Consider the following 42,285-nt stretch of genomic DNA (forward strand, 5'->3'; position numbering starts at 1 on the left):
AACCTATGACAATGCAGGTTACGCTATGGGCATGAACGTCACTAAAGATGGCAACATGGTTTGGGTACAGGGCCAAGGCTGGAAGAAAATGTCGATCATGGGGCGAATGATCTCTGAGCATAATCTGCCGGGTAACTTTATTGATGCCTCCCATGAGGGCATTGAAGGCGCTAACGGTAACGTATTTATTCGCGCAGCGGCTAAAGATTACCGCACCGCTGATGGCCGCTTGGTGAATACCGTGCGCGATCAGATTATTGAAGTGGATAACACTGGTAAGTTAGTTGATTACTGGGACTTAAACACCATCCTAGATCCTATGCGTGACGCCGCGTTATTATCGCTCGATGCGGGCGCAGTGTGTTTGAACATTAACCTTGACGATGCTGGCCACCAAACTACAGAAGAAGATTTAGCGAAAGCACCGTATGGCGATATTCATGGCGTTGCTACGGGTCGTAACTGGGCGCATGTTAACTCGATTGAATATGATCCAACAGATGACAGCATTATTTTGAGTTCGCGTCATCAGTCTGCTGTGTTTAAGATTGGCCGCGACAAGCAAGTGAAATGGATTTTAAGTGCCAGCAAGGGCTGGAGCGACAAGTTCCAAGACAAGCTACTTAAGCCTATCACGGCTGACGGTGAACCAATTTGGTGTAACGAGAAAGGCGCATGTCAGGATAAAGATTTTGACTTTAGCTGGACATCACACACAGCGTATTTAGTGCCTGAAAAGGGGACCTTGACTGTGTTTGATAACGGCGATGGTCGTGACTTAGGTCAGCCGATGTTTGCCAACGAAAAGTACTCTCGTTCAGTTGAGTATAAAATCGATGAGCAAAATATGACTGTGCAGCAAGTTTGGGAATACGGTAAGGACGAATTGGGCTATGAAGGCTACTCACCTGTGACGTCTATTGTTAAATACCAAGCGGATAAAGACAGTATGATGAGCTACTTCGCTTCTGCCGGCCTATTCGGCTTAGGTGGCGGTTACGGTAACTTAAAGATGGATGACACTACGGGTAAGGTGCAATCTATCTTAGTTGAGCACAGATATGGCGAAACTAAGCCTGCTGTTCGCATCAATATCGACAGCCACGATATGTTTGCGACGGGTTACCGCGCTCAGGTTATTCGTGTCAATGATATGTTGAAATAACAGTGAGATGTAAAAGTAATTCAGTGCTGAATTAATCGGTTACAGAATCGAACTCACCAATAAAAATAGCGCCATTAAGGCGCTATTTTTGTATCTGTCGTTCGGCTATTAACTAGCGAGCAGTAGCCGCTTTCATATTACGGGTAAATTCAGCAAGCGCGCCTAAAAGCGCAGACTCGTTGTCTTTATTGGCTTCAATGATTTTTACTACCGCAGAACCTGAAATAGCACCTGCAGCGCCTGCATCAATAGCCGCTTTAACCTGGCTAGGCTCTGCAATACCAAAACCGAGCAGCGGCGGCGCACCATTAAACTCTTTTAGGCGATTGAGAATATCACCAATTGGCATACCCGCTTTTGACTCTGTACCAGTTACCCCTGCGCGTGATAACAAGTAGGTGTAGCCTTCGCCTTTTTCGCTAACTAACTTTAAGGTATCGCTGTCGGCATTTGGCGGTGCGATAAAGATAGGGCATACACCATGGGCTTTAGCTGACTCGATAAACGGCGCGGCTTCTTCCACTGGCACATCGGCAATCAATACCGAGTCGACACCGGCGGCTTGGCATTTTGCGTAAAATGCATCAACACCATTCGCGAACACCAGATTAGCGTACAGTAATAGGCCAATCGGCAAGTCAGGGTACTTAGCACGAATGCTCGCTAGCATTTCAAAACACTGACTTGGTGTGGTACCAGCGGCCAAAGAGCGTAAATTAGCGCCTTGAATAACAGGGCCATCGGCTAGAGGGTCTGAAAATGGAAAGCCTAGCTCTAGGGCATCGGCACCGTTTTCGACTAAGGTGTCGATGATTTTTAGTGATAATTCTGGTGACGGATCACCTAAGGTCACGAATGGCACAAATGCGCCTTGGTTTTTTTCATTTAGGGCGGCAAAGGCTGCCTGGTAACGTTGACTCATTGCCACTCTCCTAGTTGTTTTGCTTGTTAGTTTGTTGCTCAGCTTCTTGTTGCTCAACTTCTTGTTGCTCAAGAATGTCCGCAACCGTGAAGATATCTTTGTCGCCGCGGCCCGACAGGTTAACCACTAATAGGGTTTCTTTGGTTGCCTCTTTTGCAAGTTTTACTGCGTAAGCTAAAGCGTGAGCAGACTCAAGCGCTGGAATAATCCCCTCACAGCGTGCCAGCAGCTGGAACGCTTCTAATGCTTCATCATCAGTGGCTGACTCGTAAGTCGCGCGGCCTGTTGCGGCAAGGTGCGCGTGCTGCGGCCCAACCGATGGGAAATCAAGACCGGCTGACACTGAGTAAGACTCTTCGATTTGCCCTTCAACATCTTGCATTAGCGGCGCTTTCATACCAAAGAAAATACCGGTTTTACCATGCTTTAGTGGCGCGCCGTGCATTGGGGTATCAATACCTTTACCCGCAGGTTCTACACCAATCAATGCCACTTCTTCATCATCGATAAAGTCGGCAAACATACCAATGGCGTTAGAGCCACCGCCCACGCAAGCGATAACCGCATCAGGAAGACGACCTTCACGCTCAAGAATTTGCGCCTTGGTTTCTTCACCAATCATACGTTGGAACTCACGCACAATCGTTGGGAACGGGTGTGGGCCCGCAGCCGTACCAAGTAGGTAGTGGGCTTTATCATAGCTACCAGACCAGTCACGCATGGCTTCGTTACAGGCATCTTTTAGGGTGGATGAACCTGAAGTGACCGGAATAACCTCAGCACCCATGAGTTTCATTCTAAATACGTTAGGTGATTGACGCTCAACATCTTTTGCGCCCATGTACACTTTACATTTAAGTCCAAGTAATGCACAGGCAAGGGCAGTTGCAACGCCATGTTGACCTGCACCAGTTTCTGCAATGATCTCTTTTTTACCCATACGCTTGGCGAGTAATGCCTGACCTAGCACCTGGTTAGTCTTGTGAGCGCCGCCGTGTAGCAAGTCTTCACGCTTTAGGTAAATTTTAGCCAGTGGGTTAGGGCTTAAATTACGGGTTAAAGTCAACGCCGTTGGACGACCAGCATAGTTCTTTAATAGCTCGGTAAATTCCTGTTGAAAGCTTTCATCTTGTTGGGCCTCAATAAAAGCGCTTTCAAGTTGCTTAAGTGCTGGCATTAAGATTTGTGGTACGTACATACCACCGTATTCCCCAAAGTATGGGTTTAACTTGCTCATATTCTTGTCCTATTTCTTTTCAATTTTTGGCCACAGGCGCTTTGCCTGTGGTGATAATTCTGTTTGCGCTCACTTTAGCTCTGTTTGCTTCAGTTCTGCTCAGTACGGTCCGGCTCGGATTAGTACTGACGCAAAAGCTTAAACGCTGCGCTAATTTTACTTGGATCTTTAATGCCAGGGCTTTGCTCAAGGCCTGAGTTAAAATCTAAGCCATAAAATCCTTGGGCGGCAGCATCGAGGGCATTGTCTGGGCTTAACCCTCCAGCAAGTAATGCCGTCTCTTTATTCGGTAGTACAGTTTGCCAGTCAAAAGCTTGGCCTGTTCCGCCAAATTGGCCTGCAGACTTGCTATCAAACACTACGCGGTCAGTCCCCTCTGGGATTATCACAGGATCATTATTATCAACGCTGACCGCAACCGCCTTCCATATTTGAGTCGGGCTGTTGTGTGTGGCTAAGATTGCTTTTAAGGCATCAATTTCGAGGGCGGTTTCTTTCCCGTGCAGTTGCACGGCAAATAGATTTAATTCAACTGCGAGTTTGGCAATCACATCGGTGGCTTCATTGACGAAAACGCCTACTAAATTGAGTTTAGTGCCGCTGTTGTTAAGCTCTGTGACTAACTCTAGTGCTTGCTCTGGCGTTACCGCACGCGGAGATTTCTTCGCAAAGATAAGGCCGCCGTAGACTGCGCCGGCTTTGGCTGCGGCTTGCATATCTTCAAGGCGAGTTAGACCGCAGATCTTGTTGTGGCCAAAGGTTAATGTACGGCAAGCAAGGTCTAAATCATCTTCTGCCATTAACGAGCTGCCAACTAAGAAGCCATCCACTAATGGCGCTAAACGGCGAACTTGGGCTTGGTTATAAATGCCTGATTCGCTAATCACCACTCTGTCGGCCGGAATATGCGGTGCAAGTTCCTCTGTGGTAGCAAGGTCTGTCGATAGATCGCGCAGGTTACGATTATTAATCCCAATAATCTTGGCATTAAGCGCAATGGCGCGAGTCAGCTCAGCTTCATTACTGACCTCAGTTAAAATATCGAGTTGATACTTAGCCGCTTCGGTGGCTAGTGCTTGGTAGCGATTATCATCGAGTACAGAAAGCATTAACAATATTGCATCGGCGCCTTGATGAGCGGCCAATTTTACTTGGTATTCATCAACGAAAAAGTCTTTGCATAAAATTGGCTGAGTGACGCGAGCACGTACACGCGGGATATAATCCATATCACCTTGGAAGAACTGCTCATCAGTTAATACCGAAATACCCGCCGCGTAGTGGTTATAAACATCGGCAATGGCATCGACATCAAACACATCACGGATAAGCCCTTTTGATGGACTGGCTTTTTTACACTCTAAAATAAAGCCGGCATTGGGCGCTTTAAGGGCATCAAATAAGCTTCTGTCAGACACTTTTGGCGATAAGTCATTTTCAGCAAAGCGTTGCTTGAGTAAGGCTATATGCGCCGCTTTGGTATCGACAATTTTAGTCAGTACGTTATTTTCTTTTACCGCGGGTGCATCTCTTAAATCCGTGCTCACATTAAGCTCCTTTACCGGCTTGGCTAGCGTCGCTAAGCTGGGTCAATAATTGGTAGGCTTTACCGCTGTTAATGGTCTCGAGTGCTAACGCTGTGCCTGATTTAATATCATCGCAAACGCCTGCTACATAAAGCGCGCAGCCTGCATTGATGGCAACGGCGTTCATGTGAGCGCTTTGGCCTGTACCTTGTAAAATTGCCCGGGTGTACGCAGCATTTTCACCCGGTGCGCCGCCTTCTAAATCTGTTAGTTTTGCTTCTGTTACGCCAAGCATGGCAGGGGTAATCGTATATTCGATGATAGCGCCATCTTTTAGCTCATTGACTAAAGTGTCGCCATGCAGCGCGACTTCATCAAGGCCGCTACCGTGCACCACCATGGCGCGCTTAATACCAAGGGCTTTTACGACCTCAGCAATAGGGGCAACGAGTTCTGGGCTATATACACCAAGTAACATAAAGTCAGGGCGAGACGGGTTAATCAGTGGCCCTAATACATTAAATAGAGTGCGAGTTTTTAGTGCTTGGCGAACAGGTACTGCATGAGCCACGCCGCCGTGATAGTGAGGCGCAAACAAGAAGCACAGACCTAGCTCATCTAAGCAGTCACGCGCCGTTTCTGGTGCCATGGTTAAATCGATACCAAATTGCGCTAATAAATCAGATGAACCGGATTTGCTCGATACGCTGCGGTTGCCGTGTTTAGCAACCTTTGCGCCTGCAGCCGCTGCGACAAACGCTGCAGTGGTTGAGATATTAATGGTGTTGTGACCATCGCCACCTGTACCAACAATATCGACAATACCTTGTTTAACGGTTGCTTCACTCGGCGTCGGGAAGGCTTTAGCTGCTGCGCGCAGTGCATCTGCTGCACCTGAAATTTCATCAATGGTTTCACCGCGCATCTTCATCGCAACGAGCATACCCGCCATGGTGACTTCATTCATTTCACCTTGAATGATTTGGCTAAATAGCGCTTTAGCTTGTGCTCGCGTTAAACTTTCACCCAGATAAAGTGTTTCGATAAGGGCTGCAGTCGGTTTGATTTCTGTTTGAGTCATTATCTTATCCTTTATCGTTATGCTGGCCGCTTTGCTTCAATGCGTGCGCTAAATAATCTAAGCTTTGTACTAATAGTTGGCTTCCTAAAGTCGTTAAAATTGACTCGGGATGAAACTGAAAGCCGACCGCTTTATCTTGGCGGTGAATAATCGCCATTGGCATCTCTTCTGTAGTCGCAATCACTTCTAAACACTCTGGCACTTTGGTTGCCACTAAGCTGTGATAACGGGCTACAGGCAGCGGTGAGGGTAAGCCGTTAAAGATATCCTCACCGTTATGAAATGTTGGGCTGGCTTTACCATGTACCACTTGGCCTGCACGCTCAACTTTACCGCCATAATGCTCAACTAAAGCTTGATGGCCAAGGCATATACCTAGCATAGGCACTTTACCGGCGACACATTCAATTAAGGCCATTAGTGAGCCTGCTTCATGGGGGGCGCCGGGCCCTGGCGACAGCACTAATGCTGTAGGTACGGTTTCGTTTAAGAGTTTGCTGGCAATAAAGTCTGCGTCGACATCGTTACGGTAAATCACCACTTCATAGCCTAGGCTTCTAAACTGGTCGACTAGGTTGTAAGTGAACGAGTCGAAGTTATCGAGTAAATAGATTTTCATAGTCCACCTCCCATTTTAATCGCACTTATTACTGCTTGTGCCTTTTGGCGAGTTTCATCAGCTTCTGCTTGAGGATCTGAATCGAATACTACTCCGGCGCCAGCTTGAATAAAGGCTGTGCCATCTTTGACAAAAGCGGAGCGAATAACAATGCAGGTATCCATATCACCTAAACCATTTAAGTAACCGACCGCACCGCCGTAGCTGCCTCGACGAGTCTTTTCCGCGCCGCGAATAAGCTGAGCGGCACTGACTTTGGGCGCGCCAGTTAAGGTGCCCATGTTCATGCAAGCTTGGTAGGCGTGTAGTGCATCTAAATCGTTGCGAAGCTGACCGGTAACGCGGCTAACCAGGTGCATCACATGGCTGTATCTATCGACTTTTAATAGCTCTGGTACTTTACGGGTACCACTTTGGCTAATGCGAGCGATATCGTTACGGGCAAGATCGACCAGCATGATGTGCTCTGACAGTTCTTTCTTATCAAGGCGCAGTTCAAGCTCATTGCGGCTATCGAGATCGAAATCAATTTCACCGCTGGCAGTTTTGCCGCGCTTGCGGGTGCCGGCAATTGGGTAGATCTCGACTTGATTGGTTTGTGCTTCATATTTGAGCGCACTTTCTGGCGATGCGCCGAATAAGGTGAAGTCATCACCGCGAAAGTAAAACATGTAAGGACTAGGATTTGTCAGTCTTAATGCGCGGTAAGCACCTAACGTGTTTGGGCAAGGTAGGCTAAAGCTGCGCGATGGTACGACTTGGAAAATATCGCCAGCAATAATGTGCTGTTTGAGATCCTTGACTGTTTCTTTAAAGTCGCTGTCTGAAATATTAACTTGGGTGTCGGCATCAATGCTGATGAGCTCTGCTACAGGCGGTAATGACTGGCAAGCTTGTTGAAGCTCAGCCATACGCTGAGCCAGTGAGGCGCTAATACTATCAAGTGGGCTTTGCGCTGGTTGTACAAACTGATGGGTGACAATTTCAGCACTTTGCTGCTGATGATCAACAAGAATAAGGGTTTCTGCTAGATAAAACAGGTAATCAGGGCAGGTGTTATCACCCTCTGGTACGCTTGGTAGTGGCTCTACTGTATCGATAAGATCATAAGCCAATACGCCGCCTAAAAACAGGTCTTCAAACTCAGGGCTTTCATCACAGCGAATGTGCTTCACTAACAGTCTTAAACCATCGAGTGGTGAGGTTGATTTCAAACGTGCATCTTCATCAAGCTGGCTAGCATCTTTTTGTAACGTAAGGCTTAAGTTCGCTGTATCAAATTGATTTATTTCTGTAGCTGGAAAATCTTTTTCGAAGAAAGATTTTATAGGTAAAAGCAGCGCTTGGCCGTTATCTGTTAAGGCGTCGAACGTAAGCTGGTAACCATCACAACGGATCTTCATCGCCGCATGAGTTAAGACGATGCTTTTTAAGTGGTCTTTGCTGTCTATTTCAGCAGATTCCAGCAGCATAGTATGAGGCGCATCTTGAGTCACATGCTGATATAAGCGTAGCGGATCATCGTGATAAGCCAAATGCTGTTTTTGAGTGACGACTCTAGCGATAGTCTCAGTAGTCATTTTGATGCTCCTGCCTTGTAGGGTGACGCATTATTCATTGTTTTATCTCACTTTATCTTATACCAACCGGCTTAACTAGAAGATTTGATTGGTCATTCCCCGCTGCCTTGGGCTTGTCGTTTCTCGCTATTTAAAAGTTAGATACAAGAAAGCCCGCAAGTATGCGGGCTTTCTTGTTGAATCTTGTCTCAATATTTTGAGTACACAGTTCCACACCACCCGCTAAGTTGGGAAGTGCCACCACCAATTAATGTTTTGGAAAGTTGTAAACTGTGTCATTGAAAATTCATCTTGTTTGTTTCAGTGGCTATATAAAAACATTTACGAGACAAACCTGTCAATTGAATATTTCTGTTTTTAACCGATCTTCTTCAAATAAATGGGTGTGAGTGTGCGTGATGATTGTAAATCTTACTTTTTCTTTCTCTTTTAGTGAAATTCACTAATAAAGTCGATTGTAAAGTTATTGGTGTAAGTGGTTGGATATCACCTATGTTTAAAAGCTAATCAGATTCTGCTTAAAAATTACTAGATAAAGAGTTAGTGGTGTTGAAATTACAGGTGATTTTTGTGATGTTAAGCGCGATGGTGCTTTGCGCGTATTTGAGCTGGCTCGTCTTTAGATTGGTAATGTAATTTAGTTGTTGCTTTTGCTGTTGCGCAAACAGCGGGCGGTACTGATTCTATGTTTGAAATTGCTGACTATTTGCTGGCCAATAATTATCAGCAAGCAGGGCAAAAAGTGATAGAGGAAATTTGTAACCAAGTCAGTACGAATGCGAGATGTAAAAGCTAATGTGATTAAATGAAAAAGGCAGCGTAATCGCTGCCTTCTAAGCTTAGTATTTAGAAAAACTAAGCAAAATTTTTATCTAAATAGTTAATGATTTCTGACGATTCATACATCCATGTCGATTGACCATTATCTTCAATCTTCATACATGGGACTTGTAGTTTGCCGCCGCCATTTAATAGGGTGCTTTTATGGGGCTCTTGTTTGGCATCTAGAGTAACGATATTTAAACCTTGGCGACGTAAAGAACGACGAACCTTTACGCAAAATGGGCAGGCTTTATATTCGTAGATCGTCAAATTGCTGGTGGCATTATCGATTTTTTGTTGTTCTTCAGCTGGACGCTTTAGTTTTTTAGGCGCAAAAACAAAGTTTAAAAACAAAATGATACGGCCTAATACCCAACGAATGATAAACATTAACTACCTCTGATGTATTGATTCTCGCGCAGATTTTAACTCAAGCGTTACAGGGTTGAAAGTATTGATTAAAGATCTGCTTTCATCTTTACGACTTTTGCCATACTGGCTGGCCAATAACTTGGAGTTGACCCGATAGCGAAAGTAGGGCTGAGTCTCGGGACAAAAGCATATTGTGTGCTGGTGCTTTGTCTGATGTGGCTGCTGTGCGTCTTTGAGTTGTTTGTCTGTTGCATGGGGGACAAACATGAAATCAACTATATTTAGCGCGGTTAAATCATCGAGTTGGCAATCATTGTTATCACCGCAAAGTGGCGCGCTAGCAATTGATGGGGTTATTATCATGGCGCCAGCACTCACGCCAATGATTGCACCGCCATCCACGCTATATTGACGCAGCACAGGCAGTAGCTTTTGCTGTTTCAGTGCTTTTAAAAACCGAAAAGTATCACCACCAGAAAGGTGAATAACATCGCAGCTTAATAATGATTTCAGGCTGCTTTCGCAAAAGTCTGATTCTAATTCAAGATAAACATTGAGTTCAGCGTTATGCGCTTGATACATAGCTTGAGTTTGCGAGTAATATTGCCGCTGTGGATCAGGCTCTGACGCGATGTAACCAATGTTTAATTTGGTGCCAGCTTGCTGTTTAACTGAGTCAAGCAATAGTGCGATAGCAGTTTGTGCATTATCACTGCTTGGATTACTGAGTAGGGCGATATTCATGGCATTCCTTTACATAAATATATTGATTCGAATTCCTGTCTATTTTAACAATCTAACTTATCGCTAATATTATAAAAAGCATTACTTTATGGCAGAGTGGGAGTTTAAATAACAAAAAGGCATGCCGTAGCATGCCTTTACTTTAATCTATTTGAGGATGAGCTAATTTTCGTGCTCAACACACTTGTTAGTTTGCGCCTAATGTCAGCAACGCTTGGCTGGCCTTAGTGTTAAGCTCAACCCGGCTGTCGAGCAAAAAGACTCTTTTAGGATCAACTTTTTGCTGTTCAATAAGATAGGTTTTTACCGCAACTGCTCGAGCTTGCGCTAGTTTACCCAGTGCATCTTCACTTATTCGCTGAGCGCCTAAGGTGAAATTATAAAGTGCAATATGCCAGCGCCTTAATAATTGCTCTTCACTAAGAGCAGCATCAGCTTGATGCTCAGCAGCTATTTTATCTTTTACTTGCGGCGCCGGAGTTGCAAGCTCTGTTTCATACAGGCTGATTAAGGCATCTGAAAGTGGACCAGTGATCGGATAGTTACTTGGCGATAATTCAGCAGGCAGTTGCTCAAGTGTCATATTGGCTGCTTTCGCTAATTTCCCCCGCAGTTGTTGCTCGCTTAAGGCTTGGTTATCCTCTTGTAGATTAACGCCACCCTCGACGGTTAAAGTGAGCATTGGTCTATCAGCAAGACCCTTGGCGAGCTTATCTAAGGTTTGTTTTTGCTCGGGCGCTAATGTGGCATCACCAGCTAGATATTGTATTTTGTCTAGTTCGTCAGCATCATCACCGAGTAATCCGGCTAGCAGTGTAAATGGCGCCGTTACTGCTTTAGTGATTACATTAGTAAAGGCTGTCATAATAATACCGCCAATGCTAAAGCTTGGGTCATCAACGTCGCCCGATACTTGCAGTCCTAGATCGATGACACCGTGTCTGTCTTGAAGCAGTGCAATGGCAAGTGTTACGGGTAAGGTGGTTGCTAGCGAGCTATCACTTGGCTTACCTAGTTTTAATTGGTCAACCACTAAATGGTTGTCACCGACAAGTTGGTTTTTTTCAAGCTGGTAGTTGAGATCTAGCGACAATAAGCCTTTGTCTATGTAATAGCCCGCGTAGGTGCCTGAATAAGGGTTTACAGATGTTAGTTCTACATGTTTAAAGCTTAGGGCTAAATCTAAGTAGGGCTGGGCTAATAGCGGGTTGATATCGCCTTTTAGCGTAACAGGTGCGTAGCGATCGATTTTACCCTTAATATCAACCGATGCAGTTTGTTTGCTATCTGAAGACAACTTACTGATATTGCCATCTAAATGCTCAATACTGGCGGCAAAGTTTGGCGTTAATGAGTTATCTGCAAAGAAGGTTGAACCATCTTTAAAGCTAATTTGATTAATCGATAGGGCTAACGGTTTAGCTGAGGCTGCACTTTGAGCTGTCTTAGTCGATACTTTTGCTGTAACTGCTTTTTCAGGTTGAGCTTGTTTAGTTTGCTCGGTTTTCTCTGGTGCAGCTTGAACGATAAGATCGCCAATATTGGTACTCTTATCTTGTGCAATAATAATTCGGCCATAGGGCTGGGTTAGCGCTACTTGGTCAATATCAAGACGATTATCCTGTTTGTTGAACTCAAGGCTATTAATGTCTAATGCTTGCCATTTTAGTAGCTCTTTTTGCTGGGCCTTATCTTTAATTAATAAGTCGTTAACGAGCAAATTACCGGCATAGGTTAATTGCTCTGCTTTAGCATTAAGCAGCAGAGCTCCTTGGGTATTAAACTTACCTTGTTTAAGCTCGATATTGATGTATGGGCTTAGATACTGCTGTAGCTGCGCTAAAGCAAAATCAGTGACAGAGAGCTGTGTATTTGCTGTTTGCGCTAAGACATCAATACTGCCACTAGAACTAACGTGACCTTGTTGATTAATGTTCAGTGACAGCTGATAGTCTATCGGCTCAGCTAAGCTCGCTTTTATAGCTCCCGTGGTAAGTGCAATATCGGCAATTTGCCACTGCATACCTTTAGTCACTAATGCCTCTGTTAGGTTTAGCTGATAATTTTCAAGATTTACCTTTTGTAGCACAGCATTCCAGCTCGGCTTAGCTGATTTATTTAGATTGTTGACTACTACTTGTTGCTCAGGTGTGTCAGCTGCTTGGGTCTCAATAGTTTCTGGTTTTTGCTTGTTTGCATCAGTGCTGTTATTTGCAATCGGTGTAAATATTCTCGCAAGGTCAACACCGTTTTTATCAAGTGTAGTGTTTAGTACTAAACCATTGGTATCTAGAGACTGTGCCGTAACGGTTTGCTTTTGTAGATCAAAGGTTATGCCTTGCAGGGCGATTTTGGGGAGATGGATAACTGATTTTTGTTGGTAATCAAAATTAATATCATCAAGTTGCAATAAGCCACTATCAGTTTTAACGGCGAGCTTATCATCTTGTATTTGTAGCTGATAATTACTTGAAAGTGTTAAGCGTCCAGAGCTTAAAACTGGGGCAAATTGCTCAGAGATAAACGACCAAAATTGTGGCAGCTGAATGTTGCTAAGCTGCAGATCGCCAATGACATTTAGCGGTGATAATTGCACTTGGCCTTGTGCTGAAATCTCTCCGCCTTGACGGCCAACAATATGTACCGAATAGCGGTTTAAATCTGAGTTAATGGATTGATTGTTAACTTGTTGGCTAAGCGCAGTTTGAATTGCGTGTTTTGAGTCAAAATACTTCACATTCAAATTGAGTTCAGGGTAATGCAGCTGAGCATCGTTAACCAAATCTTCAAAGTTTAAGTCAGCTTTAACAATTGCCAAGTTACTGATAATAAAGTGGGGCAGCGCTGACGGTGGCTGATCGGGTTCGCTCTCGTCAGTCGTTGGCCGTTTGGCTAAGGTGTCAATAATATCTGAAAAGTTAAAGCGTAAAGGTTGCGGCGCTTTGATCCGCTCAATATTCACGTTAGGCTGAGTAAGGGTTACATTGGTAACGCTATAAGCTCTATTAAACAAAGAGTCCCAAAATTGTAATTCAAATGTCAGTTGCTTAAAGCCAACAAAAGGTTGGTTATTGGTCTCGTGCAATTGAAAGTTATCTATGGCAACGTCAAGAGTGAATGGGTTTATCTTTATATCTTGTAAAGTGACAGGTCGCTGTAAAAGCTCTGATAACTGCTGAGGAGCTTGTTTAACTGCAATATAAGGTACTAATAGCCCCAAAAAGGCAGTGAAACATAAATAGAGCGCGGAAAAAATAATGATGAAGCGCTGATATCTTGGACGCTGACGATAGCCACTAAGTATTGGCTGAAGTAATTTTTTGTGAAAAGACATACTAAACCTTTGCCGATTTTATTCGAGCCGTATCTAGATCTTTATGTTGTAGAAGCATAATAAGTACAACTTCTGTTAACAGTTGATCATCGTACTACTTATTTTAGCGTCATTATCAAGTAAATGAGCCCGGTATCATAATGTTTTTTGCTAAATTGACCGAAATCGTTAACCAATGAAAATACTTGTTACAAAAGGCGTTTTATTGTTCAGCTGGTTTGCAAAACAAAATGATTCTTATGTATTGATTAGGTTATTTGAAGATTTCAGAAGCAATATAAAGTCACTATTGCTGACCATTGATAGAGGTGATAAAGCAGGATGATTAAGCCTAGCGCACAGAATCAGGGCTTAAGCGAATATCGACTATTGCTTAGTGTCTTTCTTGGTTGATACCATAGCGCGTTTTCAATCATGCTTTTGGGGAATTAGCTTGAATAAAAGTGTTATTACAAATCTGATCGCAGCTATTTTAGTTGCTGTTGGTTACTTGTTTGCTTTGCCAATCGTGTTAACTGTTGGCTTGTTTGCGCTATCTGGTGCTGTGACCAATTGGCTGGCAATCCATATGCTGTTTGAAAAGGTCCCAGGTTTATATGGCTCTGGTGTTATTCCTTCACGCTTTGAAGAGTTTAAAGCTGCAATTGCCAACTTGATGATGAAGCAGTTTTTTACCGAAGAAAATATCGATCGATTTCTATCGGGTGAAGGTGGAGTTGAAAAGCAACTTAACTTGCAGCCTGTGATTGAGAAAATTGATCTATCGCCAGCTTTCGATGCGTTAGTGAAAACAGTTGAGCAGTCTTCACTTGGTGGAATGTTAGCGATGTTTGGTGGCAGTGACGCGATTACACCCTTGCGTGAGCCTTTTATTGAAAAAATGAAGAGCTCATTAAGTGAAATTGCTCAAAGTGATGATTTTTATGCACTGGTTAAAGCCGAACTTGAGCAGCCGAATATGATTGCCGATATGCGCGCTAAAGTGGAAGAGATTGTTACTCAGAGACTTAATGAGCTAACACCGCAACTCGTTAAAGAAATTGTACAAGAGATGATCCGCGAACATTTAGGTTGGCTTGTTGTATGGGGCGGAGTATTTGGTGGCTTAATCGGTTTAGCTGCTGCGCTTATTCAAGCTTGATAGATTAAAACTGATTGAGATTGAAAGGGAAGCTAAGGCTTCCCTTTTTTATTGCATTAAAGCTGTTATCTAGCTGGAATATTTACAATTGCTGTACGATTAATGCTCGCTGGGTTATGGTTTAGCCATATTTGCAAAATGGTGTTCACTGGAGTGATAGATGCAGCAAGATAAAATACAGCATCACAGCATTAACTACCTTGAGATCCCGGTTAAAGATATTGCTAAAACCAAGGCGTTCTTCAACGATGTATTTAATTGGCGATTTGTCGATTATGGTCCTGAATATAGCTGTTTTATTGATGTAGGTATTAGCGGTGGTTTTTTTGTTAGCGATAAAAGCTTTGCAACTGCACAAGGCTGTCCACTGATTGTTATCTATTCAGCTCAATTAGAACAAACTCAGACTGTGGTATTAGAGGCGGGAGGCAGAATCAGTCAACAGATCTTCTCGTTCCCCGGTGGGCGAAGGTTTCATTTTATTGACCCTAACGGCAATGAATACGCTGTTTGGTCAGAATAAAGGATTTAGACTGCAATTATCATTTTTTGCTCCGTAGCGAGAATAAGAGTCTGGCACGAGATTTTAGTCATTTCACTGTTATGTAAAACAAGGGCAAGTTATGCCACATTGCACCATTGAATATTCGGCACCATTAGCTGATCTGCTTTCTATTGAAGCGTTAGTTACGGCAAGCCACAGAGGGTTAATTGAGTCAGAGTTGTTTGAGCCTAAAGCGATAAAAACTCGAGCACACGCTTGTGATTATTACCAAATTGCTGAAGACGCAAACAATCACTTTATTCATTTAAATATTGCGATAATGCCCGGGCGTACGGATGAGCAAAAAGCGTTATTGCTTGAGCGAGTCTATGATGCTATCGCACTAATTACCGCCACGGTTTCTAGTGTCACTATTGAAATTGTAGATATTAAACAGCAACACTATTTTAAAGTTCTGAACTAGTTTGGCGTTTAGTTTCACATATACAAAAGCCACTCAGGAGAGTGGCTTTTTGGTTTTAGCCCTAAACCGCCTACTTCAGTAGCGGCCGTTATTATCAATTAGACTTTGCCTGAAGTACGTTTAATAGCATTGCGGAGTAAGGTAATGTTTAACGACTTATAAGCACCTCGACATTTTTGAAAGAAAAGGGTCCATGGAGGCGAGCTTAGCATCGATGCGATACACGGCTTATAAGTTCATTTAAACATAGCTGATTAACTCAAGTGATACGTGAGCTTTGCTAATAGTGCGGTACAAGCTTCTAAATCAGGGATGATTTAGTAGAGCCTATAGGGACATATTTACGGCGTCTTGTTAACGCACTCTAGGAAAGCTCCCCTTTAGGGAGTTCGTTTCATAAGGGCTAGCAAAGCCACCTTCTTCAGAAGGTGGGTCTTTTACTTAGTCGTACTTGTGCTTAAAGCACTTTCTGAGGCGTTAGTATGCGCTGTCGTGTACTGACTGCACTGCACGGCCTGACGGGTCGATGATCCCTTGTAAGCTCTCATCCCATGCTAATGCCTCTGGTGTTGAGCAGGCTACTGACTTACCACCTGGCACTGTTTCTGCTGCACTTGGTAGCGGGAACAATTCTTCAAAGAAGGTACGGTAAAAGTAAGCTTCTTTGGTTTCAGGTGTGTTGTATGGGAATCTAAATTTAGCATTTGCCAGTTTTAAATCGTCTACCTGTTCGGCTGCATGATCTTTTAGACCGTCAATCCAAGAATAACCTACACCATCGCTAAACTGCTCTTTTTGACGCCATGCCACTTCTTTTGGCAATTTATGCTCAAATGCTTCACGTAAAATGTGTTTTTCAATCTTACCGTTCTTCGACATTTTCGCTTCTGGGTTAGTGCGCATGGCTACATCCATAAACTCTTTGTCTAAAAATGGCACGCGTGCTTCCAGTCCCCAAGCCGCCATGGCTTTGTTGGCGCGTAGGCAGTCAAATAAATGCAGCTTATCTAACTTACGTACAAGTTCCTCATGGAATGCTTGTGCGTTTGGCGCTTTGTGGAAGTATAAGTAACCGCCAAATAGCTCATCGGCTCCTTCGCCCGACAACACCATTTTAATGCCCATAGCTTTGATTTTTCTCGCCATTAAGTACATAGGTGTTGCTGCACGAATGGTGGTGACATCGTATGTTTCTAAGTGATAAATCACATCTTTAATCGCATCAATACCATCTTGGAAGGTAAAGGTTATTTCATGATGAATTGTGCCAATTGCATCGGCTACTTTTTGGGCGGCAATTAGGTCCGGTGCGCCTTCAAGTCCCACCGCAAATGAATGCAGCTGCGGCCACCATGCATTGCTTTCACCATCATCTTCTATACGGCGTTTAGCAAATGTTTGCGTGATCGCTGAGATAACAGATGAGTCAAGGCCGCCTGACAAAAGCACGCCATAAGGTACATCAGACATTAATTGGCGTTTTACCGCAGCTTCTAATGCGTCACGCACATCTTCAGCACTTGCTGGGTTATCTTGCACTGCAGCAAACTCGCGCCAATCACGTTGATAGTAATGAGTGAGCTCACCTTGTTCACTTGAAAGGTAATGACCAGGAGTAAAGGTTTCAACGGTTTTACAAACTGGCATTAGTGCTTTCATTTCTGACGCGACATAGAAGTTGCCTTCTGCGTCACGACCAGTGTATAGCGGGATAATACCCATGTGATCTCGGCCAACTAAATAAGCATCTTTGGCTTTATCGTAAAGTACGAATGCGAAAATGCCGTTAAGCTTATCAAGAAACTCGGTGCCGTATTCTTGGTATAGCGCCAAAATGACTTCACAATCCGAGTTAGTTTGGTAGCTGTACTTTTCACCTAGCTCTGCTTTTAACTCTTTATGGTTGTAGATCTCACCGTTAACAGCTAATACGATTGAACCATCTTCGCTTAGCAGTGGCTGAGCACCGTGTTCAATATCAACAATAGCTAAGCGCTCGTGGGCTAATATCGCTTTATCACTGCTGTAAATACCTGACCAATCTGGGCCACGATGACGCAGCAGTTTAGACATTTCAAGAGCGACTTGACGCAGTGGCGTTGCATCTGACTGGATATCTAAAATTGCAAAAATTGAACACATAGGTCACTCCAAAATAATTCTGTTTTAATCTTTAATTGCCTATTACTGTGCCATTGAATATTTAACAATACAAATCGGTTTATGATGATTTATCTGTATTTTGGTTGTTTTACCAGTATTTTGTTTATCTAATTATTTTTTTAAATGATGATTAAATAATTTTTTAGCTGTTTTACTGGGGAATGTTTCGTGACGCTATCGAATAGGGCGGAATGACTGGATAATCTATAACGAGATGCGAATAATCACTTTTTTCAGTTTTTAGCTGAAAAAGCCTATTTTAAGAGATTAATCGGTGAGCTATTGCAAGTAATACGGCATAAAGTATGGACATTTACGCGTTATTGCAAAAGCTTGCGCGAGAGTAAGTTGGCAACGAAAATTGATAAATGGTTAACAGATAGGCTGAGTTAAAGGCTGAATTAAAGCCAAAAAAAAGCCGACAAGTGGGTAGCAAGCCGGCTAGTTGGAAACATGATAATGGCGTTTTATTGTGTCGCATCATCCTTAGCTGGACGCAATGCGTTAAATTCGGTGCCTTTATAATATCCAGGCCAATCGTTGTTATTACCAAGTGTAGCAGCTGCTTGATAAAAAATGGCGAGATCTTCTAGCGCGCCAGAAAGATCCCAGTCTTCACGATATTCATCACACACATTATGGTAGCAACCTTTCATTTTAATCTGCATTGCTGCTTTATATTGGGCTGTTGCTTCATCTACAGGATCACTGCCACCGCCAGCAAACACTGCGGGTACGCCTTTTTTGGCAAAGCTGAAATGATCTGAGCGGAAAAAGCCGCCAGCTTCGGGATACTTTTCACTTTTTGCTGTACGGTTTTGGCTTTTTAGCGCGTCAATAAGGTAGTTTTCAAGCTCAGATTTACCTTTACCAATAATGGTGTAGTCTAAGGTGCGGCCATAGACGTTAGTGCTATCAAGGTTAAACACCGCGACTGTTTTATCTAGCGGGTAAATTGGATCTGCCGCATAATAGCGTGAGCCAAGTAAACCTTGTTCCTCACCGGTTGTGGCGATAAAGGTGAGTGAGCGAGCAAGTGGCTTGCCCTTATTTGCTTGGTCGGCAAATTGGCGTGCAATTTCTAAAATGCCTGCGGTGCCAGAGGCGTTATCGAGTGCGCCATTATAAATTTGATCACCTTGTTTATTGGGGTCTATGCCAATGTGGTCCCAGTGCGCGGTAAATAGCAGTTGCTCATTAGGGCGGGTACTGCCAGGTAGAGTCGCGACAACATTATAGCTATTGCTATACTGGGCTTTATTTGCAAATGCAATTGACGCGTTTTGATTTAATGCAAGACTAATTGGGCTTGCGGCGGCGCGATCTACAACGGTTGATAAAGATAGACCTGCTTTAGTAAATAGCTGCTCAGCAGTGCTGTAAGTCATCCAACCTTCAACTTTAACACGCTTAGATTGTTGCTCTGTGTTGGCTAAATCTTGTTGAGCACCAGTCCAGCTGTTTTCAACAACAGACCAAGGGTAAGAAGCAGGCTTAGTATCGTGAATAATAATCGCGCCTAATGCACCTTGGCGACTTGCTTCTTCAAACTTGTAGCTCCAGCGGCCGTAATAAGTCATTGCTTTGCCGTTAAACTTACCTGAGTCGGGCAGAGCAAAGCCAGGATCGTTGACTAAGATCACCGCTATTTTCCCTGTCATATCTAGGTCTTGGTAATCGTTCCATTGATATTCTGGGGCATTAATGCCGTATCCAACAAACACTAACGGTGCATTATTAATATCAATATTGGCGATATCATGACGGCTGCTTAGCACTATGTCTTGACGATATTTAACGGCTAACTCACCTAGTTGGATCTGTTGTTGCTCTGATGGTGTGTAAGTCACCATAGGTACGGCTTGCAAATAGTCTTTACCGTTAGGCTTTTCGAGGCCCATTGCAGCAAACGCTTCACTTAAATAGGCGAGGGTGAGTTCTTCGCCTTTGGTGGTTGGCGCTCGGCCTTCAAATTCGTCAGAAGAGAGTATTTTGATGTCTTGTCGGAAGCGACTTTCGTCAAAATTAATATCTGTGGTGTCACTAATGTTGCTTGGGTGTTGGCTGCAAGCACTTAACATTGCTAATGCGCAAGCCGACAAAATTGTCCGCATATTAAGGTCCTATTATTGTTATTTTAGACTTTCTGCTTTTACTAAGTTCATGATGGAGGAAAATAACCCTCTATGGCAAGAGGGCTGGGGGATGAATATGTTACGTAATATTGCGTCTATTTAATATTTTGAAATTAAAGAGCAATATTTATCAAACAACGTCGATGTCACCTGCGCAATTAAAGATATGGTTCGGTCTAAAAGGCTCTTTTTCGATATCAGCTAATGAGCTAACACCACTAGTGACTAAAATCGTCTCTAAGCCAGATTGAAAACCAGCAAGTATGTCGGTTCGCATATTATCGCCAATGATCACCGTATTGTCTGAGTGGCCACCAATATGATTTAGCGCCGAGCGAATGATCCATGAACTTGGTTTACCCACATAAAATGGCTTTTTTCCACTAATGCGTTCAATCGGGGCGCATAATGCACCACAAGCAGGGCTATAAGCTGGGCCATGGCTATCGGGATTCGTTGCGATAAAGCGTGCCCCTTCACTAACAAACTTGGCTGCTTTATGGATCATGTCCCAATTATAGGAACGTGTTTCACCGACGATCACGAAGTCGGGGTTGATATCAGTGATGGTAAACCCTGCTTTATATAATTCGTGGGTTAATGCTCCTTCGCCAATCACAAAGGCTTTGGTGCCGTGTTGATGTTTAAGAAAATCAGCAGTCGCCATCGCTGAGGTGTAAAAGCACTCTTCGGGAATATTTATCCCGGCTGCGCCGAGGCGGTTTTGTAGATCCTTTCCGGTTTGTACTGGGTAGTTTGTGAGTACAACGAGAGGATTACCTTGCTCCAGCACGCGGTGAATAAATTTGTCGCTTCCAGGAATAAGCTGATTGTTATGCAGCAGGACACCATCGATATCGCAAATAATATTTTTCATTAGGCTCTCTTAGCTCACTTTAGCTGGTGGATTAGTCAATCTTTATCTAATGCTAAATAGAGCAGAAAAACAATGGCTATTAAGTTAAATATCGAACAGAAAGTGGTTGGTTTATCTGCTCTTTAAAGACAATACGGCTGAATTGTAGTCATGTGTATATTCGCATAGTAACATTTGTATTGACCTTAATTATTTTTCAGATATTGTGTCGTTAACTCCTTTATTAATAATAAGATACAGTCGTTAATAGAATGTTTTAGCTGCATTGTTAGCTGTGACTTTAGTAGCGTCTACGACTCAACTCTTACTTCTCAGTTAGCGATATTGTCATGGATAAGATAATTTCATTCATTTTTTTGCTTGTGATTTCAATTAACTGTCATGCTGCAAATACTGCTGAGTTTTCCCCTTTTGATACCATCCAAGACTTTCCTAATGGCGAGCAAATTATTCAGCTATTAGATGATAAAAATATTGTTGCGGCTCGTAAGCGAGAACGACTACATCAGCTTATTTCTCAACAACAAATAGAGACATCTGCTTTTTATAGTTTTGCTTATTATCGTATTTTGCACGATATCGAGTTATCTAATAGCTCTCCCCAATTAGCAGAGCAGGCTATAGTTGACCTGTTAGAAGCAGGCAAATATCACCAACAAGATTGGTTAATCGCAGAAGCGCAGATGTGGCTAGCAACTTTTGCTGCACGAGAAGGCCATTATAAGGATGGTCTAACCTTAGTAGAGGATTCGATTACATTATCGAAAAAGGCTAACTTTGTTCATTTAACTGCTCGTGGGTACAACACTAAGGCTGCTCTCTATTTCTTCCAAGATCAGTACTACTTCGCTTTAGAGTATTATCTAAAAGCTCTCGATATTTTTATGGCTCATCCTGAAGATCCATATGTCAGTAAAGTTTTATCAAATGTGTCGTTAATTTATCTCGAGATTGAAGAGTGGGATAAGGCTTGGGAGTCAAACGCTAATGCACTTTCTCATGTTGAACAGCATGGAGGCGACTATGAGCAAATTAGTGCGTTTAATAATAATGCTGCATTTATTTTAGAGCGGCTTGGTCGAGTTGACGAAAGTAAACCTTATCTTATTGCAGCACAAAAAAGCGCTGATAAGAGTGGTGAGCTACGGGTTCAATTCAATGTGATGACTGCTTGGTTACATTATTATTTATCTTCGGAGCAGTATCAAAACGCTACTGCTGAGGCTAGTGAGTGTATTACTCGTTCTTCGGAATTAGCGTATCGGGTTATTGAAGCTGATTGCAGCCGTATGTTGGCTAAAGCGCAAATAAAGCTTGATGAGATAGATACAGCTCTCGAAACATTAAATAAAACAAAACTGCTGTATGAACAAATAGGTACCCAAGCCTCTCATGCTGATATGTTTAATAACTACGCTTTGGCATATGAGGCATTAGGCGAGTTTAAAATAGCGCTTGAATATCAGCGTAAAGCAAATGAGGCGGAAAAAGCGCTGTTATTTGATAAGCGTGGCAAAATGCTACTTAATCTGAGCGAAACTTATAAAGAGAAATATCGCTTACAAGAGGTGGCGTTATTGACGGCTGAGAACGATGCTCATGAAGCACGTCTGGCGGAGCAGGATATAAGAGAGAAGTTTTTATGTTTCTTTATTCTTGTTGCAATCATCTCTATATCGCTATTGATCAAGAAGCGTTATTGGCTAGAAAATGACAATAAAAACTTGCAATCCTCGAATTTGGAGCTCTATAAGCAATCTAATATCGACACGTTAACGGGTTTGTATAATCGTCGTTATTTTCTCGATTTCCTAGCGCAGCAGTCAGCAGGTCAAAGTACACAAATGTGTTTAGCCATTATCGATGTCGATCATTTTAAAGCGGTAAATGATAACTATGGTCACGACATCGGTGATGAGGTGCTTGTACAAGTCGGCAGTATTATCCAGAAAAATATTCGTGAGCAGGATTTGTTAGTTCGTTGGGGCGGTGAAGAGTTCGTTCTTTCCTTAAGTTGGCCAACATCAGCTGCACCAGTCAGCTTAGCTGAGCTTCAAAATCGTTTTGAAAGAGTACGCCAAGCAATTGCAGATGCCCCTATTGTTGCTGGCAAACAGAGTTTAAACCTTACGGTTTCTATCGGCGTGGGTAAACGTCTCAATGCGTCGTTACTCAAAGATTGTTGGCAGGAAGTGTTAGAAGGTGCAGATAAAGCGCTTTACCGTGCCAAAGCCCAAGGCCGAGATAAAGTTGTGCTAGTAGAGCAAGTTGACCATGCCGGTAGAGCGAGTTGATTTTACGCTAGGTAATGGAGGTACTTACAGTTGATTATTCTTTGTGAAGCAGGCTTATTGCTTTTCAATAGTTAATTGTAATGTTTGTAAATATTTTGCTGTACGGTTGCGATCTATAAGTAAATGTAAATAATGTTCATTCTCATTTATTTATGGAAAGACAAGTGAAGTTAAGTACCGTAGGAGCCGCAGTATTGAGTGCTTTGGTCAGCACATCAGTTACAGCAGAACAAAAACAACAGGTCGCTAATCAATCAGATGATATTGAACATATCATTGTTACTGCCTCGCCATTTGCGCAAAAGTTAAGCGATACCCCTAATTCAGTTTTTATTGTGTCAGAAGAAGATTTAGATCTGCAGCGTGTGGTTGCACGTAATTTGTCTGAGATGATCTCCAATTTAGTGCCAGGCTTTTCACCTAGTACAGAAACTATGTCGACATTTGGTCAAAACTTTCGTGGTGGAAAAGCGATAGTGATGATTGATGGTGTACTGATTTCGACAACCTTACGAGCTGGTGGCCGTGATCTACAATCAATCTCCGTTGATGTGATTGAAAGTATCGAGGTGATTAAAGGTGCGAGTGCTATGTATGGCAATGGCGAAGCTGGCGCAATTATTAACGTGATCACCAAAAAGCCAAGTGTGAACTTTGAAATGCAAACTCGAGTGGGGGTTGAAGCATTTGCCGATGAGCTTTCGGACGCCGGTTATAGTATTTCGCAGAGCTTTTCTGGCACTACTGATTCAGATCTTGGTTACTTACTTAATTTGTCGGGTAAAGATCGCGGTAATCTTTATGATTCCAACGGAGAGCAATTACCCGGCGCACCGAATAATCAAGGCGGAATGGGGGATGCCGATGAATATGATGTGTTATTTAAGCTAGAGCAGCAGTTTGAATCAAGCCGCTTAGCTATGCTAGCTCATCATTATTATATCGAAAATAAGTTGCACTATAAGCGTACTGTCAATGAAGAAAACGGCCTAATTGAAATTGATAAGACTCAACCCTATGTTGGTCCCAATCCATCGACTAAATTAAGCACGGTACAGTTAACTTACGATCAAGATGACTTCTTCAGCCAACAATTAAGCCTGTCTGCCTATTACAGTAAAGTAAACGTGGGTTATGAATCCGCATCTGAGATTGTGTCTACCCGCAGTGGTTTTAAAGCAGCTATGCAATGGACGATTAATGATAGAAGCCGTTTAGCTTATGGCTTCGAATACGGTAAAGATAATACCGAACAAGGCCGAGATCGTGACGTGCTTACAGGTATCGATGCGGATGGTAATCCTATTACTCAGTCTCAATATATTTGTTCGGTATGTGATTTAACTGAAACTAAATTAAGCCCATTTGCACAATATTGGAATCAAGTAACCGATGAGTTAACTCTGCAATTAGGTTTACGTTATGAGAACTTTGAAATCGAAGTGCCAGACTATATGCGTTATAGCAGAGGTGTACTGAGTGCTAAACAAGGCGATACGCTTAAGTATGACAAACCTCTGGTGAACTTAGGTCTAGTTTATAATATTGCAGCAAGTACCGATATTTTTGCCAGTTACTCCCAAGGTTATTCTCACGCCGATATGCGTATGCTACGTGACATGCCAGTGGATAGTGTTGCTGAGTTTGCCGATGATATTCCAGCGACTCAAACTAACTATTATGAGATGGGCCTTCGTTACAGTGATGATAGTCTACAAGGTAGCTTATCTTTCTTCTATTCAGACATTAAAGATGGTTATGCCTACGATTATAATGTCGACTCACAGGCGGATAAGCGTGTTGCCGCTGTGATTGTTGCGGATGAAGAGATCTGGGGATTTGAAGCAACACTGGATTACCAAATTAACCAGGAGATTAAATTTGGTACTAGTGTGTCTATGTCTGAAGGTAAGCGCACCAATAGTGAAACGGGTGATAATTATTGGATGAATGGTACGCGGATCACTCCGATTAAAGCGTCAATATATGGCGATTATCGCTTTAATGACATGGCTTCATTGCGCCTACAGGCAAATTATGTGGGTGACAGAGACAAGCACGAACGTGAAAGTGATGCCGGTTATAGCTTTTATGAGTCACCTTATGACGGTTATACGCTAGTTGATCTGGTATCGACTTTTGACACGGATTTTGGTCGATTCACCTTTGGTATTGATAATCTATTGAATGAAGATTATCAGCCATTAGTTTCTCAGATGAATAAAGAAGTTATTTGGGAAACCTATCGTAGCCAGTTCTCAGGTTATGGTCGCCGTTTGGCGCTGGAATATAGTATAAATTACTAATGGCTTAACACTGAGTACTAGTTAATGCAAAAAGCCCCGAGTGAAATTTAACACTTGGGGTTTTTTACTTAAAAATAAATAGGATAGAGAGCTGAGTCTTATTTTAAAGCTGACGGCCATAAAAAAGGGCACCCTAAGGTACCCTTTAACATTACGCTGACTAATCAGCTGCATAGCCATTAGCTGGTAAACGCTGACCATCTAATTGAGCTGCGCCATCTTGCATAGTTAAGCGGTTTTGGCTGAACCATTTAACCACTAGCGGATAAATAGCATGTTCTTGTTCATGTACTCGTTCCGCCAAGGTATCAGCAGTATCGTCTTCATAAACAGGCACTTTTGCTTGTAAAATAACCGGGCCGGCATCAAGTTCTGGCGTAACAAAGTGAACACTTGCACCATGCTCAGTATCTTTAGCATCGATTGCGCGTTGGTGTGTGTGTAGGCCTGTATATTTAGGCAAGAGAGAAGGATGGATGTTTACCATCTTACCTTCAAAACGCTCAACAAACTCATCGCTAAGAATCCGCATAAAGCCTGCTAAAACCACAAGGTCTGGCTGATATTTTTCAATCGCGCTTAATAGTCTTGCGTCATACTCTTGTCTTGTTTCGCCGATATGAGCTATCACGCAGCTGGTATCAATCTCATTTTGGTGAGCACGGATCAAACCGTAGGCGTCAGGCTTATTACTTATTACGCCAACAACTTCGGCTTGAAGGTTATCATCGCAACCGTCGATAATGGCTTGTAGATTACTGCCGTTACCTGAAATTAATACTAAAACGCGACAACTCTGGGGCATTACAGGATCTCCACTTGCTCTTCTTCGCCGTTACGCTTGGCAATGTTACCAATTAACCATGCGTTTTCGCCTTCTGCATTTAGCAATGTTAAGGCTGAATCGACTTTGTTTGCTGGTAAAGCGACAACCATACCAACACCGCAGTTGAAGGTGCGGTACATTTCAAATTGTGAAATGTTGCCGTTTTCCATCAACCAGTTAAATACGACAGGCCATTGCCATGAGTCGCTGTTAACCACTGCTTTGCAATCTTCAGGTAGGACGCGTGGGATGTTTTCCCAGAATCCACCACCCGTGATATGCGACATTGCGTGAACATCATGCTGTTCAAGTAACTTAAGCAGAGATTTTACGTAAATCTTTGTAGGTTCTAGTAAATGATCGATCAATGGCTTACCAGCAAGTTCTTGCTCAGGGTCTGCCTTGCTCACTTCTAATACCTTACGGATAAGTGAGAAACCATTTGAATGAGGACCGCTTGAAGCTAATGCGATAAGTGCATCACCGTCTTGCACTTTAGTGCCGTCGATGATGTCTTCTTTCTCTACAACACCAACACAGAAACCTGCTAGGTCGTAGTCTTCGCCTTCGTACATGCCTGGCATTTCAGCAGTTTCACCGCCAATTAATGCACAGCCTGATTGCACACAGCCTTCAGCAATGCCTTTTACTACTGCAGTAGCAACTTCAACATCAAGTTTGCCTGTCGCATAGTAGTCAAGGAAAAACAGTGGCTCTGCACCTGCAACGATTAAATCGTTTGAACACATTGCAACTAAATCAACACCAACGTTATCGTGCTTTTTATAGTCGATAGCAAGGCGTAACTTAGTGCCAACACCATCAGTGCCTGAAACCAGTACTGGATGCTTATACTTAGTTGGTAGCTCACAAAGTGCACCAAAACCACCTAGATTGCCCATAACTTCTGGACGACGGGTACGTTTTACTGCTGACTTGATGTTGTTAACTAGTGCATTTCCGGCATCAATATCAACGCCTGCATCTTTATAGCTTAGTGGGGTAGTAGGAGTGCTCACGGAGATCCTCTCGGGTACGGGTAGAGATTATTATTGGATTTTATGCGGCGCTATTCTATCAGCTTGTGACTAGCGTCGAAAGCTAAGTTTTTCAATAAACTTAGCGACAGAGGTCACGATTTGCCGCCTTTTTGAAACTTTAAGTTTTCCTATATGAACAAATCTACTAGAATCGTTAAAATTTACCGTGAAAAATACGTTAGAAAATCAGGAGAACAAGATGAAAGTCGTTGAAGTTAAGCACCCTTTAGTCCGTCATAAAATTGGATTAATGCGCGAAGGTGATATTAGCACAAAGCGTTTTCGCGAATTAGCGGCAGAAGTAGGCAGTCTACTAACATATGAAGCAACGGCTGATTTTGAAACTGAAAAAGTAACGATTGATGGTTGGAATGGTCCGGTTGAAATCGATCAGATCAAAGGTAAAAAGGTAACTGTAGTGCCTATCTTACGTGCAGGTCTTGGCATGATGGATGGCGTGCTTGAGCACGTACCAAGTGCGCGTATCTCAGTTGTAGGTATTTACCGCGATGAAGAAACACTTGAGCCAGTATCTTACTTTGAAAAGCTAGCTAGCGACATGCCATCACGTATCGCACTTATTGTCGATCCTATGCTTGCTACTGGCGGCTCAATGATTGCGACTATCGACCTATTAAAAAAGCGTGGCTGTACAGCGATTAAAGCGCTTGTATTAGTTGCCGCGCCAGAAGGTATTGCTGCGCTTGAGAAAGCACACCCAGATATCGAACTTTTCACTGCATCAATTGATGATTGCTTAAACGAGCAAGGTTACATTCTGCCTGGTCTTGGTGATGCGGGTGATAAGATTTTTGGTACTAAATAAGTATTGAACTTGGTAAAGATGAAGTGGGTTTGAACCTAAGCTAACTAAATCATTTAACAATAAAAAGGAGCCTAATGGCTCCTTTTTTGTTGCAATTTTTCTAAGCAATATCGCTTATATACTAAAGTACCATGGCTGCTATCCAACCAAACACTAGTAATGGAATGTTGTAGTGGATGAAGGTTGGAATAACGCTGTCTTTCATATGATCGTGTTGGCCATCGGCATTAAGACCTGCAGTTGGGCCTAAGGTCGACTCCGATGCTGGTGAACCTGCATCTCCTAGCGCAGCAGCTGTGCCTACTAGCGCAATCGTCGCTTCTACTGAGAAACCAAAGCTCATAGATAAAGGTACATAGATTGCAGCAATAATTGGAATGGTCGAAAACGATGAACCAATACCCATAGTAATTAACAAACCGACTAGAAGCATCAAAAATGCAGCCAAGGCTTTATTATCGCCAATTGCTGTATTCATTATCTCTACTAAGCTGCCTACATCACCAGTGCCTTTAATCACAGCGGCAAAACCTGCGGCAGAAATCATGATAAAGCCAATGTTGGCCATCATGCGCACGCCTTGGTTAAAGATATCTTGATCGGCAACATGCTTAAGTGCACCGGAAAAACTAAATACGATAAAGCCGATAAGCGCACCGAAAATCATTGAGCCGGTATAAAGCTGCACCACTAAGGTTGCGACGACGGCGATGGCTGCAATAATGATATTGCGCTTATTAACGCCTTCTTCCGGCTCAGCAGCTAGGATCTGTTCTTCTTGGTACTCACGAGGCTTGCGATAGCTAATAAAAATAGCCACCAATAAACCAAACACCATGCCAAGGGCTGGAATGACCATTGAAGGGGCAACTTGTGCCTTTACAGCTTGTAGGTCGTTGCTATTTAAATTGGTTAGCAGGATGTCGTATAGGAAGATGCCACCAAAGCCTACAGGTAATACCATGTAGGTTGTTACCAGACCAAATGTCAGTACACAAGCAACTAAACGACGGTCCATTTTTAATTTAGACATTACATGCAGTAATGGTGGAATTAAAATCGGAATAAAGGCGATATGGATCGGTAGTATATTTTGAGATGAGATAGCCATCGCAAGGATGGTTAATAATAATACCCAACGTACACGATTGTTGTTGGTACTATTTTGCTCTTTGCCTAACAAGCTAATCACTTTATTAGAAATTACCGTAGTAAGACCAGAATGCGATAGCGCGACGGCAAAAGCGCCGAGCAGAGCATAGCTTAAGGCTATTTGTGCACCGCCACCAAGACCTGTATTAAAAGCAGCTACGGTTTGATGTAGGTCCATTCCTCCCACAAGGCCAGCAACTAGTGCGGAGATAGTTAGCGCAATAACAATATTAACTCTAGCTAAGCTGAGGCCTAACATTAGGCATACAGCGATGACAACAGCATTCATAATGTGATTAATCTATTTCTTATATTTGAAGTTGTGTCCATTTTTGCCCGTTAATAGCTGCGATGTCCAGCATCTATGCTGTATATCTTGAATTCAAACAGAGTTGTGAATTAGCTGTAGCTTAATATGCAAACAAACTGTGAATAGTTACAATAAAAATAGGGTTAAGCTGTCGGGATTGTGGCCAGTTAACAGAATAATCATTTAAAAAAGTGATATTGCTCTCAAATAGCTTGTGTAGAGTTTAACACTGCCTATAATGCCTTTTAGATTTAAACGAAACAGCGTTTTTAGCAATCCATAGATGGAGAAATAAAATGAGCGTATTAGTCGGCCGTCCGGCCCCTGATTTTACTGCTGCTGCAGTACTAGGTAATGGTGAAATTGTTGATACCTTTAACCTATCTGAAGCAATTAAAGGAAAGACTGCCGTAGTATTCTTCTACCCACTTGATTTCACTTTTGTGTGCCCATCAGAGCTGATTGCTTTTGATCACCGCATGGATGAGTTCAAGAAGCGTGGCGTTGAAGTTATCGGTGTTTCAATCGATTCTCAGTTCACTCACAACGCATGGCGTAACACACCAGTAGACAAGGGTGGTATTGGCCAAGTTCAATACACGCTAGTTGCTGACGTTAAGCATGAGATCTGTAAAGCATATGATGTTGAGCATCCAGAAGCAGGTGTTGCATTCCGTGGTTCATTCCTTATCGACAAAGAAGGTCAAGTTCGCCACCAAGTGGTAAACGATCTTCCACTTGGTCGTAACGTTGACGAAATGATCCGTATGGTTGATGCACTTCAATTCCATGAAGATCACGGTGACGTTTGCCCAGCGGGTTGGGAAAAAGGTGACAAAGGTATGGACGCAAGCCCAGAAGGTGTTGCTTCTTACCTAACTGACAATGCAGACGCACTATAATTTATTAAATTGTAGTCACTGTTAGCATAATAAAAGCTGCGTCTATCGCAGCTTTTTTGTATGGAAAAATAGCCTAGTAATAAAAATTAGCGCTAAAAAGCAGAACTGGATTTCTGCAGGACTAATACATTAAGGACATTGTATGAACCCCATGGAGTTTAATATTCCAGCCGACGACAAACATTCGTTTGCCGAATATTTCCAACAACACATAGAGCCTAAATGGCGCAGCTATGAAGCCAAACGTATTCCTATTGTTGCTAAATACCAAGATCGCAGAAAAATTAGTCAGCCAATCTCTTATATTGCCATGTTTGCTGGGCTGTTTGGTTTTGTTGGTATTTTTTATGCTTTAGCTATTGCTAATGATGACGCCTTTTTTCTTGTAGGTGGTTTGCTGTTGTTTGTTGTGGCTATGATTGTAGGTGTTGGCGTTAATTTTTGGGCAGGTAGTGAAACATTTAAGTTTCGTGACGGCGTGATTAAAGTGATTCATCCGCTTGTGCTGCGTTATTTTGGTGAGAGCTTTATGCTTAATCCTAAAAATCTACCAGAGATTAAAGCGTACCAGCGATATGGTATTTTACCCAAATACGATAGAGGTTACTTTCAAGATAGTGTTAAAGGTGAATATAAAGGCGTGGCTTTTCTGGTTCGCGAACTTAATTTATCTGTAGCTAATGGCACTGAAGATAATAAAACGAAATATAAAACAATTTTCGACGGTATTGTTATTGAGTTTGATACCTTTAAAAAATTTAATGGTGAAACTCAGGTGAGGCTAGACAAGGGCACTTTAGGCAATAAATACCAGGCTTTTAAACAGGATTTATCTCGGGTGAAACTTGAGGATGTAAACTTTGAGCGTCAATTTGAGGTGTATAGCAGTGATCAAGTTGAAGCCAGGTATTTGTTAACTCCAACGACCATGGCGCGCTTTCAGTCATTATCCAACTTCTATGGTTCGCAGCTAGAAGCCTGTTTTAAAGGTGGTAAACTGTTTATGAAAATAGCCACTAAACATAATTATTTTGAATCTAAGTTAGATATTCTTAAGCCGTTGGACTTTAGTCATGATATTGAGCAGCTTTTTAGAGAGCTTAACCAGATCTTTGCCTTAATCGATGCGTTAAAACTTGATGATAAGACCGGGCTGTAAAGTGGTTACGCACAGAACGGTGGTTTGCATTCAGTATTGAATCGACTCAATACTGAGTCAACATCGTAAACAAAAAGACGAAGATAGATTATCTTCGTCTTTTTGTTTGTTAAAGAGTAATTTTTTGACAGTGAGCTTTAATTGGCTGACGCTAAAATCAACTTACTTAAAGTCATTAACTCAATTCATCTGTAGCAGATGCTGCCTCTGATGTTGCTTCTGAAGCTGCAGTATCGACTTCATTGAGGTTTTCATTGGTTTCATCAGCAATAAATGGCCAGCCGCCAAGCGCTTTCCAGCGGTTTACAATCAAGCAAAACAGTTCAGCTGTGCGTTCAGTATCATAAAGAGCTGAGTGCGCTTCACGGTTATCAAATGGGATCCCTGCCATAGCACAAGCTTTGGCTAAAACCGTTTGCCCAATAGCTAAGCCGGCAAGTGCTGCGGTATCGAATGTAGCAAATGGGTGAAATGGCGTACGTTTAAGGTTGTTGCGCTCAATTGCTTGAGTTACAAAGCCATGATCAAATGCAGCATTGTGGGCAACGATTATACTGCGATGACATCCAACGGCTTTTTGGGCTTTTTTAACTTCTTTAAATATTTCTAAGAATGCTTCTTTTTCACTTACCGCACCACGCAGTGGGTTAGTTGGATCTATGCCTGTGAAAGCTAATGCTTCAGGTTCGAGGTTCGCACCTTCGAAAGGCTCGATATGGAAATGCAATGTCTTATCGAGACTGAGCACACCTTCTTCATCCATCTTTAGCATAGTGACAGCAATTTCTAATAGAGCGTCAGTTTTTGAGTTAAAACCCGCGGTTTCAACATCAATGACCACTGGGAAATACCCTCTAAAGCGGTTTTTCATTAAGTTAGGGTCGAAAGTGTCAGTCATTAAAATTTCCCAAAAATGTGCAAGTGACTATTATGCGGCAACTGATAATCACTGTCATGTTCGTTTGCTTGATTTATAGGCTAAAGAAAAATAATTCTTTGCCGATAAACAAGAGTGATATGAATTTAGAGAGTTAATTTATGCGGCTTTGGGTAATTTTAGCATCATTTTTGATCCTCCCTTTTTCTGCTAATGCAGATTTGAGGCAATATGTGGCTTCTTTGGAGGAGTCGCAGTGGCGTTTGAGTGGCAACAATCCTGTGATGTGCCGCTTAGAGCATGATATCCCATCTTATGGTAAAGCTGTATTTACTAGCCGAGCAGGCAAAGACCATAACTTGAACTTTAGTTTGGACATGTGGGTGAAACCTGATCAAGTCACTCAAGCTAAATTAATTAGTATGGCACCAGCATGGCGCCCGGGTGTGGTATCTAAAGATATTACTGAGTTAACCTATCAAAAGTATTTTAGTGGTGAAGTGCCTCGTAACGCAGCTTGGTCAATGTTGGCCGAATTAGAAAGCGGTATGCAGCCTACTTTTTATTATGCTGACTGGTATAACGAAGCAAATAAAGTAGCTGTAGGTTTGTCGGCGGTTAACTTTAGACGCCAATACTCAGAATTTAAAGCCTGTTTATCGTCGTTATTGCCGTACTCTTTTGAGGATATCGCGCTTACAGTGCTCACCTATGAGTCAGGTGGTACAGAGTTAACACGCTATTCTAAATCGCAAATAGCGCGAGTGCAGGAGTATTTAGCTTACGATAAGAACGTGGACTTAGTTTTGATCGATGCTTACACAGATAGTTATGGTGGTCGCAGTGCTAACATGCGAGTGTCAGAGCAACGAGCGGATTCTGTGAAAGAGCTTTTTGTTGCAAGTGGCATTGGTCAAAATCGAATTCATACAATGGGGCATGGCGAGAAAAGGCATGTTGCGTCGAATCAGACTATTGAAGAACGATCTAGAAACCGCCGTGTGGTAATTAGAATTAGTAAGCCACTCTAGTAATTCAATACGATAAATAGCCTAGCGATAATGCTGGGCTTTTTTGTGGGCGTTATTTAATTCTAGGATTTGAAACGTCAATTACTTATTAAGGTTAACTATAAATTTTGGCGGTGATAGGGCAAAAAAAAGCCCGCTCACATGGTGAGCGGGCCGCAAAATAAATCATTGCAATCAACAAATTGAAGGAAGGAAGTCAAGCATAAGAACCAGGGATATAACTTCCGTGGAAAACCACCAAAGTTTTAAAAGTTCTTGTTTCCATATCTGCTAGGCAGACACTTCCTGAAAACGAGACGAATTATAGAGTTGAGCGACTGGTCTGACAAACTAGAATTATTAGAGCTTGCCATTAGTTTTGCTAATGGTTGGGCTTGAGGGGTTTGATGGTAAAAACAGCGTAAAGCTAGGTTATTGTGGCGTTTGTCACATTTAAATCGGTATTTAGCATGATATTTTATTTATCTATGTTACTAACTTATTAACAGTTACTTAGTTTAGTGATTAAAAATAATCATTAAACAAATCTTTGCGATGAGATTTTTTAGTTTGTATAGTGCGCTTGCAGATAAGCGTTAAGTTAGTAAGGGTAACAATAAGATTATCTAATTAGCGAAGCTTGGCGACAACAACAGAACTCTTACGGTAAAAGAGTCAGTTAATCAGGGATAAATTATGCGAATTAAATCGATACTCACTAAAAAGCATTTATTAGCGGTGGGATTAGGTCTTGCGATTGTAGGTTGTCAGTCACAACCTAGCGTAGACAGCGGCGAAAGTGTTATTAACGAAAATAATGGTGGGGTAGTAGAGACTATTCACGGAGTGCAAGTATCCGACCCGTATCGTTACCTTGAAGTTGAGTCAGACAGAACCAAAAAGTGGGTCAGTGAACAACAAAAGGCCGGTAATGCTTATTTAGCGAATATTGAGAACAAACAGGTAATTGTTGACCGTATTACTGAATTATGGAATTTCGAAAAAATTTCAGCGCCTTTTGAAAAAGGCACAAATACCTTTTATTACCGTAATAATGGCTTGCAGGCACAATCTGTTCTTTATGTGAAAAATGCGCAAGGCCAAGAAAAGGTAGCACTTGATCCTAATAGCTTTTCTGATGATGGTACCGTCGCTTTATCTGGTGTGTCGGTAAGTGATGACGGTAAGACGTTAGCTTACGGTGTATCAAAATCAGGCTCTGATTGGCAGGCTTGGCATTTTGTAGATGTTGCTAGCGGAAAGAAATTAGCTGACGAGTTAGATTGGATTAAATTCTCAAGTGCAGTGTGGAATAGTGATAATAGCGGTGTTTATTACGCACGTTATGATGCGCCAGAAGGCGGCAATGCACTGGCTGATGTGAACTTTAATCAGAAAGTCTACTTCCATAAAATTGGCACCCCGCAAAGTGCTGATACCTTAGTCTATGAGCGCCCGCAAAATAAAGATTGGGGCTTTGGCATTGAAGTATCAGAAAAAGGTGACTACCTGCTGCTGTATATTTCTCAAGGTACCGACAGCCGTAACCGCTTCTTTTATAAGTCGCTTAATGATCCAAAAGCTGAAGTTGTAGAGCTTATTCCTGATCTAGAAGCTGAATATAGCTTTATTGGCAACGACGATTCAGTTTTCTATTTCAAAACCGATTACAACGCACCTAATGGCAAAGTCATTGCCATTGATGTGAATAACAGTGGCAAACAGAACTGGCAGACGATTATTCCTGAACTGAGTGATCCTATTAGTAATGTCGCCATTGTGAACGATCATCTAGTGGTGAGTTACTTGCATGATGTATTGGGGAAACTCACCATTTACAGCATGAATGGTGATAAACGCCAAGATGTGACGCTTCCTGGTAAAGGTAAGATTGCTGGTCCATATGGCAAACGCAGTAAAGATTATTTCTATTATGTATTTAATAGTTACATCCAGCCGCAAACAACTTACAAGTTCGACTTTAAAACCGGTGAGTCAAGCGTTTACTCAAAACCAGATATCTCATTTGATCCAAATGATTACGCTTCAGAGCAAGTATTTTATACCAGTAAAGACGGTACAAAAGTACCTATGCTGATCTCTTATAAAAAGGGGATGAAAAAGGATGGTCAAAACCCAACACTGCTTTATGCCTATGGTGGTTTTGCTATTTCTATGACGCCGCGTTTTAGTCCTGCAAATATTGCGTGGATGGATATGGGCGGCGTTTACGCAGTACCTAACCTTCGTGGCGGTGCAGAGTACGGTGATAGCTGGCATAAAGCGGGTATGTTCGATAAAAAGCAGAACGTATTTGATGATTACTATGCTGCAGCCGAGTACTTAATTGATGAAAATTATACAAACTCTTCAAAGTTAGGTGCATATGGCCGCAGTAATGGCGGTCTATTAATGGGAGCGGCAATTACCCAGCGTCCTGAGCTTTTTGCCGCAGTTTTGCCAGCTGTTGGCGTGCTTGATATGTTGCGTTTCCAAAAGTTCACAATCGGTTGGGCGTGGACAAGTGAATATGGTAGTGCAGATAACGCAGATCAGTTCCCAGCGTTATATGCTTATTCGCCATACCACAACCTTGAAGAAAGAGCTTATCCGGCAACGATGGTGATGACTGCCGATCATGATGATCGCGTTGTACCGCTACATAGTTTTAAGTTTGGTGCATTGATGCAAGATAAGCAGCAAGGTGACGCTCCTGTTATTATGCGTATCGAATCAAAAGCGGGTCACGGTGCGGGTAAGCCTACATCAATGAAGATCGATGAGTTTGCCGATATTTACAGCTTCCTTTGGCATAACTTTGGCTTAACTGTGCCTGCTAAAATTAACTAGCAACTACGATTAGTCAATATAAGTTAGTGTATTGAAAAGGAAGCTTCGGCTTCCTTTTTGTTTTAATGAAAGCGAATTGAGTCAATATGTAAAATGTTCAATTCGATACGGCTCAAACTTCTGGTAAGAACCTTCTAGCAACGATCTAATAGCACCGCTTGATAAACATCCTTTCTTTAATTTGCTTTATAAACTCGGTTGCGACCTAGTTGCTATGGATGATTGATGGCGTATTTATCATAGGAGAGTTAGTTATGATATGGTGCCGCGTATCAGCTAAAGCTAGTTGGGTTGTTAATGAGTGAAATGCAATTCAATCAACCTTTGACCGCCTCAGCTCTCAGATTGGGCGCAAATGCAACAATCATTTAAGATGATTAACAAAATTTTATGAAGAAGCGCATTGCATATCACATATCACGATTCACAATTGCATAGTGGCTAGGTATAGTAGGCCTCTATTTTATCTTATCGATTGGCGATTATTGTTTATGTTTCGTTGGCCTATTTCGGTTTATTATGAAGATACAGATGCAGGTGGCGTTGTCTATCACTCAAACTATCTAAACTTTTTTGAGCGGGCTCGTACTGAATGGTTACGCGCTTTAGGTGTAAGCCAAACAGCGTTGCTAGCAGAAGACACTGCATTTGTAGTTAAAGGTGCAAAATTAGATTTTTGTAAAGCTGCACGCTTTGAACAGAACCTTATTGTAGAAACCAAGGTCATACAACTTAAGAAAGCGTCAATGGTGTTTGAGCAACGCCTTATCGACGAACAAGGTGTGGTGTATTGCGAAGCAGAAATTTTAGTTGCTTGTATCGCATTATCCCGCATGAGACCCAAAGCCATTCCCCAAAATATTGCGCAGGAGTTTAAAGGTGGAAGCTGATATTTCTTTTATTGGATTATTTTTACAAGCAAGTCTTTTAGTTAAATTTGTAATGTTAACTTTGCTTGGCTTATCAATTGTTTCTTGGGCTGTGATTTTACAACGTCGAAAATTACTGACTGCTGCAAAAACAGATGCGCTAAAGTTTGAAGACAAGTTTTGGTCGGGCGTTGATTTAAATAAGCTGTACCAAGAGTTATCAGCAAGACAAGACAGTAATACTGGCCTTGAAGCATTATTTGTCAGCGGCTTTAAAGAATACGCTCGTTTGAACAAATTAAATGGTCGTGTACCTGAAGCTGTAATGGATGGTAGCTACCGTGCTATGCGCGTGTCTTTATCTCGTGAGCTAGAAAAGCTAGAGACTCATTTACCTTTACTCGCCACCATTGGCTCAACAAGTCCTTATATCGGCTTGTTTGGTACAGTGTGGGGGATCATGAACTCATTTATTGCTCTAGGCGCCGTTGAAAACGCAACGCTTGCAATGGTCGCTCCAGGTATTGCTGAAGCATTGATCGCAACAGCTATGGGTCTGTTTGCTGCTATTCCAGCTGTAATTGCTTATAACCGTTTTTCTACTCAAGTTGAAAAGATTGAAATGTCTTACGCCAACTTTATGGAAGAGTTTTCAAGTATTTTGCACCGTCAAGCATATAGCGAGAAGGAACAGGCATAATGCATCAAGGCTACCAAAGGAAGCGCCGTCGTCCGGTTGCCGAAATTAACGTGGTGCCCTATATCGATGTGATGTTGGTACTGTTAATTATTTTTATGGTGACTGCACCGATAGTGGCCCAAGGGGTAAAAGTGGATTTACCACAAGGTGAAGCTGAAGCATTGCCGGCAGACAGTAAACCACCTGTGGTTGCATCGATTGACGCTATGGGTGATTACTACCTTGATGTTGGCAGCTCGAGCGCCAAGGAAGCGTTAGAGCTAGAAGACGTTGCAGTCAGAGTTGGTGCAATTATTCAGTTAGAGCCTGAGCGCCCAGTTGTAGTTAAAGCAGACCGTTCGATTCCTTACGAGAGAGTGATTCAGTTAATGGTGAGCTTGCAAGGTGCTGGCGTTCCCTCAGTTGGCTTAATGACTGATTCGCCGGAGGATAAGTAATTGGCGGCTAAATCAGACTTAACCTTTCCGGTTACCATTTCAGCTGGTATTCATATTGGCGTGATAGTTATTCTTGCTTTAGGTGTGGATTTTTCTGATAAGCCAAAACCTCAGCCTCAAGCCAGTGCTCCAGCTGTGCAAGCTGTAGTCGTTGACCAGCAAAAGGTCGCTCAACACGTTGAAAAGCTTAAGGCTGAAAAGCGTGAAGCTGAGCGAAAAGAAAAAGCACGTCAAGATGAAGCGGATAGGCGCGTTCGTGAAGCGCGAAAAGAGCGTGAACGAGAGCAAGCGCAGATCAAGCGACTTGAGCAAGAGCGTAAGCAAAAAGAGATTGAAACGAAAAATGCAGCAGATGCGGCTAAAGCTGCTCAGTTGAAGCAGAAGCAGGAAAGAGAAAAGGCTGCCAAAGCAGAAGCAGAGCGCAAGCAAAAAGAAGCTGAACGTAAAGCGTCTGAAGAAGCTGCTCGTAAAGCGGCTGAAAAACGTAAAGCTGAAGAAGCTGCAGCTAAAAAGGCAGAAGATGAGCGTAAACGAAAAGCTGAGGCTGAACGTAAACGTAAAGCCGAAGAACAAGCAAGGCGTGAGCAAGAGCAAATGATGCAAGATGCATTAGCTGCTGAGCAAGCGGCGCTATCACAAACTCGTAATAAGCAGGTAATGAGCGAAGTTCAACGTTATACCTCGATGATCCGTGCAACGATTCAGCGTAATTTGGTTGTCGATGAGTCAATGCGGGGCAAGAGTTGTCGGGTATTTATTCGTCTTGCAAATGATGGTTTTGTAACGGCAAGTCAAACCCTTGATGGTGACGGCGTTGTATGTCGCGCAACCAAGGCTGCGATTAATAAAGCCGGTAGGTTGCCAGTTTCGAATGAGCCTGATGTTTATAACAAGCTAAAAGAAATTAATTTAACAGTTCAACCTGAGTTTGATTAAAGGAACCGTATGAAAATTTTTGGTAAATGGTTGCTAGCAAGTCTGCTTATTTGCAGCATGCCAGTAAAGGCTGCATTAGATATTGTGATTACTGAAGGGGTTGACGCGGCAAGACCTATTGCTGTTATTCCGTTTGTTTGGCAAGGAACGGGTCCTATGCCATCGCAGATCTCTGATGTGGTAATGTCGGATTTAGCGCGCAGCGGTACGTTTAGTCCTGCAGATGAGTTGAGCTTACCGCAACGTAATATTAGTACGGTTGCGCAATTTAATGCGGCTGACTGGATGGCGCAACCAGCTGAAGCGGTTGTTATGGGCTCGATTAAGCCATACCCAGGTGATAAGTATCTTGTGAGTTTTGAGCTGATTGATTTGGTTAAAGCACAACTTCAATCAGATTCAGCGTCAAAGCAAGATCTTGTTATTGATAGCCGTGAAACCATTATTACAGCGGCGCAGTTCCGTCAATATGGCCACCGTATTAGTGATGTTGTGTACGAGAAGCTTACCGGGATCCGCGGCGCTTTCTTAACTCGCATCGCTTATGTTGTGGTTAATCATGGCGAAAAGTCACCTTATAAGTTAATGATTGCAGATTATGATGGTTACAACGAGCAGATGTTACTTCGTTCGCCAGAGCCACTAATGTCACCTTCTTGGTCGCCAGATGGCCAACGTTTGGCATACGTTAGCTTTGAAAATCGTAAAGCAGAAGTCTATGTGCAAAACATCTATACTCAGCAACGAACTAAAGTAACTAGCTTTGATGGTATTAACGGTGCACCAGTATTTTCTCCGGATGGTAAAAAGTTAGCACTAACATTGTCAAAAGACGGTCAGCCGGAAGTGTACGTTGTTGATATTGCAACCAAGGCCATTAAGCGTGTAACGAATCATTACGCGATTGATACTGAGCCGTCTTGGTTCCCTGATGGTAAATCACTGTTGATCACCTCTGAGCGTGGCGGTCGTCCGCAGCTATATCGTGTTTATTTAGATTCAGGTAAGATTTCACGCTTAACCTTTGAAGGTGAGTGGAATCTTGGTGGTTCTATTGCACCTGATGGACGCAGCATTATTTTTGTTAATCGTACTAACGGTAAATTTAATATTGCCCGTATGGATTTAGAAACTCGCTTTATGCAAGTGCTAACCAGTACGCGATTAGACGAATCACCAAGCGTGGCACCTAATGGCACCATGGTTATTTACGGAACTACCTACCAAGGCAAGCAAGTGTTAGCTGCGGTTTCTATGGATGGACGTTTTAAAGCAAGACTGCCAGTCGGGCAGGGTGAAGTTAAATCACCGTCTTGGTCACCATTTCTCTAACTATAAAGATTAAGGATTTTAAAATGGATCTGAATAAGCTATTTAAAGCGATGTTAGTCGTACTTCCAATTATGGCTATCAGCGCATGTAGCTCGACTTCTGAGTCAGAAACAGATGCAACGAGTTCAACTGAGTCATCTTCATCAAGTGAATATGCAAACAACGGCGTAGAAACTGGTGGTGTAGCACCTGTGCTGACTCCTGAAGAGCAACAACGCCTTAAGTATCAAGAGTTGAGAAAAGAACACATTATCTATTTCGATTTTGACCGTAGCTCTGTATCTCAGCAATTTGCTGAAGTATTGAATGCTCATGGTGACTATTTAGTTGAACATCCAAACGTGCGTGTAATGATTGAAGGTCATGCCGATGAGCGTGGTACACCTGAATATAACATCGCACTAGGTGAGCGCCGTGCAAAAGCAGTTGCTAAATATTTACAAGGTATGGGTGTACAACCTAGCCAAATGAGTATTGTTAGCTACGGTGAAGAGAAGCCAATGGATTTCTCTCGCAATGACGAAGGTTTTGCTAAAAACCGTCGTGCTGTACTTGTTTACTAATTTTTAGGTAAAGGTTTACCTTATGAAACATGCCGTTTTGTCTGCGGCAATAATCCTTGTAGCAGGTTCTGCTTATGCAGCACCTGCTCCTGTTGAGGATATTGCTGGTGGCTCTACTGATGATAGAGTTGCTCGTCTTGAACGAGTTATAAAAGCTAAACAACAAAGTGAGTTTCAAATGCAGCAGCGTTTGGAAACTCTTCAGCAAGAAGTATTAGATCTTCGCGGTTTGAGTGAGCAGCAGTCTTATCAAATTGATCAGATGCTACAAAGACAGCGTCAGTTATATGAAGATATTGCTAATCTTTCAACTAAGGCTGCTGCGCCAGTCGTAGTAGACCAAACAACCGCATCTTCAACTGCAACATCTTCTAGCTTAGGTGAAACTGCAAGTTATGAGCAGGCTGTTAATTTAGTATTGAAAGACAAGAAGTATGAAGAAGCGATCCCTGCTTTTGCTCAGTTTATTCAAAACTACCCAAATTCAAGCTACGCTCCGAATGCAAATTATTGGTTAGGACAGCTACTTTATAATAAAAGTGAATTTGTTGGCGCAACGAAGGCTTTTACTACTGTCGTCGAAAAATATAAAGATTCAAGCAAGCGTGGCGAAAGTTTAGTCAAGCTTGGCATGATCGCGGAAAAAACCGGTGATAAGGCGAAAGCAAAGGCTTATTACCAAAAAGTTAGCCAGGAATATGCTAACAGTGCGGCAGCACGAATTGCATTGCAGCAACTTTCATCACTTTGATGTTGTTTTATTCGTAAAACAATCTCTTAGATTGTTTTTCAGGCAAACAAAGAAAAATGGGAAAATTGCGCTTGCATGGGAAACTGAAAAAGGTATTATAGGCGCCCTCAGAGCGACACAGTCGTTTGAGGGCAACTTAACCTCCTAATTAGATATTCTAATCAGCGAGTAAAAGAAGTCGGTAATACCAGATGGGTCGTTAGCTCAGTCGGTAGAGCAGTTGGCTTTTAACCAATTGGTCGAAGGTTCGAATCCTTCACGACCCACCACTTTTCTGCCAGTGGCTAAAGAAGTAGAAGCAATACTAGATGGGTCGTTAGCTCAGTCGGTAGAGCAGTTGGCTTTTAACCAATTGGTCGAAGGTTCGAATCCTTCACGACCCACCACTTTTCTGCCAGTGGTTAAAGAAGTAGAAGCAATACTAGATGGGTCGTTAGCTCAGTCGGTAGAGCAGTTGGC

General features: G+C 42.5%; 34 protein-coding genes and 2 tRNA genes (1 of these 36 running past the window's edge). 20 read left to right on the top strand and 16 right to left on the bottom strand.

The window, feature by feature from the left end:
- On the top strand, positions 1–1,165 hold the 3' portion of the coding sequence (locus MSG37_RS14160; protein WP_248471304.1) for an aryl-sulfate sulfotransferase. It extends 641 nt beyond the left edge of the window; the window shows 1,165 of its 1,806 coding nt (coding positions 642–1,806); its start codon lies beyond the left edge, outside the window; the stop codon is at positions 1,163–1,165.
- Positions 1,166–1,277: 112 nt separating this feature from the next.
- On the opposite strand, the gene trpA is transcribed toward MSG37_RS14160, so the two are convergent.
- From trpA to MSG37_RS14205, 9 genes are all read right to left on the bottom strand, one after another.
- On the bottom strand, positions 1,278–2,087 hold the full coding sequence (gene trpA / locus MSG37_RS14165) for a tryptophan synthase subunit alpha (RefSeq protein WP_248471305.1): 810 nt from the start codon (positions 2,085–2,087) through the stop codon (positions 1,278–1,280).
- 10 nt (positions 2,088–2,097) lie between these two features.
- Complete coding sequence (trpB, locus tag MSG37_RS14170; RefSeq protein ID WP_248471306.1) at positions 2,098–3,324, bottom strand: tryptophan synthase subunit beta; 1,227 nt, start codon at positions 3,322–3,324, stop codon at positions 2,098–2,100.
- Between the two features lie 119 nt (positions 3,325–3,443).
- Positions 3,444–4,871 carry a bifunctional indole-3-glycerol-phosphate synthase TrpC/phosphoribosylanthranilate isomerase TrpF gene (gene trpCF, locus MSG37_RS14175; RefSeq protein ID WP_248471307.1) on the bottom strand — a complete coding sequence of 476 codons (1,428 nt, stop codon included), beginning with the start codon at positions 4,869–4,871 and terminating at the stop codon, positions 3,444–3,446.
- A 1-nt stretch (position 4,872) separates the two neighbouring features.
- Positions 4,873–5,931: an anthranilate phosphoribosyltransferase gene (trpD, locus tag MSG37_RS14180; protein ID WP_248471308.1), complete on the bottom strand. Its 1,059-nt coding sequence runs from the start codon at positions 5,929–5,931 to the stop codon at positions 4,873–4,875.
- 4 nt (positions 5,932–5,935) lie between these two features.
- Complete coding sequence (locus MSG37_RS14185; RefSeq protein WP_248471309.1) at positions 5,936–6,550, bottom strand: aminodeoxychorismate/anthranilate synthase component II; 615 nt, start codon at positions 6,548–6,550, stop codon at positions 5,936–5,938.
- A complete protein-coding gene (locus tag MSG37_RS14190) occupies positions 6,547–8,130 on the bottom strand; it encodes an anthranilate synthase component 1 (RefSeq protein ID WP_248471310.1) in 1,584 nt (527 codons plus the stop codon). Before MSG37_RS14190 ends, MSG37_RS14185 begins: the two co-directional genes overlap by 4 nt.
- A gap of 855 nt (positions 8,131–8,985) precedes the next feature.
- Positions 8,986–9,342, bottom strand: coding sequence for a glutathione S-transferase N-terminal domain-containing protein (locus tag MSG37_RS14195; protein ID WP_248471311.1), 357 nt, complete (start codon positions 9,340–9,342; stop codon positions 8,986–8,988).
- A gap of 3 nt (positions 9,343–9,345) precedes the next feature.
- A complete protein-coding gene (locus MSG37_RS14200; protein ID WP_248471312.1) occupies positions 9,346–10,068 on the bottom strand; it encodes a Type 1 glutamine amidotransferase-like domain-containing protein in 723 nt (240 codons plus the stop codon).
- A gap of 187 nt (positions 10,069–10,255) precedes the next feature.
- Positions 10,256–13,402, bottom strand: coding sequence for a DUF748 domain-containing protein (locus MSG37_RS14205; protein WP_248471313.1), 3,147 nt, complete (start codon positions 13,400–13,402; stop codon positions 10,256–10,258).
- A 433-nt stretch (positions 13,403–13,835) separates the two neighbouring features.
- Between MSG37_RS14205 and MSG37_RS14210 the strand changes: the two genes are divergently transcribed.
- The 3 genes from MSG37_RS14210 to MSG37_RS14220 all read left to right on the top strand — a co-directional run bounded on the left by MSG37_RS14210 (position 13,836) and on the right by MSG37_RS14220 (position 15,511).
- Positions 13,836–14,543 (top strand): DUF445 domain-containing protein, encoded by a 708-nt coding sequence (locus MSG37_RS14210; protein ID WP_248471314.1) that lies wholly within the window; start codon positions 13,836–13,838, stop codon positions 14,541–14,543.
- Positions 14,544–14,703: 160 nt separating this feature from the next.
- Positions 14,704–15,066, top strand: coding sequence for a VOC family protein (locus MSG37_RS14215; protein WP_248471315.1), 363 nt, complete (start codon positions 14,704–14,706; stop codon positions 15,064–15,066).
- A 100-nt stretch (positions 15,067–15,166) separates the two neighbouring features.
- The gene (locus MSG37_RS14220) at positions 15,167–15,511 is read left to right on the top strand and encodes a 5-carboxymethyl-2-hydroxymuconate Delta-isomerase (protein ID WP_248471316.1); all 345 of its coding nucleotides are present in this window, start codon (positions 15,167–15,169) and stop codon (positions 15,509–15,511) included.
- A gap of 477 nt (positions 15,512–15,988) precedes the next feature.
- Here the strand turns inward: MSG37_RS14220 and asnB are convergent, their stop codons facing one another.
- The 3 genes from asnB to MSG37_RS14235 all read right to left on the bottom strand — a co-directional run bounded on the left by asnB (position 15,989) and on the right by MSG37_RS14235 (position 20,686).
- The gene (asnB, locus tag MSG37_RS14225; RefSeq protein ID WP_248471317.1) at positions 15,989–17,653 is read right to left on the bottom strand and encodes an asparagine synthase B; all 1,665 of its coding nucleotides are present in this window, start codon (positions 17,651–17,653) and stop codon (positions 15,989–15,991) included.
- Between the two features lie 488 nt (positions 17,654–18,141).
- Positions 18,142–19,788, bottom strand: a complete 1,647-nt coding sequence (locus tag MSG37_RS14230) for a M28 family metallopeptidase (RefSeq protein WP_248471318.1) — start codon at positions 19,786–19,788, stop codon at positions 18,142–18,144.
- Positions 19,789–19,939: 151 nt separating this feature from the next.
- Positions 19,940–20,686: an HAD-IIA family hydrolase gene (locus MSG37_RS14235; protein ID WP_248471319.1), complete on the bottom strand. Its 747-nt coding sequence runs from the start codon at positions 20,684–20,686 to the stop codon at positions 19,940–19,942.
- 329 nt (positions 20,687–21,015) lie between these two features.
- On the opposite strand from MSG37_RS14235, the gene MSG37_RS14240 reads away from it, so the two are divergent.
- Complete coding sequence (locus tag MSG37_RS14240) at positions 21,016–22,980, top strand: GGDEF domain-containing protein (protein ID WP_248471320.1); 1,965 nt, start codon at positions 21,016–21,018, stop codon at positions 22,978–22,980.
- 164 nt (positions 22,981–23,144) lie between these two features.
- Positions 23,145–25,286: a TonB-dependent receptor gene (locus MSG37_RS14245; RefSeq protein WP_248471321.1), complete on the top strand. Its 2,142-nt coding sequence runs from the start codon at positions 23,145–23,147 to the stop codon at positions 25,284–25,286.
- A 160-nt stretch (positions 25,287–25,446) separates the two neighbouring features.
- Here MSG37_RS14245 and purN read toward each other — a convergent pair whose 3' ends face one another.
- Positions 25,447–26,091: a phosphoribosylglycinamide formyltransferase gene (gene purN / locus MSG37_RS14250; RefSeq protein WP_248471322.1), complete on the bottom strand. Its 645-nt coding sequence runs from the start codon at positions 26,089–26,091 to the stop codon at positions 25,447–25,449.
- A complete protein-coding gene (purM, locus tag MSG37_RS14255) occupies positions 26,091–27,131 on the bottom strand; it encodes a phosphoribosylformylglycinamidine cyclo-ligase (protein ID WP_248471323.1) in 1,041 nt (346 codons plus the stop codon). Before purM ends, purN begins: the two co-directional genes overlap by 1 nt.
- A gap of 220 nt (positions 27,132–27,351) precedes the next feature.
- Here purM and upp point away from each other — a divergent pair, with 220 nt between their 5' ends.
- A complete protein-coding gene (gene upp, locus MSG37_RS14260) occupies positions 27,352–27,978 on the top strand; it encodes a uracil phosphoribosyltransferase (protein ID WP_248471324.1) in 627 nt (208 codons plus the stop codon).
- Positions 27,979–28,099: 121 nt separating this feature from the next.
- Here upp and MSG37_RS14265 read toward each other — a convergent pair whose 3' ends face one another.
- A complete protein-coding gene (locus MSG37_RS14265) occupies positions 28,100–29,419 on the bottom strand; it encodes a Na+/H+ antiporter family protein (RefSeq protein ID WP_248471325.1) in 1,320 nt (439 codons plus the stop codon).
- Positions 29,420–29,736: 317 nt separating this feature from the next.
- On the opposite strand from MSG37_RS14265, the gene MSG37_RS14270 reads away from it, so the two are divergent.
- A complete protein-coding gene (locus MSG37_RS14270; protein ID WP_220782372.1) occupies positions 29,737–30,342 on the top strand; it encodes a peroxiredoxin C in 606 nt (201 codons plus the stop codon).
- A 142-nt stretch (positions 30,343–30,484) separates the two neighbouring features.
- Positions 30,485–31,501 carry a DUF3137 domain-containing protein gene (locus MSG37_RS14275; RefSeq protein WP_248471326.1) on the top strand — a complete coding sequence of 339 codons (1,017 nt, stop codon included), beginning with the start codon at positions 30,485–30,487 and terminating at the stop codon, positions 31,499–31,501.
- Positions 31,502–31,676: 175 nt separating this feature from the next.
- On the opposite strand, the gene rnt is transcribed toward MSG37_RS14275, so the two are convergent.
- Complete coding sequence (gene rnt, locus MSG37_RS14280; RefSeq protein ID WP_248471327.1) at positions 31,677–32,399, bottom strand: ribonuclease T; 723 nt, start codon at positions 32,397–32,399, stop codon at positions 31,677–31,679.
- 140 nt (positions 32,400–32,539) lie between these two features.
- On the opposite strand from rnt, the gene MSG37_RS14285 reads away from it, so the two are divergent.
- The 11 genes from MSG37_RS14285 to MSG37_RS14335 all read left to right on the top strand — a co-directional run bounded on the left by MSG37_RS14285 (position 32,540) and on the right by MSG37_RS14335 (position 42,212).
- Positions 32,540–33,409: an OmpA family protein gene (locus MSG37_RS14285; RefSeq protein WP_248471328.1), complete on the top strand. Its 870-nt coding sequence runs from the start codon at positions 32,540–32,542 to the stop codon at positions 33,407–33,409.
- A 675-nt stretch (positions 33,410–34,084) separates the two neighbouring features.
- Positions 34,085–36,238 (top strand): prolyl oligopeptidase family serine peptidase, encoded by a 2,154-nt coding sequence (locus MSG37_RS14290; protein ID WP_248471329.1) that lies wholly within the window; start codon positions 34,085–34,087, stop codon positions 36,236–36,238.
- A 491-nt stretch (positions 36,239–36,729) separates the two neighbouring features.
- The gene (gene ybgC / locus MSG37_RS14295; protein WP_248471330.1) at positions 36,730–37,128 is read left to right on the top strand and encodes a tol-pal system-associated acyl-CoA thioesterase; all 399 of its coding nucleotides are present in this window, start codon (positions 36,730–36,732) and stop codon (positions 37,126–37,128) included.
- Positions 37,118–37,807 carry a protein TolQ gene (tolQ, locus tag MSG37_RS14300; RefSeq protein WP_248471331.1) on the top strand — a complete coding sequence of 230 codons (690 nt, stop codon included), beginning with the start codon at positions 37,118–37,120 and terminating at the stop codon, positions 37,805–37,807. Before ybgC ends, tolQ begins: the two co-directional genes overlap by 11 nt.
- Complete coding sequence (gene tolR, locus MSG37_RS14305) at positions 37,807–38,244, top strand: protein TolR (protein ID WP_248471332.1); 438 nt, start codon at positions 37,807–37,809, stop codon at positions 38,242–38,244. Before tolQ ends, tolR begins: the two co-directional genes overlap by 1 nt.
- Positions 38,245–39,180, top strand: coding sequence for a cell envelope integrity protein TolA (gene tolA / locus MSG37_RS14310; protein ID WP_248471333.1), 936 nt, complete (start codon positions 38,245–38,247; stop codon positions 39,178–39,180).
- 9 nt (positions 39,181–39,189) lie between these two features.
- Positions 39,190–40,512 (top strand): Tol-Pal system beta propeller repeat protein TolB, encoded by a 1,323-nt coding sequence (gene tolB / locus MSG37_RS14315; RefSeq protein WP_248471334.1) that lies wholly within the window; start codon positions 39,190–39,192, stop codon positions 40,510–40,512.
- Between the two features lie 23 nt (positions 40,513–40,535).
- Positions 40,536–41,075 (top strand): peptidoglycan-associated lipoprotein Pal, encoded by a 540-nt coding sequence (gene pal / locus MSG37_RS14320; RefSeq protein WP_248471335.1) that lies wholly within the window; start codon positions 40,536–40,538, stop codon positions 41,073–41,075.
- A gap of 22 nt (positions 41,076–41,097) precedes the next feature.
- Positions 41,098–41,826, top strand: a complete 729-nt coding sequence (gene ybgF / locus MSG37_RS14325; protein WP_248471336.1) for a tol-pal system protein YbgF — start codon at positions 41,098–41,100, stop codon at positions 41,824–41,826.
- A gap of 193 nt (positions 41,827–42,019) precedes the next feature.
- A tRNA-Lys gene (locus tag MSG37_RS14330) sits at positions 42,020–42,095 on the top strand.
- Between the two features lie 41 nt (positions 42,096–42,136).
- Positions 42,137–42,212 (top strand) — tRNA-Lys (locus tag MSG37_RS14335).
- Positions 42,213–42,285: the final 73 nt, after the last annotated feature.

This window comes from Shewanella sp. 1CM18E (assembly GCF_023161665.1).
Classification (GTDB): Bacteria; Pseudomonadota; Gammaproteobacteria; order Enterobacterales; family Shewanellaceae; genus Shewanella.

Bases quoted from the DNA above. Each gene is read 5' to 3' on its own strand.
- trpA (WP_248471305.1), bottom strand. From the start codon at position 2,087: ATGAGTCAACGTTACCAGGCAGCCTTTGCCGCCCTAAATGAAAAAAAC.
- MSG37_RS14285 (WP_248471328.1), top strand. From the start codon at position 32,540: ATGCGGCTTTGGGTAATTTTAGCATCATTTTTGATCCTCCCTTTTTCT.
- purN (WP_248471322.1), bottom strand. From the start codon at position 26,091: ATGCCCCAGAGTTGTCGCGTTTTAGTATTAATTTCAGGTAACGGCAGT.
- MSG37_RS14265 (WP_248471325.1), bottom strand. From the start codon at position 29,419: ATGAATGCTGTTGTCATCGCTGTATGCCTAATGTTAGGCCTCAGCTTA.
- MSG37_RS14240 (WP_248471320.1), top strand. From the start codon at position 21,016: ATGGATAAGATAATTTCATTCATTTTTTTGCTTGTGATTTCAATTAAC.
- trpD (WP_248471308.1), bottom strand. From the start codon at position 5,931: ATGACTCAAACAGAAATCAAACCGACTGCAGCCCTTATCGAAACACTT.
- MSG37_RS14185 (WP_248471309.1), bottom strand. From the start codon at position 6,550: ATGAAAATCTATTTACTCGATAACTTCGACTCGTTCACTTACAACCTA.
- MSG37_RS14195 (WP_248471311.1), bottom strand. From the start codon at position 9,342: ATGTTTATCATTCGTTGGGTATTAGGCCGTATCATTTTGTTTTTAAAC.
- MSG37_RS14200 (WP_248471312.1), bottom strand. From the start codon at position 10,068: ATGAATATCGCCCTACTCAGTAATCCAAGCAGTGATAATGCACAAACT.
- ybgC (WP_248471330.1), top strand. From the start codon at position 36,730: ATGTTTCGTTGGCCTATTTCGGTTTATTATGAAGATACAGATGCAGGT.
- asnB (WP_248471317.1), bottom strand. From the start codon at position 17,653: ATGTGTTCAATTTTTGCAATTTTAGATATCCAGTCAGATGCAACGCCA.
- MSG37_RS14205 (WP_248471313.1), bottom strand. From the start codon at position 13,402: ATGTCTTTTCACAAAAAATTACTTCAGCCAATACTTAGTGGCTATCGT.
- ybgF (WP_248471336.1), top strand. From the start codon at position 41,098: ATGAAACATGCCGTTTTGTCTGCGGCAATAATCCTTGTAGCAGGTTCT.
- trpB (WP_248471306.1), bottom strand. From the start codon at position 3,324: ATGAGCAAGTTAAACCCATACTTTGGGGAATACGGTGGTATGTACGTA.
- MSG37_RS14220 (WP_248471316.1), top strand. From the start codon at position 15,167: ATGCCACATTGCACCATTGAATATTCGGCACCATTAGCTGATCTGCTT.
- MSG37_RS14270 (WP_220782372.1), top strand. From the start codon at position 29,737: ATGAGCGTATTAGTCGGCCGTCCGGCCCCTGATTTTACTGCTGCTGCA.
- pal (WP_248471335.1), top strand. From the start codon at position 40,536: ATGGATCTGAATAAGCTATTTAAAGCGATGTTAGTCGTACTTCCAATT.
- MSG37_RS14190 (WP_248471310.1), bottom strand. From the start codon at position 8,130: ATGACTACTGAGACTATCGCTAGAGTCGTCACTCAAAAACAGCATTTG.
- MSG37_RS14275 (WP_248471326.1), top strand. From the start codon at position 30,485: ATGAACCCCATGGAGTTTAATATTCCAGCCGACGACAAACATTCGTTT.
- tolB (WP_248471334.1), top strand. From the start codon at position 39,190: ATGAAAATTTTTGGTAAATGGTTGCTAGCAAGTCTGCTTATTTGCAGC.
- MSG37_RS14235 (WP_248471319.1), bottom strand. From the start codon at position 20,686: ATGAAAAATATTATTTGCGATATCGATGGTGTCCTGCTGCATAACAAT.
- MSG37_RS14230 (WP_248471318.1), bottom strand. From the start codon at position 19,788: ATGCGGACAATTTTGTCGGCTTGCGCATTAGCAATGTTAAGTGCTTGC.
- MSG37_RS14215 (WP_248471315.1), top strand. From the start codon at position 14,704: ATGCAGCAAGATAAAATACAGCATCACAGCATTAACTACCTTGAGATC.
- rnt (WP_248471327.1), bottom strand. From the start codon at position 32,399: ATGACTGACACTTTCGACCCTAACTTAATGAAAAACCGCTTTAGAGGG.
- MSG37_RS14290 (WP_248471329.1), top strand. From the start codon at position 34,085: ATGCGAATTAAATCGATACTCACTAAAAAGCATTTATTAGCGGTGGGA.
- upp (WP_248471324.1), top strand. From the start codon at position 27,352: ATGAAAGTCGTTGAAGTTAAGCACCCTTTAGTCCGTCATAAAATTGGA.
- tolR (WP_248471332.1), top strand. From the start codon at position 37,807: ATGCATCAAGGCTACCAAAGGAAGCGCCGTCGTCCGGTTGCCGAAATT.